This window comes from Actinoplanes sp. NPDC051470 (genome assembly GCF_040682035.1).
In the GTDB taxonomy this organism is placed as follows: Bacteria; Actinomycetota; Actinomycetes; order Mycobacteriales; family Micromonosporaceae; genus Actinoplanes.
In genome coordinates, this window is record NZ_JBFBAA010000034.1 from 56,519 (window position 1) to 107,760 (window position 51,242).

General features: G+C 70.3%; 48 protein-coding genes, 1 pseudogene and 1 riboswitch (1 of these 50 cut by a window edge). Of the genes and pseudogenes, 22 read left to right on the forward strand and 27 right to left on the reverse strand.

The window, feature by feature from the left end:
* Together AB0M54_RS39530 and AB0M54_RS39535 are read right to left on the reverse strand one after the other, a co-directional pair.
* A protein-coding gene (locus AB0M54_RS39530; RefSeq protein ID WP_364477151.1) for a PrpF domain-containing protein crosses the window boundary here: on the reverse strand, positions 1-748 show its 5' portion. It extends 158 nt beyond the left edge of the window; only the first 748 of its 906 coding nucleotides appear in the window; it begins with the start codon at positions 746-748; the stop codon falls past the left edge of the window.
* Positions 749-930: 182 nt separating this feature from the next.
* On the reverse strand, positions 931-1,638 hold the full coding sequence (locus AB0M54_RS39535; RefSeq protein WP_364477153.1) for a 4-carboxy-4-hydroxy-2-oxoadipate aldolase/oxaloacetate decarboxylase: 708 nt from the start codon (positions 1,636-1,638) through the stop codon (positions 931-933).
* A gap of 128 nt (positions 1,639-1,766) precedes the next feature.
* Here AB0M54_RS39535 and AB0M54_RS39540 point away from each other — a divergent pair, with 128 nt between their 5' ends.
* The 11 genes and pseudogenes from AB0M54_RS39540 to AB0M54_RS39590 all read left to right on the forward strand — a co-directional run bounded on the left by AB0M54_RS39540 (position 1,767) and on the right by AB0M54_RS39590 (position 13,538).
* On the forward strand, positions 1,767-2,705 hold the full coding sequence (locus AB0M54_RS39540) for an ABC transporter substrate-binding protein (protein ID WP_364477155.1): 939 nt from the start codon (positions 1,767-1,769) through the stop codon (positions 2,703-2,705).
* 1 nt (position 2,706) lies between these two features.
* On the forward strand, positions 2,707-3,465 hold the full coding sequence (locus AB0M54_RS39545; protein WP_364477157.1) for an ABC transporter permease: 759 nt from the start codon (positions 2,707-2,709) through the stop codon (positions 3,463-3,465).
* Positions 3,462-4,229 (forward strand): ABC transporter permease subunit, encoded by a 768-nt coding sequence (locus tag AB0M54_RS39550; protein WP_364477159.1) that lies wholly within the window; start codon positions 3,462-3,464, stop codon positions 4,227-4,229. Before AB0M54_RS39545 ends, AB0M54_RS39550 begins: the two co-directional genes overlap by 4 nt.
* A 2-nt stretch (positions 4,230-4,231) precedes the next feature.
* Complete coding sequence (locus AB0M54_RS39555; RefSeq protein WP_364312780.1) at positions 4,232-5,011, forward strand: ABC transporter ATP-binding protein; 780 nt, start codon at positions 4,232-4,234, stop codon at positions 5,009-5,011.
* 13 nt (positions 5,012-5,024) lie between these two features.
* The gene (locus AB0M54_RS39560) at positions 5,025-5,657 is read left to right on the forward strand and encodes a GntR family transcriptional regulator (RefSeq protein WP_364312783.1); all 633 of its coding nucleotides are present in this window, start codon (positions 5,025-5,027) and stop codon (positions 5,655-5,657) included.
* Between the two features lie 23 nt (positions 5,658-5,680).
* Entirely contained in the window at positions 5,681-6,064 is a 384-nt protein-coding gene (locus AB0M54_RS39565; RefSeq protein ID WP_364312785.1) for a PPOX class F420-dependent oxidoreductase, read from the forward strand.
* Between the two features lie 177 nt (positions 6,065-6,241).
* Positions 6,242-6,949, forward strand: coding sequence for a 2-phosphosulfolactate phosphatase (locus AB0M54_RS39570; RefSeq protein ID WP_364477161.1), 708 nt, complete (start codon positions 6,242-6,244; stop codon positions 6,947-6,949).
* A 388-nt stretch (positions 6,950-7,337) separates the two neighbouring features.
* On the forward strand, positions 7,338-8,732 hold the full coding sequence (locus AB0M54_RS39575) for a M14 family zinc carboxypeptidase (RefSeq protein ID WP_364312791.1): 1,395 nt from the start codon (positions 7,338-7,340) through the stop codon (positions 8,730-8,732).
* A 211-nt stretch (positions 8,733-8,943) separates the two neighbouring features.
* Positions 8,944-10,074 (forward strand): Ig-like domain-containing protein, encoded by a 1,131-nt coding sequence (locus AB0M54_RS39580; protein WP_364312794.1) that lies wholly within the window; start codon positions 8,944-8,946, stop codon positions 10,072-10,074.
* Between the two features lie 99 nt (positions 10,075-10,173).
* Positions 10,174-10,385: riboswitch (cobalamin riboswitch) on the forward strand.
* 94 nt (positions 10,386-10,479) lie between these two features.
* A pseudogene (locus AB0M54_RS39585) lies at positions 10,480-12,504 on the forward strand (ribonucleoside-diphosphate reductase subunit alpha); the annotation flags it as partial.
* 38 nt (positions 12,505-12,542) lie between these two features.
* The gene (locus AB0M54_RS39590; protein ID WP_364477186.1) at positions 12,543-13,538 is read left to right on the forward strand and encodes a ribonucleotide-diphosphate reductase subunit beta; all 996 of its coding nucleotides are present in this window, start codon (positions 12,543-12,545) and stop codon (positions 13,536-13,538) included.
* 28 nt (positions 13,539-13,566) lie between these two features.
* Here AB0M54_RS39590 and AB0M54_RS39595 read toward each other — a convergent pair whose 3' ends face one another.
* The 4 genes from AB0M54_RS39595 to AB0M54_RS39610 all read right to left on the reverse strand — a co-directional run bounded on the left by AB0M54_RS39595 (position 13,567) and on the right by AB0M54_RS39610 (position 15,243).
* Positions 13,567-14,133: a GNAT family N-acetyltransferase gene (locus AB0M54_RS39595; protein ID WP_364477163.1), complete on the reverse strand. Its 567-nt coding sequence runs from the start codon at positions 14,131-14,133 to the stop codon at positions 13,567-13,569.
* Positions 14,130-14,678, reverse strand: coding sequence for an N-acetyltransferase (locus tag AB0M54_RS39600; protein WP_364477165.1), 549 nt, complete (start codon positions 14,676-14,678; stop codon positions 14,130-14,132). The genes AB0M54_RS39595 and AB0M54_RS39600 overlap by 4 nt, the downstream gene beginning before the upstream one ends.
* Before the next feature lie 76 nt (positions 14,679-14,754).
* A complete protein-coding gene (locus tag AB0M54_RS39605) occupies positions 14,755-14,904 on the reverse strand; it encodes a hypothetical protein (RefSeq protein ID WP_364477167.1) in 150 nt (49 codons plus the stop codon).
* 99 nt (positions 14,905-15,003) lie between these two features.
* A complete protein-coding gene (locus AB0M54_RS39610; protein WP_364312801.1) occupies positions 15,004-15,243 on the reverse strand; it encodes a hypothetical protein in 240 nt (79 codons plus the stop codon).
* Positions 15,244-15,382: 139 nt separating this feature from the next.
* Between AB0M54_RS39610 and AB0M54_RS39615 the strand changes: the two genes are divergently transcribed.
* Positions 15,383-16,222 (forward strand): phosphoribosylaminoimidazolesuccinocarboxamide synthase, encoded by an 840-nt coding sequence (locus AB0M54_RS39615; protein WP_364312803.1) that lies wholly within the window; start codon positions 15,383-15,385, stop codon positions 16,220-16,222.
* Here the strand turns inward: AB0M54_RS39615 and AB0M54_RS39620 are convergent.
* From AB0M54_RS39620 to AB0M54_RS39630, 3 genes are all read right to left on the reverse strand, one after another.
* A complete protein-coding gene (locus tag AB0M54_RS39620; RefSeq protein ID WP_364312806.1) occupies positions 16,200-16,490 on the reverse strand; it encodes a DUF3040 domain-containing protein in 291 nt (96 codons plus the stop codon). The genes AB0M54_RS39615 and AB0M54_RS39620 overlap by 23 nt on opposite strands.
* Positions 16,491-16,581: 91 nt before the next feature.
* On the reverse strand, positions 16,582-16,782 hold the full coding sequence (locus tag AB0M54_RS39625; protein WP_364312809.1) for a hypothetical protein: 201 nt from the start codon (positions 16,780-16,782) through the stop codon (positions 16,582-16,584).
* On the reverse strand, positions 16,779-17,075 hold the full coding sequence (locus AB0M54_RS39630; RefSeq protein WP_364312812.1) for a hypothetical protein: 297 nt from the start codon (positions 17,073-17,075) through the stop codon (positions 16,779-16,781). The genes AB0M54_RS39625 and AB0M54_RS39630 overlap by 4 nt, the downstream gene beginning before the upstream one ends.
* 225 nt (positions 17,076-17,300) lie before the next feature.
* Between AB0M54_RS39630 and AB0M54_RS39635 the strand changes: the two genes are divergently transcribed.
* Positions 17,301-18,242, forward strand: coding sequence for a helix-turn-helix transcriptional regulator (locus tag AB0M54_RS39635; RefSeq protein WP_364312814.1), 942 nt, complete (start codon positions 17,301-17,303; stop codon positions 18,240-18,242).
* Between the two features lie 53 nt (positions 18,243-18,295).
* Here the strand turns inward: AB0M54_RS39635 and AB0M54_RS39640 are convergent, their stop codons facing one another.
* Complete coding sequence (locus tag AB0M54_RS39640) at positions 18,296-18,535, reverse strand: DUF397 domain-containing protein (protein WP_364312817.1); 240 nt, start codon at positions 18,533-18,535, stop codon at positions 18,296-18,298.
* Between the two features lie 253 nt (positions 18,536-18,788).
* On the opposite strand from AB0M54_RS39640, the gene AB0M54_RS39645 reads away from it, so the two are divergent.
* Together AB0M54_RS39645 and AB0M54_RS39650 are read left to right on the forward strand one after the other, a co-directional pair.
* On the forward strand, positions 18,789-19,025 hold the full coding sequence (locus AB0M54_RS39645; protein ID WP_364312819.1) for a hypothetical protein: 237 nt from the start codon (positions 18,789-18,791) through the stop codon (positions 19,023-19,025).
* Positions 19,003-19,356, forward strand: coding sequence for a hypothetical protein (locus AB0M54_RS39650; protein WP_364312821.1), 354 nt, complete (start codon positions 19,003-19,005; stop codon positions 19,354-19,356). The genes AB0M54_RS39645 and AB0M54_RS39650 overlap by 23 nt, the downstream gene beginning before the upstream one ends.
* Before the next feature lie 199 nt (positions 19,357-19,555).
* Here AB0M54_RS39650 and AB0M54_RS39655 read toward each other — a convergent pair whose 3' ends face one another.
* The 5 genes from AB0M54_RS39655 to AB0M54_RS39675 form a co-directional block, all read right to left on the reverse strand.
* Positions 19,556-19,930, reverse strand: a complete 375-nt coding sequence (locus AB0M54_RS39655; protein ID WP_364477168.1) for a hypothetical protein — start codon at positions 19,928-19,930, stop codon at positions 19,556-19,558.
* Positions 19,931-19,972: 42 nt separating this feature from the next.
* Positions 19,973-21,577: a GGDEF domain-containing protein gene (locus tag AB0M54_RS39660; RefSeq protein ID WP_364312827.1), complete on the reverse strand. Its 1,605-nt coding sequence runs from the start codon at positions 21,575-21,577 to the stop codon at positions 19,973-19,975.
* A 198-nt stretch (positions 21,578-21,775) separates the two neighbouring features.
* A complete protein-coding gene (locus AB0M54_RS39665) occupies positions 21,776-22,840 on the reverse strand; it encodes a nucleoside hydrolase (RefSeq protein WP_364477170.1) in 1,065 nt (354 codons plus the stop codon).
* Complete coding sequence (locus AB0M54_RS39670; RefSeq protein WP_364477172.1) at positions 22,837-24,057, reverse strand: hypothetical protein; 1,221 nt, start codon at positions 24,055-24,057, stop codon at positions 22,837-22,839. The genes AB0M54_RS39665 and AB0M54_RS39670 overlap by 4 nt, the downstream gene beginning before the upstream one ends.
* 8 nt (positions 24,058-24,065) lie before the next feature.
* Entirely contained in the window at positions 24,066-24,794 is a 729-nt protein-coding gene (locus tag AB0M54_RS39675) for a dienelactone hydrolase family protein (RefSeq protein WP_364477173.1), read from the reverse strand.
* 87 nt (positions 24,795-24,881) lie between these two features.
* On the opposite strand from AB0M54_RS39675, the gene AB0M54_RS39680 reads away from it, so the two are divergent.
* Positions 24,882-25,442 (forward strand): helix-turn-helix domain-containing protein, encoded by a 561-nt coding sequence (locus tag AB0M54_RS39680; RefSeq protein ID WP_364312836.1) that lies wholly within the window; start codon positions 24,882-24,884, stop codon positions 25,440-25,442.
* Positions 25,443-27,523: 2,081 nt separating this feature from the next.
* On the opposite strand, the gene AB0M54_RS39685 is transcribed toward AB0M54_RS39680, so the two are convergent.
* The 4 genes from AB0M54_RS39685 to AB0M54_RS39700 all read right to left on the reverse strand — a co-directional run bounded on the left by AB0M54_RS39685 (position 27,524) and on the right by AB0M54_RS39700 (position 31,466).
* The gene (locus AB0M54_RS39685; RefSeq protein WP_364477175.1) at positions 27,524-29,911 is read right to left on the reverse strand and encodes a carboxypeptidase regulatory-like domain-containing protein; all 2,388 of its coding nucleotides are present in this window, start codon (positions 29,909-29,911) and stop codon (positions 27,524-27,526) included.
* 117 nt (positions 29,912-30,028) lie between these two features.
* The gene (locus tag AB0M54_RS39690; RefSeq protein ID WP_364312843.1) at positions 30,029-30,466 is read right to left on the reverse strand and encodes a VOC family protein; all 438 of its coding nucleotides are present in this window, start codon (positions 30,464-30,466) and stop codon (positions 30,029-30,031) included.
* A 39-nt stretch (positions 30,467-30,505) separates the two neighbouring features.
* Positions 30,506-30,856 carry a hypothetical protein gene (locus tag AB0M54_RS39695; protein ID WP_364477188.1) on the reverse strand — a complete coding sequence of 117 codons (351 nt, stop codon included), beginning with the start codon at positions 30,854-30,856 and terminating at the stop codon, positions 30,506-30,508.
* Position 30,857: 1 nt separating this feature from the next.
* On the reverse strand, positions 30,858-31,466 hold the full coding sequence (locus AB0M54_RS39700; RefSeq protein WP_364312846.1) for a UDP-N-acetylglucosamine 2-epimerase: 609 nt from the start codon (positions 31,464-31,466) through the stop codon (positions 30,858-30,860).
* 326 nt (positions 31,467-31,792) lie between these two features.
* Between AB0M54_RS39700 and AB0M54_RS39705 the strand changes: the two genes are divergently transcribed.
* The 3 genes from AB0M54_RS39705 to AB0M54_RS39715 are packed head-to-tail and all read left to right on the forward strand — an operon-like array spanning position 31,793 to position 39,139.
* Positions 31,793-32,398, forward strand: a complete 606-nt coding sequence (locus tag AB0M54_RS39705; protein WP_364312848.1) for a hypothetical protein — start codon at positions 31,793-31,795, stop codon at positions 32,396-32,398.
* Positions 32,399-32,420: 22 nt separating this feature from the next.
* A complete protein-coding gene (locus AB0M54_RS39710) occupies positions 32,421-34,319 on the forward strand; it encodes a flotillin family protein (RefSeq protein WP_364312851.1) in 1,899 nt (632 codons plus the stop codon).
* Entirely contained in the window at positions 34,316-39,139 is a 4,824-nt protein-coding gene (locus tag AB0M54_RS39715; protein ID WP_364477177.1) for a DNA repair ATPase, read from the forward strand. The genes AB0M54_RS39710 and AB0M54_RS39715 overlap by 4 nt, the downstream gene beginning before the upstream one ends.
* 13 nt (positions 39,140-39,152) lie before the next feature.
* Here AB0M54_RS39715 and AB0M54_RS39720 read toward each other — a convergent pair whose 3' ends face one another.
* The 8 genes from AB0M54_RS39720 to AB0M54_RS39755 all read right to left on the reverse strand — a co-directional run bounded on the left by AB0M54_RS39720 (position 39,153) and on the right by AB0M54_RS39755 (position 48,405).
* Complete coding sequence (locus tag AB0M54_RS39720; protein WP_364477178.1) at positions 39,153-39,854, reverse strand: hypothetical protein; 702 nt, start codon at positions 39,852-39,854, stop codon at positions 39,153-39,155.
* Positions 39,855-39,947: 93 nt separating this feature from the next.
* On the reverse strand, positions 39,948-40,595 hold the full coding sequence (locus AB0M54_RS39725; RefSeq protein ID WP_364312858.1) for an ATP/GTP-binding protein: 648 nt from the start codon (positions 40,593-40,595) through the stop codon (positions 39,948-39,950).
* Positions 40,573-41,007, reverse strand: a complete 435-nt coding sequence (locus tag AB0M54_RS39730; protein WP_364312860.1) for a DUF742 domain-containing protein — start codon at positions 41,005-41,007, stop codon at positions 40,573-40,575. Before AB0M54_RS39730 ends, AB0M54_RS39725 begins: the two co-directional genes overlap by 23 nt.
* Positions 41,004-41,474 (reverse strand): roadblock/LC7 domain-containing protein, encoded by a 471-nt coding sequence (locus tag AB0M54_RS39735; RefSeq protein WP_285686133.1) that lies wholly within the window; start codon positions 41,472-41,474, stop codon positions 41,004-41,006. The genes AB0M54_RS39730 and AB0M54_RS39735 overlap by 4 nt, the downstream gene beginning before the upstream one ends.
* Complete coding sequence (locus AB0M54_RS39740) at positions 41,471-44,197, reverse strand: ATP-binding protein (protein ID WP_364312862.1); 2,727 nt, start codon at positions 44,195-44,197, stop codon at positions 41,471-41,473. The genes AB0M54_RS39735 and AB0M54_RS39740 overlap by 4 nt, the downstream gene beginning before the upstream one ends.
* A complete protein-coding gene (locus AB0M54_RS39745) occupies positions 44,184-45,296 on the reverse strand; it encodes a hypothetical protein (RefSeq protein WP_364312865.1) in 1,113 nt (370 codons plus the stop codon). Before AB0M54_RS39745 ends, AB0M54_RS39740 begins: the two co-directional genes overlap by 14 nt.
* 351 nt (positions 45,297-45,647) lie before the next feature.
* The gene (locus AB0M54_RS39750; RefSeq protein ID WP_364477180.1) at positions 45,648-47,318 is read right to left on the reverse strand and encodes a DUF885 domain-containing protein; all 1,671 of its coding nucleotides are present in this window, start codon (positions 47,316-47,318) and stop codon (positions 45,648-45,650) included.
* A 10-nt stretch (positions 47,319-47,328) separates the two neighbouring features.
* Positions 47,329-48,405: a PHP domain-containing protein gene (locus AB0M54_RS39755; protein WP_364312869.1), complete on the reverse strand. Its 1,077-nt coding sequence runs from the start codon at positions 48,403-48,405 to the stop codon at positions 47,329-47,331.
* Between the two features lie 18 nt (positions 48,406-48,423).
* On the opposite strand from AB0M54_RS39755, the gene mtnA reads away from it, so the two are divergent.
* From mtnA to AB0M54_RS39770, 3 genes are read left to right on the forward strand one after another with little or no spacing between them, the layout of a single operon-like run.
* A complete protein-coding gene (mtnA, locus tag AB0M54_RS39760; protein ID WP_364477182.1) occupies positions 48,424-49,392 on the forward strand; it encodes an S-methyl-5-thioribose-1-phosphate isomerase in 969 nt (322 codons plus the stop codon).
* Between the two features lie 9 nt (positions 49,393-49,401).
* On the forward strand, positions 49,402-50,448 hold the full coding sequence (locus AB0M54_RS39765) for a hypothetical protein (RefSeq protein ID WP_364312874.1): 1,047 nt from the start codon (positions 49,402-49,404) through the stop codon (positions 50,446-50,448).
* Between the two features lie 20 nt (positions 50,449-50,468).
* On the forward strand, positions 50,469-51,116 hold the full coding sequence (locus AB0M54_RS39770; RefSeq protein WP_364312876.1) for a hypothetical protein: 648 nt from the start codon (positions 50,469-50,471) through the stop codon (positions 51,114-51,116).
* The last annotated feature ends 126 nt before the right edge of the window (positions 51,117-51,242 follow it).

Here is a 51,242-nt window from a genome sequence, read left to right on the forward strand (position 1 = left end):
TTCGCGGGGGCGACACGATACTGATCTTGGGGACCGTCGTCTCGGCCACGTTTCCTAGGCCCATTGCTGGGCCGGCCTCCAACCGCAGCTCCTCGATGCGTTTCCGCAGCAAAGCGTCATCCTCGAGAGTGGACGGCGGTTCGTCGCCGGCTAGGCCCAGGTCGGCCGCGCGGACCAGCACCACCGGCATCCCGCCGTGCACGCAGGTCACGTCGAGGCCGGCGAAATGGTCCACGAGGCGGCCGGTGGGAAACAGCGGGGAGCCGTCGCCGGGGAAGGTCAGGTTGATCGGCGCGGCGGGAAACGGCGTGCCGGCCATGACCGTGTCGCCGGCGTAGGTGACTCGGCCGCCCGGCGTGCGGACCGTTGCCCGGGCGAACGCGTTCGTCGGGTTAAGCATCCGGATGCGCACGTCCGTGGTGTCGCCGGTCGGTCGGACCAGGCCGCGCTCGATGGCGAACGGCCCGACGCCGGCCAGCAGGTTGCCGCAGGTCTGGGCATCCGTGACGACCGGGCGGTCGGGGACGACCTGCAGGAAGAGATAGTCGACGTCGGCCGAGGGGTCGGTCGATGGCGAGACCACGGCGACCTTGCTGGTCAGGGGATGGCCACCGCCGAGACCGTCGATCTGTCGCTCGTCCGGTGAGCCCATGATCCGCACCAGCACATCGTCGCGCTCGGCCGGGTCGGACGGCAGGTCTTCGGCGAGGAAGTACGCGCCTTTGGAACTGCCGCCGCGCATCTGCATGCAGCGCACACCGTCAGCCGCACCGGAAAACGGCGTCGGTGGAAGTGGAGCCGTGGCTGAGGCGGTGGACAGCGGCGCCGGTGGAAGTGGAGCTGTGGCTGAGGCGGTGGCCTGCGGTGACAACGGCGCGACCGACGTGGAGGTCTCCACCTGCGTTGCGGTGGCCGATGGGCGGGCCGTGGTCATGGTTGGTCGTGGTCGGGTGGGAGGCGGTCGACGTACTCGACGCCCAGGTCGGCCAGGAGGGGGCGGAGGTTGTACATGTCTACGCCGAGCACGCCGGCGGCCAGTTTCTCGCGCTTCTCGGCCTCGTTGGCCAGGCGCTTGGCGGCGGCCGCGGCCACGGTGGCGCCTCGGGTGGCGGGCAGGACGCACACGCCGTCGTCGTCGGCTATCACGATGTCGCCGCCCCGGACCAACTGGCCGGCGGCCACCACGGGGATGTTGACCGAGCCGGGGCTGGCCTTGACCGTGCCCTGGGCGTGCACCGCCCGTGACCACACCGGGAACTCCATGCCGCGCAGCGAGGCGATGTCCCGGACGCCGGCGTCGATGACCAGGCCCACGACGCCGCGGGCGACCAGGGACGTGGCCAGCAGGTCGCCGAACATGCCGTCGGTGGACGGGGACGTCGTGGTCACCACGAGCACGTCGCCGGGGTGGCAGATCTCGACGGCCGCGTGGATCATGAGGTTGTCGCCGGGGTGGCAGGAGACCGTCACCGCCGAGCCGGCGATCGCGCTGCCGGGGAGGCGGGCCTCGATCGACGGGCCCAGCAGGCCGATCCGGCCGGCCGCCTCATGCGCGGCGGCCACCCCGGCGGTTCGAAGATCGGCGATCACCGATGGATCCGCCCGGTTCACCTCGCGTACGACGTAGTGAGTGGCCATCCCGTCAAGCTAAGCAGTGTCAACAAATGTGTCAACAATCGTGTATACCATTGGCTTCAATTTTGTCAACAATGTGTGTAAGGTGCGCACATCGGTTCTCCGTCGCCACCGTCCAAGGAGGATCCATCGTGCGCGCGAAACTTGCTCTTGTCGCGGCATTTACCCTGCTCACCGCCGCGTGCGGGGGTGGCGGCGGTGCCCAGACCACATCTGATGGCACGACCAAGGTGACGCTCGGGCTGATTCCGATCGTCGATGTCGCACCGGTCTATCTCGGCATCAAGAAGGGCTTCTTCGCCGAGCAGAAGCTCGAGCTCACCATCCAGACCGCCCAGGGCGGCGCCGCGCTCATCCCGGGCGTGGTCAGCCAGCAGTACCAGTTCGCCTTCAGCAACACCGCCTCGCTGCTGCTGGCCGGCTCCCAGGGCCTGCCGCTCAAGGTCGTGTCGGCCGGCAACGCGTCGACCGGCGTGGAGGACAAGGACTTCGGGGCCGTCCTGGTCAAGAAGGACAGTCCGATCAAGTCGGTGAAGGACCTGGCGGGCAAGCGGGTCGGGGTGAACACCCTGAAGAACATCAACACGCTGACCGTCAGCAACAGCGTGCGGGAAGCCGGCGCCGACCCGACGAAGATCACCTTCGTCGAGCTGCCGTTCCCGCAGATCCCGGCCGCGATCGAGAAGGGCGACATCGACGCCGGCCAGGTCGTCGAGCCGTTCCTGACGATCGGCAAGGAGCAGGGCCTCACGCCGATCGGCAACCCGCTGAACGGGCTGATGGTCGGCCTCTACTTCACCTCCGAGCAGTTCGCCGCGCAGAACCCGACGGCGGTCACCGGCTTCACCACGGCGATGAAGAAGTCGCTGGTGTACGCGAACGGCCATCCCGAGGAGGCCCGCGCCGTCCTCACCGACTACCTCAAGCTCGAGCCGGCCGTACAGCAGAAGCTGGTTCTTCCGAAGTGGCCGACCGAGATCGACCGGCCGGCCGTGCAGCGGCTGCTCGACATGGCCAAGAAGGACGGCCTGATCACCAAGGACCCCGACCTGACGAAGCTGATTCCCTGACATGAGGGTGCTGGCGCCTCTCGGCGGCGTGGCCATCCTGGTCGCCGCCGCCGAGATCCTGCCGCGCGCGGGCCTGGTCGACGATCGGTTCCTGCCGCCGTTCAGCACGACGGTCGCCGCCCTCGGCCGGCAGACCGTCGAGGGCGACTTCTGGCTGGCCCTCGGGCAGACCCTCGGCGGCTGGGCGCTCGGCCTGGCCATCGCCATGATCGCCGGGGTGGTGGCCGGCGTGCTGATCGGCAGCGTCCCGATCCTGCGCAAGGTCACCGCCTCGACGATCGAGTTCCTGCGGCCGATCCCGTCGGTCGCGCTGATCCCGCTGGTGGTGCTGATCTACGGCAGCCGGATCCAGTCGGCCCTGGTGCTGGTCGTCTATGCGGCGTTCTGGCAGGTGCTGGTGCAGGTGCTGTACGGCGTGGCGGACATCGACCCGGTGGTGCGTGACACCGCCCGGTCGTTCCGGTTCACCCGCTGGGGCGTCGTGCGCAACGTGGTCTGGCCGACCGCTCTGCCGTACGTGATGACGGGCTTCCGCCTCGCCGCCGCGGTCGCCCTGATCCTGGAGATCACCGCCGAACTGATCGTCGGGGTGCCCGGACTGGGCCGCTCGATCGGCGTGGCGCAGTCGTCCGGCGCCGTTCCCGACACGTACGCGCTGGTCCTGGTCGTGGGTCTGATCGGCGTCGCGGTCAACGTGGGCGCGCGGGCGGTCGAACGCGGCACCCTGCGCTGGCACACGAGCGTGCGGAGCGAAGCATGAAACGCCTGCTGTACGCGGCCGCGTTGCCGGTCGTGCTGGTGGCCGTCTGGTGGGTCGTCTCGGCGTACGCGCAGAGCTTTTTCTGGCCCCCCTTGCCGAGCGTCATCAAAGCCTTCCCGGCGACCTGGACCGCCGACCGGCTGGTCAACGACGTGCTGCCCAGCCTCGCGCGGCTCGCCATCGGCTACATGATCGCGCTCGTCGGCGGCGTGGCCCTGGGCGTGGCGATCGGCTCGAACCGGACCCTGCGCGCGATGGCCGAGCCGGTGCTGGAGTTCTTCCGGGCCATCCCGCCGCCGGTGCTGATCCCGGTGATCGCGCTGTTCGCCGGCTACACCGGGTGGACCAACAAGGTCATCACGATTGCGCTGGGCTGCCTGTGGCCGATCCTGCTGAACACGGTGGACGGGGTCCGATCGGTGGACGAGGTGCTGCGTGACACCGCACGCTCGTACCGGCTGGGCCCGGCGGCCCGGCTCCAGCACGTGGTGCTGCGCGGCGCCAGCCCCCGCATCGTCACGGGCGCGCGCCAGGCCCTGTCGATCGGGGTGATCCTGATGGTGATCAGCGAGCTGTTCGGGGCCAACCGAGGGCTCGGCGCGTCGATCGTGCAGTTCCAGCGCGGGTTCCAGGTGCCCGAGATGTGGACCGGGATCATCCTGCTGGGCCTGCTCGGCGTCGTGTTGTCGGTGCTGTTCCGGCTGGTCGAGAACCGGACGCTGGCCTGGTACCACGGCCAGCGGCAGTCGGAACGGAAGGGATGAAGGTGCCTGACACCAACGCCGTCAGCCTCGACGTCGACGGGCTCGCCAAGACGTACACCGGCCACGGCCGGGACGTCGAGGCGATCCGCGACCTGACCTTCAAGGTGCAGCAGGGCGAGCTGCTGTGCGTGGTCGGCCCGTCCGGCGCCGGCAAGACCACGCTGCTCCGTTGCATCGCCGGGCTGCTCGACGCGACCGGCGGGCAGGTGCGCCTGGACGGCGTGCCGGTCACCGGGCCGCCGGCCGGGATGGCGGTGGTCTTCCAGGAGTACGGGCGCAGCCTCTTCCCCTGGCTGACCGTACGCAAGAACGTCGAACTGCCGATCAGGTCCCGACCCGGCCACCGGCAGTCGGCCGACGCCGCCCTGGCCGCGGTCGGCCTGCTCGACAGCGCCGACGCGCACCCGTGGCAACTCTCCGGCGGCATGCAGCAGCGGGTGGCGATCGCGCGGGCCATCGCGTACGAGCCCAGCGTGCTGCTGATGGACGAGCCATTCGCCGCCGTCGACGCGCAGACCCGGGCCGACCTGGAAGATCTGGTACGCGCCCTGTGGCAGCGCCTCGGCATCACCATGGTGTTCGTCACCCACGACATCGACGAGTCGGTCTACCTGGGCCAGCGGGTGCTGGTGCTCTCCAACCGGCCGACCACGGTGCTGGCCGATGTACCCGTCGATCTCCCGGCCGAACGCACCCAGCTGGAGACGCGCTCCTCGCCGGCCTTCGCCGACATTCGTGCCCAGGTCTGGACGCTGGTTCAGCGGGCCAAGAACTCGTCTTGAATACGATCTCACCATGAGTGACGTCCTGTCGGAGTTGCGCGCGGCGATCCTGCGCGGGGAATACGCCCCCCGCCAGCGGCTGATCGAGAACGAGTTGGCCGAGCGCTTCTCCACGAGCCGCTTCGTGTTACGGAACGCGTTCACGAAGCTGGCCACCGAGGGGCTCGTCGAGCTTCAGCCCAACCGCGGCGCCCGGGTCCGGGAGATCTCCCTCGACGAGGCCATCGAGATCACCGAACTGCGCCGGGCCATCGAGGGGCTGGTCGCCGCCCGCGCCGCCGAGCGGGTCACCGACGAGGAGATCGCCTCGCTGCGCTCACTCGGCCAGGAGATGCAGTCGGCGGTCGGCCGATCGGACATGTTGCGCTATTCCGAGCTCAACGCCCAACTGCATTCCCGGGTACGCGCGATCGCCCGTCACACCTCGGCCAGCCGGATCATCGAGCAGCTGCACGGGCAGATGGTCCGCCACCAGTTCCGGCTCTCCCTGATGCCCGGCCGCCCGTTCACGTCCCTGCCGGAACACCTGGCCATCATCGAGGCCATCGCGTCCCGTGACGCCGCCGGCGCCGAGGAGGCCATGCGCACCCACCTGAGCAGCGTGCTGACGGCGCTGACGACGTTCGCCGCGATGCCGCACGCATGAGATGCACTCTGAAAGGGCCCACCATGATCGACCCGTCCGTACGTCGAGTCCTCGACGGCACCCCGATCGCTCACCTGGCCACCGTCGGGCCCGACGGCTCGCCCCACAGCGTCCCGATCTGGGTGGGCACCCACGACGACCACATCGTGTTCCTGACCGGCCCGGACTCCCGCAAAGCCCGCAACCTGCGCCACGACCCCCGGGTGGCGTTGTCGATCGCGCCGGCGGACGACCCGTTCACGCCGGTGGTCATCCGCGGCCGGGTGGTCGCCTGGCTGGACGGGGACGCGGGCTGGCAGGTCGTCGACCAGCTGGCCATGAAGTACATCGGAGCGCCCTACGCCCGCGACCAGGCTCGCGTCGTGGCCATGATCGAGCCGTCAAAGCAGACCGTCGGCATCGGCTGATCTTGAAATTTTCCACGCGTCCGCCACCCCCACCCCCACCCCCATGGGTGGGCGTGGAATGTAGCGCGCGATTGTGACGAACCGTGGCGTTATCCACAGGCGACCGGACCGACTCCCCCGAGCGATCCCGCCACGGTCCACCCGACCGAGCACGCGCCAGGTGAATAATCCCCAGTCGTGCAAAAGGGAAGAGTCCGTTTCGACTGGGGTCTGACCGGTGGTCGCGCGATCAGCACGGACGCCGACATCGTCGTAGTCGTGGACGTCCTGTCGTTCACCACATCAGTAACCGTCGCGCTGGACGCCGGGATGGTGGTGCTCCCGTACCGCTGGAACGACGAGACCGCCGCACGCTTCGCGCAGGACAAGAACGCGGCGCTGGCTGTGGGGCGGCGCGCGGCCGGCCCGCGCGACTTCAGCTTGTCGCCGGTCACTCTTCGCCAGTGGGGTACGCCCGGAGCACGCGTTGTCCTGCCTTCGCCGAACGGTTCGACGATCGCGCTGACCCTGGGCGCCGGCCACGCGAGGACGGTGGCCGCGTCCTTGCGCAACGCCGGCGCGGTCGCGAGGTGGATCTCCCGGCAGGGCGACGTGACAGTGGCCGTGGTCGCGGGCGGCGAGCACTGGCCGGACGGCACGCTGCGCCCTGCCGTCGAGGATCTCTGGGGCGCCGCCGCCGTCCTGCGTGGCCTCGACCTGACCGACGCCAGCCCGGAGGTGCGCACCGCGGCCGCCGCGCCGTCCGGCGACCTGGCCGGAACCGTCAGCGGCCGCGAGCTGATCGAGGGCGGCTTCCCGGACGACGTGGCGATCGCCGCCGAGTCCGGCCACAGCGACGTCGTGCCCGTGCTGACCGACGGCGAGTTCCACCCGGCCCTGGCGTGATGCATCGAGATGCTCAGAGCAAAGGTCCGAGGTGACGACCGGATCGGCCGCAGCCCGTCCAGGCCAGCGCGCCGACCAAGCCCCGCGGCAACGCGACCAGCCGAGGGGCGACCAGGCACTACGGTCCGTGCCGGCCATCCCGCATGGCGAGACATAGTGACGAGTATCTATCAACCAGATACGGCACGTGATTACCCGGTCACGAAAGGGCGGACGTTTGACCCGGTCGGGGGCTGCCGGGCGTACGGTCCAACGGGTTCGGCGGGATCTTGAGGGGATCACAATCGGACTCGGAGCGGTGTGCCGTCGCGGTTTCCGGCTTGACACGCGGGGGCTCGCCGACGTGACCGTCTGGTCTCACGGGCGGACTCTTCGTAAGGATGGGCGGATGATCGACGCCCTCCCGGCCTGGCTCCTCGCCGAACTCACCACGGTTCCCCACTACGAGGCGTTTGCCGGGGTGGACGAGTTGCACGCCGGATTGCGCCGGATCGCCGAGCGCTACCCGGACGTGGCGACGCTCCGGCGCTGTGGCAGCTCACGGCAGGGAGACCCGCTCTGGTGCCTGACCGTGGACCGGCGGCCGGACGAGGCGCCCGGCTCGGTGCCCGAGGCGCTGGCGTTCGGGCTGCCCCACCCCAACGAGCCGATCGGCGGGCTGACCGCGCTGCATCTGGCCGAGCGGCTGTGCGCCGACGCCGGGTTACGGGAGCGGCTGGGCTTCCGGTGGCGGATCGTGGACTGTGCCGATCCGGACGGGCTGCGGCTGAACGAGGGCTGGCTGCGCGGGCCGTTCACCCGGGCGCACTACGCGCGGCACTTCTACCGCCCGGCGGGCCGGGACCAGGTCGAGTGGACGTTCCCGATCAACCACGAGGACGCGTACTTCGACGACCCGATCGCCGAGACGCAGGCGCTGATGCGGCTGATCGACGAGTACCGGCCGGCCCTGGTCGCGTCCCTGCACAACAGCGAGCTGGGCGGCGCGTACTACTGGCTCAGCCGGCCCGAGCCGGCCCTGCACCCGGTGCTCCAGGGAGTGCCGCAACACCTGGGCATCCCGCTCGACCGGGGTGAGCCCGAGGCGCCCGACCTGGTGGTGCTGGACGACGCCATCTACGAGGCGACGGCCCTGGCCAAGGTGTACGAGCGGACCATGGCGCGCGGCGAGCGGTGGGCGATCCGGGGCGGCAGCACCACCTGGTACGCCGACCGCTGGGGCGCCCTGATGCTGGTCAGCGAGCTGCCGTACTGGCACGACCCGCGGGCCGGGGACACCTCGCCGGCCGGCGTCACCTACCGTGACGCGCTGGCCGCGAACGCCGCCGAGCTGATCGACGTGGCCGACCTGCTGACCCGCACCCTGTCCGCCGTGGAGCACAACCTGCTCGCCCCGGACTCGCCGTTCTGGCGCGCCGCCCGGTTCTTCACCCGCTTCCTCGCCGAGGCCGGCCCGGCCCGCAAGGAGCGCAGCCTGCGGCCCACGGCGGACCGGCCGGCCACCGTTGCCGAGGCCACGTCGCTCGCCCTGAACGTGCACGAGTGGCGCCTGCGCTACGGCGGTGTCCTGCTGCGGGCGTTACGCGGCGAGGCGGCGGTGGGCAATGTCCGTGCGGCGGCCCGGTCGGCGCTGGCCGAGATCGAGCAGCGGTACGCGGACTGGCTCGTCGCCGACGCGCGGGCCGCCGAGCTGGCGCCGATCGAGATCCGCCGCCTGGTCGGGTCGCAGTACGCCGCCACGATCGCCGCGGCCGCCCACCTGAGCGGCACGCTGACCGGGTGAGCCGTTGATGGCACGAGTCTGCTGGCGCGCTCGGGCAACCGTCTGGCGGCGATCGGACGTCGCGCCGTGCCCGAAGAGGAAGCCGGGCGTCGCCCCATGATGCCGACTGTCGCCGGCTGCCGGAAAGTTGACTGATCGGCCAGCGCGTCGACTGTGGACGCTGTCCTAAAGTCAGGCGGCGGGACCGACGGCGACGAAGCGGGGGCGCAACGTGAAGGCACGGCGATGGACCGCGGCTACGGCCATGGGTCTGATGGTGGCGGCGGGAACGGCGACCCCGGCCGCGGCGGCCGGCACCCTGGTGTTCGGCACCGGGCTGCTCGAGGGTCAGCTGGTCGGCTCCAAGCAGTACATCTCGCCGACCTACGCCCCGACCGCCGTCCAGGTCGAGCTGCTGATCGACGGCGTGGTCCAGGTGCGCCAGGCGGTGAAGGACGGCCCGCTGCTGCTCCAGCCGGCCGTGGCACAGAACAATCTCGAGGTCTCGGTGACGGTCCGGGCCTACGACGCCCGGGGCGCCGGCGACCAGGCGTCCACCCGGGTCAAGGTCGACACCGATCCGCCGCAGGCGACCTTCTCGCCCGCGCTGACCGACGTCGTGCACGGGCCGACGACGATCACCGCCACGCCGGTCACCGACGATCTGACCGAGGTCGTCCTCTATGACACCGCGGGCAACGTGCTCGGCCGCCGCACCGAGGCGCCGTTCACGATCACCTGGGACGCCACCGGCAAGGACGGCCGGCTGCTGGTCAAGCTGGTCGACAAGGCCGGCAACACCGCGTCGGTGCAGACCCAGTTCCAGGTCGACGACCAGGGCCCGGTGGTCACCTCGATCGAGCCGGCCGAGCGGGCGCTGGTCCGCGGGGCCAACCTGAACACCACGGTCGCGGCGACCGACCTCTCGCTCCCGATCTCGGCCCAGCTCACCGGCGCGGCCGCCCCCGACACGGTTCCGCCCTATTCGGCCACCGTGCCGATCGGCGGCGACGGCGCTCGCGTGCTGACCTGGACGCTGACCGACCGCTGGGGCAACCGGTCGGTGACCCGGCGGATCGTGGTGGTCGACAACACCCTGCCGACGATCTCGATCACCGCGCCGGCGTCCGGCTCGCAGCTCTCCGGCATCTGGACCATCCCGGTGCGGGTGGCCGACCTGAACGGCATCGACCGCGTCGAGATGCGGGTCAACGGCCGGACCAAGGCCATCGACACCACGTCGCCGTTCTCGGTGAAGCTGAACACGCAGATCTACGGCGACACGTTCACCGTGGTCTTCTACGTCTTCGACAAGGCCGGCAACGTCGCGAGCACCAGCCCCCGCACGTACCGCAAGCTCTGAGCGGCGGCCGCCGACCAGCCGGCCGGCCCGGCGGTAAGCCGCCATGAAACGACACGCCGCGCCACATGTTGTGTTGTGCTTCCGTCGAGTCCGCCATATATGGTGTTGCTCGCAGCTGGTTCGATCTTCCGTCCGGAGGGTCGAGGCAACAGGGAATCCGGTGTGAATCCGGAACTGCCCCGCAGCGGTGAGCAGGAACGACCGCCGTCATGAAGCACTGGGCTCCGGCCTGGGAAGCGACGGCCACTAGGTGACCCGGCGACGGGTCGTGCCCGCGAGTCCGAAGACCTGCCAGCGCGCCGCGCATGAGTGTGCGCGGCGGTCGAAGGCCGCGTGGGACGGCCGACGCCATCAGCCGGGCCGCGTCTCGCGGGGTTCCCCGGTGGCGTCCTCCTGCGCGTCCGACGGTACGCCCACCAGCAGGGCCTGATCAGCGACAAGACGCTGACCTTCGTCACGCTGAACGCCCGCAAGCTGGACGACGCCGTGGACAACGCCGGTGACCTGCGGTTCGAATACTTCGGTGTGCGTACGGTGGCCGACCGCTACCTGCTGCGGCACCCGTCGACGCGGCTGGTGGTCGAGACGCCGCAGTACTGGCTGCTGCGCGTCGCCTGTGGCCTGTCGGAGACGCCGGCCGAGGCGATCGGCTTCTACCGGCTGATGTCCTCGCTGGCCTATCTGCCCAGCTCACCGACCCTGTTCAACTCGGGCACGTCGCACACGCAGATGTCGTCGTGCTTCCTGGTGGACTCGCCGCGCGACGAGCTCGACTCGATCTACGAGCGCTACCACCAGGTGGCGAAGCTGTCCAAGTTCTCCGGCGGCATCGGCATCTCCTGGTCGCGGGTCCGCGGCCGGGGCGCGCTGATCCGGGGTACCAACGGCAGGTCGAACGGCATCGTCCCGTTCCTCAAGACGCTGGACGCCGGGGTGGCGGCGGTCAATCAGGGCGGCCGCCGCAAGGGCGCGGCCTGCGTCTACCTGGAGCCGTGGCACCCGGACATCGAGGAGTTCCTCGAGCTGCGCGACAACACCGGCGAGGACTCGCGCCGCACCCACAACCTCAACCTGGCCAACTGGATCCCGGACGAGTTCATGCGCCGCGTCGAGGCCGACGGCGAATGGTCGCTGATCGACCCGTCGGACGCGCCGGAGCTGCCGGACCTGTTCGGCGAGGCTTTCGACGAGGCCTACCGCGCCGCGGAGAAGAAGGCCGTCAAAACCGTCAAGGCCCGCGACCTGTACGGCCGGATGATGCGCACCCTGGCCCAGACCGGCAACGGCTGGATGACCTTCAAGGACCGCTCGAACCGCCTGTCCAACCAGACCGGCGCCCCGGGCAACACCATCCACCTGTCCAACCTGTGCACCGAGATCCTCGAGGTCAACTCCGACGCCGAGACCGCCGTGTGCAACCTCGGCTCGATCAACCTGGGCGCCCACGTGACCGCCGGCGGCGTCGACTGGGAGCGGCTGCGTGACACGGTCCGCACCGCGGTGGTGTTCCTGGACCGGGTCATCGACATCAACTACTACCCGTCGGAGCAGGCGGCGGCGTCGAACCCGCGCTGGCGTCCGATCGGCCTGGGGCTGATGGGTCTGCAGGACGCGTTCTTCACGCTGCGGTTGCCGTTCGACTCGGCCGAGGCGAAGGAGTTGTCGACGCGCGTACAGGAGGAGATCTTCCTGACCGCCCTGGAGTCCTCGACCGCGCTGTCCGAGCGGTTCGGCCCCTACCCGGCCTTCGATGAGACCCGGGCCGCGAAGGGCGACCTGCACCACGAGCTTTGGGGCGCGCCGGCGACGCAGACCGAGCGATGGACGGCACTGAAGGCCCGGGTGGCCGAGCACGGTCTGCGTAACAGCCTGCTGATCGCGATCGCCCCGACGGCCACGATCGCGTCGATCGCCGGCTGCTACGAGTGCATCGAGCCGCAGGTGTCCAACCTGTTCAAGCGCGAGACCATGTCCGGCGAGTTCCTTCAGATCAACACCTATCTGGTACGCGAACTCAAGGCGCGCGGCCTCTGGACCCCGGCCATCCGTGAGCAGATCAGGCGGGCCGAGGGCTCGGTGCAGGGCCTCACCGGCCTGCCCGGCGAGGTGCGCGAGCTGTTCCGTACCGCCTGGGAGCTGCCGCAGAAGGCGCTGATCGAGCTGGCCGCGGCCCGGCAGCCCTTCATCGACCAGTCGCAGTCGCTGAACCTGTTCCTGAGCTCGCCCACCATCGGCAAGCTCTCCTCGATGTACAACTTCGCCTGGAAAGCCGGGCTGAAGACCACGTACTACCTGCGGTCGCGGCCCGCGACCCGGATCCAGCAGGCCACCGTGTCGATCGCACCCGTCGTGCCGGTTCCGGCCGTCGACGAGGTCGAGGCCGTGGCCTGCTCCCTGGAGAACCCCGAGTCCTGTGAGGCCTGCCAGTGACCACCGTTCCTGCCCCGCGCGAGACCACCGACCAGCGGATGCTGCTGGACCCGGGCATGGACCTGACGCTGCGGCCGATGCGCTACCCGCACTTCTTCGACCGCTTCAAGGACGCCATCAAGAACACCTGGACCGTCGAGGAGGTCGACCTGCACTCCGACCTCGCCGACCTGGCCAAGCTCTCGCCGGCCGAGCAGCACCTGGTCTCGCGGCTGGTCGCGTTCTTCGCCACCGGCGACACCATCGTGGCCAACAACCTGGTGCTCAACCTCTATCAGCACGTCAACTCGCCCGAGGGCCGGCTCTACCTCTCGCGGCAGCTGTTCGAGGAGGCCGTCCATGTTCAGTTCTATCTGAACCTGCTGGACACCTACGTCCCCGACGAGAGGGAGCGGAACGAGGCGTTCGCCGCGGTCGAGAACATCCCCTCGATCGCCCGCAAGGCCGAGTTCTGCTTCAAGTGGATCGACTCGATCTTCGAGCTGCGCTCGTTGCGGACCCGCGAGGACCGGCGGGCGTTCCTGCTCAACCTGATCTGCTTCGCCGCCTGCATCGAGGGCCTGTTCTTCTACGGCGCGTTCGCGTACGTCTACTTCCTGCGCTCCCGGGGGCTGCTCAACGGCCTCGCCTCGGGCACCAACTGGGTGTTCCGCGACGAGTCGATGCACATGGCTTTCGCCTTCGACGTCGTCGACACGGTCCGCGCGGAAGAGCCGGACCTGTTCGACGCCGAGATGGAACAGCAGGTCAAGGACATGCTGGCCGAGGCCGTCGAGTGCGAGGTGCAGTTCGCCGCCGACCTGCTCGAGCAGGGCGTCTCCGGCATGTCCCTGACCGACATGCGGGAGTACCTGCAGCACGTCGCCGACCGCCGCCTCGGCGTCCTCGGCATCGACCCGATCTACGGCAGCAGGAACCCGTTCGCCTTCATGGAGCTGCAGGACGTGCAGGAGCTGTCCAACTTCTTCGAGCGGCGCGTCTCGGCCTACCAGGTCGGTGTCACCGGAAACGTCAGCTTCGACGACGACTTCTGAGCCGCCTTGGTTGTGCGGCCGGCCGGGCTCACCGGCCGGCCGACGACCGTTCCAGGAAGGCCAGCTGTGCGGTCTTGTGGGGCAGCGTGACCTGGGCGTCGAAGACGAAACCGAGGCGCTTCCAGCGGCGCAGCGCGCGCTCGTTGCGGGCGTCCGGCTCGACCACGATCCGCTGCCGCGCCGGCACCTGGAAGACGAAGCGAAACAGCGCCGCGGAGACCGTACCCGTGAAGTCCTGGATCTCTTTCTCGGCCGGGGCCAGGAAGAGGTGGATGCCGAAGTCGCCGGCCTGCACCGGGTAGTACTCGCCGATCGGATCGTGCTCGGGCTCGTAGGTCTGGAAGATGCCGATCGGTGTGCCGTCCAGCTCCATCAGGTAGGCGTGGTGGGTCTCCAGGCCGTCCAGGAACTCGTAGATCTCGCGGACCTCGTCGCGCGAGTTCTCGGTCATGCCCCAGAACTCGGCGCGCCGGGCGCTGACCCAGGCGTAGATCGTGTCCAGGTGTGCCGCCGGGTCGAGCCGGACCAGCTCGAACGTACCCAGACCGGGAAGTTCCTCGGTGTACACGCTCACGATGCTCTGCCGCTGCGTCATGACGCTCGTTCCGCTCGGTCATGACGCAGCGGGAGCGAGCGGACCAGCATCCGGTGTGGACGCCAGCCCGGGAACGGGACCACGTCGCCGACGTGTTCGAAGTGGCGGCTCTCCAGCGCGTGCCAGACCCGGGTGTTGGTGTCGGCGACGGCCATCGTCGTGCGTTCCTCGGTGCGGGCCGCGAGCAGCTCCACGATCATGCGTACGCCGAGGTCGGAGCGCCGCGCGCCGGGCAGCAGGAATGCCTCGCAGAGCGCGAACGTGCGGCCCCGCCACTCCTTCACCAGGGCCGGGTCGGCGTCGCCGAGGTCACGCCACCACAGCGTCTCGGGCGGCAGCGGGCAGCCCACGACCGCGCCGACGACCTCGCCGTTCGCGTAGCCGACCGCGGCCTGGAACCCGGGCGCCTCGGCGGTCCAGCGGAGCCGGTCCTCGGGCGACGGGTCACTGTGGTCGGTCAGGTGCAGGTCGCCGGCGTGGACCCGGCGGTAGACGGCGGCCAGCGTGGCCAGGTCGACCCGGTCGGTGATCTTTACGGTGCTCATGACAAGGCCTTCCCCATGTCCGAGATTAGCGAGGCTAACCTAAGACGAAGTCAGTAGGAAGGCGTCAGGGTGTACGTCACGGTGCGGGTGTAGGTGCCGGCCTGGCCAGATAGTTGATCTTGCCGCGCATGGTGAGGTTGATCGTGTCGGTGGGCGCGGCCACGGTGGCGCCGGCGATCTGCTCGGGCGCGGCCGAGAACCCGGCGTAGCCACCTTTGACCGTCACCGCCGTCGAGTTGTCCGATGCCCACCCCGATCGGCCGCCTTGAGAACCGAGATGGGTTCTGCTGAGCTGCGGCTTGGTAGCGGCTGGCGCTGACCGTGCTTACCGCGAGATGCCTGGGAACGCCTTGACGAGGATGTCGATCAGTTCCTGCGCGCGGGCGCGGTCGAGCTGAATGCTCTGACTGGACTTGGGCTGGCTCTTGCGGGTGTCGCTCCCGAAGGTGGAGAGATGCAGGACGCGGTCATCTCCTCCGCCGACAACAGCCCACTCGCAGTCGACGTCGGTCGAGTGCCGCTTGACGTTCTGGCTCGATGCTCGAAACGACCTGATGATCGCCATTGGTATCCCCCCAGTAGGAAGTCTGTCGCCGATTTTAGGATGAATGCCGGGGAGTCGGGCGCACGAGCGCCGAGCCGGGCGAGCCGACCACGTCAGCTAGTCTTCGGCCGACCCCACCTATCGATCGCTGGGAGAACTCGTGGAGCTGTTGCACTCGGGGAAAGTTCGGGACGTCTACTCGGACGGGGACGATCTTCTTCTGGTGGCCAGTGATCGGGTGTCGATTTTTGATGTTGTCCTGCCTACACCTATTCCCGACAAAGGGAAGATTCTCACCCAGCTGAGTCTCTGGTGGTTCGAGCAGCTCAAGGACGTCGCGCCGAATCATGTGCGGTCGGCGGGGGATGTGCCGGACGAGTGGCGGGGGCGGGCGGTTCGCTGCGAGCGGCTCCGGATGGTCATGGTGGAGTGCATCGCTCGGGGGTATCTGGCCGGCTCCGGGGTCAAGGACTATGCCAAGGAACGGGCCGTGGGGGGCAACCCGCTGCCGGACGGGCTGGTGGAAGGGTCACGGCTGCCTGAGCCGATCTTCACGCCCTCGACCAAGGTTGCGCCGGGGCAGGGGCATGACGAGACCGTCACGTACGACGCGGTGGTGGCCCAGGAAGGGCCGGACGTGGCGGCTGAGCTGCGGCGGATCACCATGGAGGTGTACCGGCTCGGGTCCGAGATCGCGAAGGAACGCGGGATCCTGATCCTGGACACCAAGATCGAGGTGGGGTTCGGGGAGCGCGGCCTCACGATCGCCGATGAGCTGCTTACGCCGGACTCGAGCCGGTTCATGCTCAGCGAGGACTGGCAGCCGGGCACCTCACTGCGGTACCTCGACAAGCAGTTCCTGCGGGACTGGGCGATCACCGAGCGCGCCGACTGGGACCGCACCGCGCCGGGGCCCGAGATCCCGGAAGCGGTGGTCGAGGCGACGCGTAACCGGTATGTCGAGGCCTACGAGCGCCTCACCGGGGATCGCTGGACCTGAACCGCTGGGTGCGGCCGGCGAGGGGGGCGCGCTTCTTGACCAGGTGTACGCCGTAAGCGGCGCCGACCACGGCCATGAAGAAGCCGGTCCAGCCGCCGAGCCAGATGCACACCGGCGCCAGCGTCCACAGCAGAACCGCCAGGGCCAGGCGCAGCCGTCGCCGGGGCGGGCGGGTCAGCTTGTCGATCCGGCGGTTGAACCGTGGGTCGCCGGCTCGCAGGCCCGCCACCAGACTGTCGAAGGACTGCTTCTCGTGTGGTTCCAGCACCTGACACCTCCACGATCAGAGCGCTGACGACATCGACTACCCGCGAGTCGGGGCGTCAAAACGTCAGACGCGCTCCAGCGGAGGGGTGAGACTAGCGCGCGTTCTCGGGCTCCCGAGTCGTCGTCGCGTGGGGGCGGGGCCAGCCGGCTCGCTTGCCGCAACCGGCGCAGCTGAGCTGGTCGCCGCAATGCGTGCACCAGTCGTTGGTGCGTCGCAGGTACCAGCCGAGGGCGACACCGGCCAGGAGGCTGGCCAGGCCGATGATGGCGGCGAGCGCCACCGCCCCGGTCACGCGGCGTTCCGCACTTCGGCGGGTACGCGCTTCACCAGCAGAGAACGGTTGTCGAGCGCCGGGTCCTCGTCGGCGCGCTTTTCCACGCAATCGGCGGTGAACGTGTCGACGCCGGTGCCGAGAGCGGCGCCGGGCCGATAGGTGACCGTGACGGCGCGCGCGGAGGCGGCCTCGATGACACCGGCCCGCCAGCCGTTGCGGTAGACCCACACGGGGTCGGCCTTGTGATAGGTGTCAGCCGGCAGAACATCCTGAGGGTCGCGCTCCGGCGGGGCGATGGTCGGAGTGGACATCGGGGAAGCCTCCAAGATCAAGTGCTTCAACGTCGGCGGGGGAGCACCTCGGTCGAGAAATCGAACTTTTCAGCACGCTGTGTCAGCAGGTCGATACGCGCCTGTCAGCTATCATGCTCGCGAACCAGTGCAATCGCAAGGCCGGATGCACGTGCATATGGCTCGTGCGAGTTCCATGAGATGGATGCATCGGACGGTTTCGTGCCGGACGATCACACCCCTAAGATGCGAAGGGACTGCGTGCCGGCAGCCCTCATCAATGGAGATCAAGAGGCGGGAAGTCACGTGACTGCGGAGGAGGCGCCGGGCAGCGGCCCGACCGTGCTGCGCATCCTTCTAGGTGCACAACTTCGGCGGCTGCGCGAAGGCAAGGCGATCACCCGCGAGGACGCGGGGTGGGAGATCCGCGCGTCCGGCTCCAAGATCAGCCGCATGGAACTCGGCCGGGTCAGCTTCAAGGAGCGTGACGTCGCCGACCTGCTGTCCCTCTACGGCGTCACCGATCTCAAGGAGCGCGAGGCGCTGCTGGGCCTGGCCCGGCAGGCCAACAACCCCGGCTGGTGGCACCACTTCGGCGACATCCTGCCCGGCTGGTTCCAGTCCTACCTCGGCCTGGAGGCCGCGGCGACGCTGATCCGCACGTACGAGATCCAGTTCGTGCCCGGCCTCTTGCAGACCCCGGAATACGCCCGCGCGGTCATCATGCTCGGCCACGCCGGTGCGAACGCCGACGAGATCGACCGTCGGGTGGAGCTCCGCCGGCAGCGGCAGATGGTTCTCAACCGGCCCATGCCACCGCAGATCTGGGCCGTGGTGGACGAGGCCGTGCTCCGCCGCCCGATCGGCGGCGTCGAGGTGATGAAGGCTCAGATCGAGGCCCTGATCGAAGCGGCCAAGCAGCCCAACGTACGGCTCCAGATCATCCCGTTCGACGCCGGCGGCCACGCCGCGGCGGGCGGACCGTTCTCGATCCTGCGTTTCCCGGAGCCCGAGCTGCCCGACGTGGTCTACGTCGAGCAGCTCACCAGCGCCATCTATCTCGACAAGCGCGAGGACGTCGATCAGTACGCCATCGCGATGGAACGCGTCTGCATCGACGCCGACCCGCCGAACCACACGCCGGAGATTCTCGAGAAGCTCCTGCACGAGGTCGGCCGGCCGGGCTGAGCCTGACCCCCGTCTGAGGCTGACCCGGGCGGCGGGACGAGCCTCAGCATGTCTCAGCGGGGGAGCAGGTTGTCGAAGTCGCCGTCGCGGACCCCGCCGATGAAGGCCTCGATCTCGGCGGGCGTGTAGATCAGAGCCGGGCCCTCAGGGTCCCGGGAGTTCCGCACGGCGACGCTGCCGTCCGGCAGGGCGGCGCATTCGACGCAGTTGCCGCTGGGGTTGCTTCGGCCGCTCTTCTGCCAGGTCACTCCAAGCAACTGGCTGGCCGACATGCCGTTGACCATGCGCGACATTTGTTACTCCCTACGTTGCCCTTCCGGCCGGGTCTCGGCCGGTGGTGGTACTACCCTCCGGCCCGATCAGGCGACAGGCTGTGCAGATGCACGTGCATTTGGCCTTGCGCTATCACGGGATTGTGAGCATGATAACGCACGCACCATTAGAAAAAAGGTCACCGAGGGTGACATCTTTAAGTGACCATACGGTCGCAGAACGACCTCAAGCGAGGCTCCTTGGCGGGGGCGTCCAAGCGGGAGGTAACAGAGCATGTGGGTCCCGAACATCGGTCCGGAGCTTCCTGACCCGTCCGATCCGCGTGCGACGGACCACGCGCGGAAGGGCAACCCAGCACTCTTGTATCGCGACGACCTGCTCATCGACGACTTCTACGCGGCCTCGTCCCGCGCGAGCGTCGTCACTCACCGTTTCGGCGGCGTACGCTACGCATTGATTCGGTCGACCCGTCGGAAGCAGGACGGTGGTGAGTCCGATCCGCACGCTTGAGGCCCTGCGCTGCATGTGGCACGGTCACCCGACCTCGTGGGTGGCCGAGTCGCCGGCGATGCGCGGCGGGCGGCTCCAGCCGGCTCTGCGCCGCCACCTGATCTGCGAGTTCGCCGAGACCGACTATTGCTACGGCATCGGCCCGCTGACCATCAAGCTGGACCGCATCGACTGGGACCGGCCGGTACCGTTCGAGGGCGACACGTGGCTCGAGGTCGAGGGCGTGCTCATCGATGGCTCGGGTCGCGAGGGCGCGCGCCGTGAGGTGCTCGTCCGGGCCCACTGCCTCCCGCCTCGCCCGATCCGCAAACGTCCGCGGCTCCGCCCCTGAGACCCCGGTCGGGCGGTCGGGTTCCCCCGTGCCAGGCCGCTCGACCGGCTTCAAACGATCATGAACGCCGTGAGTGCATCCTGCATCAACAGGGCGTGACCACCCGGGACAACCCGGCGGTGGGGCACCGAGGGTGACCAGCGACGGCCCGGCGTGAGTGCCCCGCCGGCCTTTCCGTCGCTCGTACTCGAAAAAGGGTCTAGGCCGCCGGCCGGAAGACCACCCGGTCGCGCCCGGCGTGCTTGGCCGCGTAGAGGTTGCGATCGGCCTCGGACAGCAGCTCCGGGAGCGACGACGAACCGCTCGCGACGCCGGCGCTGATGGTGACGGCCAGCTCGCCGGCGACGAGGTGCCAGGGGATGGGCGGCGACGGCCCGGCGGATGTGATCGAGGCAGGTGGTGGCGTCCGCGGCCGCGACATCCGGCAGATCTGCCGCGCGGCCGTGGCCAGCTCGCCGGTCCTCATCAACATCGCCACGGCGCACAGCCGGGCCCGCTGCACCAGCAGCTCGTCGCCGAGCGCCAGCGCCTCCTGCTCCAGCCGGCGAGCGGTGGCGAGGGGCCTCCGCGACATCCCCGGGCGTACCGTCTTCGATCTCCAGCAGAGCGTCCATCGTCAGGCGGCCGTCGCAGCGTCTCGGTAGGAGCGATTCCGCAGGTCACGCGTCATGTTGAAGACCACCCGGTCGCGACCGGCGTGCTTGGCCGCATAGAGGTTGCGGTCGGCGATGGACAGCAGGACGGGCTGGGTCGGCGCGGGCGTCTCGGCCCGGGTCGCGACCCCGATGCTGACCGTGACCGGCAGCTCGCGGGTGATCGGTTGCCACGGGTGCGCGCCGATCGTCGCCCGGATCACCTCGAGCAGGCGGGCCGCGGCGAAAACCTCGATCTCCGGCAGCACCAGCAGGAACTCCTCGCCACCCATGCGCGCCACGAAGCCGTCGCCGCAGACCTCCGCCAACGACGTCTCCAGCAGCCGGGCCACCTCGATCAGCACCTGGTCGCCGACGTCGTGCGAGAGCTGGTCGTTGATCTGCTTGAAGTGGTCCAGGTCGACGATGGCCAGGGTGAGGTCCCCGTCCCGCTGGATCAGGGCGGGCAACTGCTCGTCGACGTACCGGCGGTTGCGCAGGCCGGTGAGCGGGTCGCGGCGCGCCTGCTCGCGGAACCGCTCCGCCTCCTCGCGGGCCTCGGCCGTCTCGTACATGGCCTGGCGGGTGCGCGCCTGCGCCTCCCGCTCGGCCGACCCCAGCGCGAGGTGGGCGGTGAAGAACTGCTTGTGCTCGGCGAACGCCAGGGCGAACTCACCGCGGGCGGCGTACAGCTCGGCCTGGTCCTGATGGACCCGCACCATGACGTGGCCGAGTTCCCGCTCCACGCAGATCGCCCGGCACTCGTCCAGCGTCGTCTGCGCGCGGTGCACGGCGCCCATGCCGCGCTGGGCCCGGGCCAGGGTGAGCAGGTACTGCGCCATTGAGTCGGCGTCCTCGAGCCGGCCGTCGCCATGCCGCCGGACACACTCCAGCAGGGTCTTCTCGGCCTGTGCGTACTGCCCGTTCTCGATCTCGATGGAGCCGATCGTGTCCAGGATCGTCGGGTGCAGCTCGAAGCCGTACGTGTCGGCCAGCGGGCGCAGCCGCTCGATGATCCGCTCGGCGCGGACCGGCTCGCCCATCAGGCACTCGGACCACGCGTAGTTGTTCAGCACCCAGAGCTCGAGCACCGGGTGGTGGAAGCGGCGGGCCGCGTCCTCGGCCTGCTCGTAGCGCTCCCGGGCCGCCGCCCGCGAGTCGACCAGGCCGAACGCGCCGCCCAGCCGGGCCAGGTGCCAGATGCGCATGAACGGGGTCGAGTCGTCGTCCAGGAGCTCGACCGCGAGCAGCGACTGCTCCAGGTTCTTCGAGTAGTCGCCGAGCAGCCGGTGGATGTTGGCCCAGACCAGATGGGTGCGGGCGAGCAGCTTCCGGGACTCGTTCTCCTCGGCCCAGCGGTGCACCGCCCAGATCCGGGTGGCCGCGCCGGCCAGGTCGCCGGCCCGCATGAGCACGGCGATCTGGCACAGCCGGGCGCGGTGCACGAGCAACTGGTCGCCGAGTTCGACGGCCCGCTGCTCGTATCCGTCGGCCAGGTCACGGGCCTCGATGGCGTCGAAGACCAGTTCGTCCTCGATCGCGAGGATGGCGGCCGAGAGCTCCTCCGCGTCCAGTGCGCGTTGCGACACGTTGCCATCCCCTCCTCTCGCACCTTCCCTTCGACCAGGGGAGGCGGGAGGTGAGGTTTCGGGCTGCGGCTTTTCCGCCATGCCGACCGCGAGGCTGCCGAGGATGGCGAGGTCGGTGGTGCGCCGGCGCACGATCGGAGCGGATGGGGTACGCCGACGAAGAAGCCGGCGTGACCCACACGCCGGCTCCGTCGCCGGTCACCCCCGGTGCCCCACCGCCGGGTTGTCCCGCGGGGAGACGCCGTTCAGCCCGTCGAGGAACATCTGCTCGAACGCGGCCCGGTCGGCCTCGGTCACCACGGTCACCGGGGTGCCGTGGGCAGTCTCGACGGTCCGCCCCGACTGCGCGCCGTCCTGGACGATCGCGATCCGGGCCGGCCGCGACGCCGTCACCACCGACGGATGCACCAGCGACACCGCGGCCAGGGCGTCCCACCAGAACATGATGTCCAGATCGATCAGCGCGGCCAGATCGGGCTGACTGGCGATCCGGTACGCGATGCGGGCGCCCGGCGCCCGGGCCGAGGCGCCGATCCGGGCCACGTACTCATCGGTGATCGGCACGAAGCGGGTCGCGTCGAGCGGCACCAGGTGGATGCTCCCCGGCCGGGCGCGGCGCAGCAGGTCGCGGGCGGCCGGCGGGTCCATCCACAGGTTGAACTCCTGCGAGTTGTCGAACCCGGGCAGCGCCGACCCGTAGAGGTTGCCGCCCACCGCGATCGCCCCGCCCATCAGCTGGACGCGCCCGATCCGCGCCGGCACGCCCGGGACGGCCAGCGCGTCGGCCACGTTGCTCATCGGTCCGGTCGCCAGCACGGTGATCGGGTGACGCGAGGTCAGCGCGGTGAGCGCGATCAGCTGGGCGGCGGTCAGCCGGGACGGCGGCGACGTGCGGCCGGCGTCGTCCAGCGCGCCGGTCAGCACGGTCTCGATGGTGGCGACCAGCTCGGGTGGCGCCGGGTGCACGCCCTCACCGGTGGCGCCGTCGGCCACCGGGATGTCCGGCCGCCCGCACTGCTCCAGCACGCTGTGCGCGTGGCGGCGGGCCCGTCCCGGCATCCCGAAACCGTCGTTGGCGACCGTCACCGCGCGCAGGTCGATCCGGCCGAGCTTGTGCTCCTCGCAGAGCAGCGCGAGCGTCGACGCGTCGTCGAAGTCCATGTCGCTGTCGTAGACCACGGCCGGCCGCTCCGGTGTCGCGGCCGTTGGCGTCACGACGGTCGGCACCAGGAACACACCCAGCAGCGCAAGCCCGCGAATCATCCGGGCAGGCTAGAAGGCCCCTGCTTCACGGATGCTTCATGCGCTGCGAGGTAGACCGCGCGTACCGCGAGGGTGCTTTCGACCTCGTCGAGGATCGGGGCGAAGAACTGGCGGCGGTTCTCGGTGTCGATCATCGAGGTGACGGCGAAGTACATGCTGCCGAAGCCGGCCAGCAGCGCCGCGTTGCGGAACAGCGCCGACGGCACGTCCGGGAACACCGGCGAATAGTGCGGCGGACCGCCGATCCACTGCTCGGCCGTCTCCGGGCTGACCACGAGCAGACCGACGATCAGGAAGAACGCGAACAGCCAGAGCCCGACCACCATCGCCTGGACCAGTTGCCGGGAGGCGAGCATGACCAGCAGGTTGCCGACCTGCCGGCTGTTCAGCGGCGGCGGGTGGGCCCCGCCGTCCGGCACCAGCTCACCGATCGGCAGGTGCTCGAGCGGGGTGTCCTTGCAGGCGGCCTCCAGCGTGGGCGTACTCAGATCCTGCTCGACCCGGCCGATCTCCTCGCGCAACCGACCGGCCGCGGCGAACACAGTGACCGCGGCGAACAGCGTGAGCACCCCGCTCAGCCGCCACCAGGAGAGCCGGTTCATGGCCTGCCACAGCTCGCCGGTGAAGAAGAAGAACAGCGTGACGAACAGCAGCATCGGCAGCGCCCGGCTCTGCAGCCGCACGGTGTTCCGCAGGTCCCGCACGGCGTGCCGGACCGCGCGTTCCAGCATCGGCAGGGCGCCGTAGGTGGTGGCCAGCCGGGACACCTCGAACAGCGCCACGAAGATGGCCAGGAAGGCGACGAACGCGCGCAGGAAGGTCGTGCTGCCCTCGGTGATCGCGCCGGCGTGCAGTTGCGGCGCCGACGCCCGATGCCAGACGGCCACGTCCAGCAGCGGGATCAGGAGCGGCATGATGCCGTACGCGACCACGACGGTGACCGCCATCCAGCGCGGGAACGTGGGCAGCCGCCGGAACCGGTTGAGCAGGATCCCGGCCACCACCCCGCCGACCAGCACCACCGCCACGGTGATGAACCGGCCGACCGGGCTCAGCTCGTCACGCAGCGGCCACAACAGTCCGGTGACCGCGACCAGCGCCAGGAACGGCACCATGCGCGGCAGGATGTGTCCGGTGAAGCTGTAGTCGGCGATCAGTTGCGGCAGCCCCTGCCGGATCAGCCAGCTCTCGGTGCGCCGTACCGTCGCGTCCGACACGTTCCCGCTCAGCCGGCCGGGTGGACGCGGTCGAGCAGCTCGAACAGCCTCATCCAGTGCCTCTTCTCGCCCTCTTCGTGGTACATCGCGGTGTCCGACATAGTGAAGCCGTGCGGCGCCCCCGGGTAAAGCTCCGAGGTGTAGGTGACCCCCGCGTCGTCCAGCGCGGCCTCCAGCGCCTTGATGTTGTCGGCGGTCATCGAGCGGTCGTTGTCGGCGTGCCCGAAGTACAGCTCGGTGTTCCCGGCCAGCGCCGCCACGTGCAGGTGCGGGCTGTCCGGCTGGTCGGTGACCACACCCCCGGCGTGGAAGCTGGCGACGGCCTTGATCCGGTCGGGGTGACCCTCGGCGGCCACGAGCGCGTTCCGCCCGCCCATGCAGTAGCCGACCGCCACCACCGCTTCTGTTCCCAGGGCGTCCAGGTAGGACTCCGTGTCGCTGATGACTTTGTCCCGGCTCAGATCCTGAATCATCGGCATGACCGTCCCGAAGATCTCACCGCGCCGGTCCGGGTCGCTCATTCCGGCCAGGTCGACCAGCGGGGTGCGGCCGAAGCGATAGAACAGATTCGGTACGAGTACGGCGTAACCGCGCTCCGCGATGCGGTCGGCCATCTCCTCCAGCCGCGGCCGGAGCCCGAAGGCATCCATGAAGAGCAGCACGCCCGGGAACGGCCCGTCCCCCGGGGGTCGCACCAGGTAACTGTCCGCCACACCGTCGCGCGTCTGGATGTCCACCGAGAGGCCTCCTTGTGGTCTTTTCGTCGTTCGTCACGCTACCGCTGAACGGGGACTTATCCCCGTTAGCGTCGGTACGCTGTGTAGATGGCTGCCGTACGATTGCGCGCTGACGCGGAGCGCAACCGCATCGCCCTGCTCGCCGCCGCCCGCGAGGTGTTCAGCGAACACGGCCTGGAGGCGTCGCTGGACGAGATCGCCCGCCGCGCCGGCGTCGGCAATGCCACGCTGTACCGCCGTTTCCCCACCCGCCGCGACCTGATCGCCGCGGTCTTCGCCGACCGCAAGGCCACCCAGGTCGAGCTGGCCGAGCACGCGCTGGCCCAGCCCGACCCGTGGCCGGCGTTCGTAGGCTACGTGACCGCGTTGTGCGAGCTGCAGGCGGCGAACAAGGGCCTGGGCGAACTCCTGGTGGCGGTGAACTTCGACGGCGACGACCGCCTGGCCCAGCTCCGGGCGGCGTCCCAGCGCCGCGCGCGCGAGGTCATCCAGCGGGCCCAGGAGGCCGGCGCCCTACGAGCCGACTTCGACCTGGAAGACCTGTGGCGCCTCTTGATGGCCAACGCCGGCGTCATCCAGCGTTCCCCCGACCCCCAATCCTGGCGCCGCCAGCTGTCCCTCCTCCTGGACGGCCTGGCCACACGCTGACCGCCCTTGTTTCGACTCCCATCGCTGCACGAAGCGTAACGAATACCTGTGAACTTGCTGTGACCTTTCACTCCATGGTGGAGCCACCATTCCCGGCGAAACGGGCGCGGCGCCGGGGTGGGGGTCCCGGCGCCGCGCGCTCCTGGTGGGGCAAGCCTCCCTGTCCGTGATCAACCCAACGTCACGGCGTCGGTTGCTTCGCCGCCTTCCGTCTGCTGGTCGCTCAGCTCTTCGCCGGCTGCCCGTCTACCGGGTCGGCCCGCGCTTGTCGGCCGGTCAGTCGAGCTTCCCCTGTCCGAATCCCGGCCGGTCAGCCCAGCCGACATCCAGGTCACCCATGACACGACCGCCCGACACGGCCCGACCGGTCACAGTGGCCCATCCAGTCAACGTGTTCCGCCCCGAGATCGCACCTCGGCCCACCAACTCTCACCGAACCCATCGCGCCACCTCGGAGCAACACGACCGCCCGCCGCCACCCACCACTCACCCGACGCGCCGCCGTCAGCCACCGTCGCGCGCCCACCGACATTCCCAGCCGCATCCCGGCCGCTGCTCGACATGTGTTCGCGTCCGCCCGCGGGTGCTTCCCGGCCGCTCATCGGCGCCGATCGAGGCCACCCAGCGAATGCCGCGCGCCCGGTGCGATCGGCGAGCATCCCGCTCCCGATCAAGGCGGCGGCGCCGTCTGGTGACGCCGAGCGCGCGAAGTCCGCTGTGGCCGCCGCTTCCATTGCGGCGAAGCCATCCCCGGCCGCTCAACCCCAAGACGGAACGGCCGCCGAAAGACCCCTCCGAACACCAGGAATCCCGGAACAAGATGCGGCGGCAACCCACTGTCCGCCTCGGACGCCTCACCACCCGAGCGAGGCGACAACGGGTCAGCTTCAGAGCCGGACGACATACATTCTCCGATCGCGGGGGGGTTACGACGGGAACCGAATCTTGACTCGCCCACACCCTCCACGGCGACACTTCAAGGCTTAATTTTCCTTGAAAAGCCTCTACGTAGCCGCCACATCCACACCAGGTTGCCAAGCTCCCACCCGGTAACCCTCCGTTGTGGCCACCCCACCACCGCACCAAGACGCGTCCGCGCGACCCCGCCGATCAGCTAGGCACCTCCGTCGTCGCGCCGCGCCGCCGCGCCGATCAGCCAGGCGCCTCTGCGCCGACCGGCCGAGGCGCCTCCGCACCGCCGCCCAGATCCAGCGTTCCGCCGGGCGGCCGCGCAGATCGGCCGCCGTACCGCCGTACCGCCGCTGACCAGAGAGCTTTCGGGTGGAAATCTGCTGCATCGCTCGCGCTAATCATGGATGGAGCTTCAGGCGCATCAGGCACCCGACCTGCCCGCTCGCCCTCCCTGCCGCCGCTCACTCTGCCTACCGGGCCGCGCAGCAGCAGAGCCGCGGGCCAGGTGCCGTCCGCCCCTACCACCCCCGCGAACAGTGGTAGAGCATCACGGCATTACGGCCCCGAATACCGTCCGCCCCTACCACCGCCACGAACAGCGGCAGAGCATCACGGCATCGCGGCCCCGAATACCGTCAGGACCTACCACGACCGCAAACAGTGGTAGAGCAACACGGCACTGGCCGCCCGGAAACCGTCAGGACCTACCACCGTTGCTGGGCAGCCAGAGTGAGTGGCGGCAGCGAGGGTGAGCGGGCAGCCCGGGCGCATGGCAACCCAGCTCAGCCCACGATCAGCGCGAGGGCCGGCACCCAGCGAAACCAGGCACCGACGCGACGGCCGGCATCGACGCGAAACCAGGCACCGACGCGAGATCAGGCACCGACGCGAGGGCCGGCACTCAGCGAGGCGGGCACCATCGCGGCCCGGCGGGCGCAGATGGCCGGACCTTCACCCTGAAAGCTGTCCAAAGCCCCGGCCTCGCAAAGCGCGAGCGAAAAACGAAATCGCCCCGCGCACCGCCACCTGCCCCCGCCCTGTGGGTGGGCGTTGAATGTAGCCGTCAAATGTGACGATCCATGACGTTATCCACAGGCACTCGTAAACAAAGAGAAGGGGCGAGCCGCCGAAAACCCCCGGCGCCCCGCCCCTCAGCAAACCAATGTGGATCAGCGACCAACAACCAAATCCACCACCGTGCCACTCCGAGGAACCGGGATCTTCACCGCCGACCCCAACTCCACCGCGTCCACATAAAACCCTCGCTGGTCAACCCCAGCCTCATCGTCATAGACACTCCACCCGAGCTTGATCTGCTGCCCCGGCAGAACAGCCATGCGATACCCCCCGTCCGAAGCCTCAGAGCCGTCGAACTCAGCCAGCTGATCCCCGGTAGCCGCATTGAACGCCGTGAGATTCCAGCGCGCGGTGGGCAGCCCGGGCGCCACCGCCACGGTTCCGGTCACGGGCACACCGGGCTGCAGGGCGATGTCGTAGGCGGCGGTGGCCCCGGCGGTCACCGCGATGGCGGCGGCCTGGTTGCGGTTGGCCGTGTTGCCCGACCACTGGCGGGGGTGGGTGCCGGTGGTGAAGATCAGGGGCCATGCGTACGGCCCCAGGCGCCCGATCGTGTAGCGGCCCTTCTCGTCGGTTTCGACGTCGTTGGAGCCGCCGACCCGCAGGCCCCAGGCGCTGTACGCCACGTTGGCCCCGGGGAGGGGTGCGTCGTTTTCGTCGGTGACCGTGCCGGTGATGGCGCCTGCCTTGTCGACGCGTACGTCGGGGGTTCTGGCGACTTTGCCGGGCTTGACGGTGATCTTCGCGGCGAGTTTCTGTTCGCCGGTGCCGCCGGTTGCGCCCAGCCACTGGTGGCCGTAGCCCTCGGGGGCGAAGACGAAGACCTGGTAGGTGCCGGGCGCAGCGGCTTTGGTGGTGATTTTGCCGGCGATGTTGGTGCATTCGCCGCCGCCGTCGCCTACGCCGCCGTTGGCCGGCTTGATCAGGACGAGGCAGGCGCGCCGCAGGGGTGTGCCGGTGGCGGCTTCGACGGCTGAGGCGGTGACCTTGCCGCCCAGGGTCAGCGGGACGGTTACGGCGGTGTTCTGGCCGGCGGTCAGGGTCACCTCGCGGGGCGCGTCGGCGGACAGGTAGAAGCTGCCGTCGGGGGTGCTGAAGCTGAGGTGGGCCGGGCCGGCGGCGAGGTCGTTGACGACCAGGTCGCCGGTGGCGGCGCAGTCGCTGGTGTCGGGGCCGGAGACCATGACGCAGACGCCGTCGACGGGGGCGCCGGTGGTGGCGTCGACGGGGTGCACGGTGAGGGTGGCGCCGGGGAGCCAGGTGTCGTCGACCGTGACGGCGTGGCCGGAGGCGACCGTGATCAGCTGGGCGTCGTCACGGGTGGTTTTGCCGTACGCCCATTGGGTTCGGTTGCTCTTCTCCTTGGTGAACGACACGGCGTAGCCGGCGGGGCGGACGCCGGGGATGGCCCAGGTGCCGTCGGCCTGGGTGACGGCTTTGCGGCCCTCGTCCCATTCGTCGCTCGCGACCTGGGCCCGCACGGTCACCCCGGCCACGGGGGCGCCGCCGGTGTCGACCAGCTTTCCGCTCAGCGAGCCGTTGGTGACCTGCCGGTCGTCGGCGACCGTGTGTTCGCTGCCGACCACGGTGAACGTGGTGGCCAGGGCCGGGTCGGTGGTCTCGTGCATCCACTGCAGGGTGTCGGAGCCGACGGCCCGCCAAGCCACCTTCCAGCGGCCGGGCAGGAGCTGGGGGAAGGCCCAAGTGCCGTCCTCGGCGGTCCACTGGAGGGCGAGGGGGCTGTCGCCGCCGGGGCGGTAGAGGCCGACCTCGGCGTTGACCAGCGGCTCGCCGGTGGCCGTGGTGATCGTGCCGCCGAGCGAGCCGCTGGTCAGCAGCGTGTCGTCGGCCGTGGTGGTCTGGCCGGCACGGACCACGATGGTCTCAGCTTCGGCGGGGTCGGTCTTGCCGGGCCACCACTGCTGGACGGCGCCGCGCTGGAGGTCGAGCTTGTATTCGCCCTCGGGCAGGTCGATGGCGAACCGGCCGTTCTCGTCGGGGCTGGCCGACGAGACCGCCAGCGGGTCGTCGGCGCGGGTGATGGTCGCGGTGTATTCGACCGAGGGCTCGCCGTTCGGCTCGCGGACGGTGCCGGCCAGGGTGCCGACCGGCACCTGCTTCTCGTCGACGGTGAGCGTGGCGCCGTCGCCGAGCGTGAACGTGGTCGCGGCGTCGTAGGTGAGCTTGCGTTGCGCCCACTGGATGATGCCGTTGGTCTGGAAGACCAGACGGATCGGGCCGGCGGGTACGTTGCGGAAGGTGTACCGCCCCTGGGCGTCGGTGTTCCCGTCGCGCAGCCAGGTGTAGTCGTCGTCCCAGACCTGCACGTACGCGTCCCGGATCGGTGCGCCCGCGTCGGTCGTGTAGGTGCCGGTTATGGTGCCGCGCCCGGCGGCGAGGGCCGGGGCGGCGAGGACGCCCACGAGCATGAGGCCCGCGGACGCGGCAGCACAGAGGCGTGCCCGGAAGGCAAGGGTCATCGATGGTTCCTCGGTCGGAAGAGTGCATGGCCGACCAGAGGTCACACCCGTTGTGCACCCCCGTGCGCCATGCGGTGAGCGGATCATAGCCGCACGTCGATGGCCTGTGGGGGATGATCAACTGAGGCAGAACTCGTTGCCCTCGGGGTCGGTCATCACGAACCACGAGAACGGCCCCTGGGAGTGGCTCGACTGATATGCCGCGCCCCGGGCGACCAGCTTGTCGCGCTCGGCCTCGCGCTGCTCGTCGCCCACCCAGACATCCAGGTGTACGCGGTTCTTCACGGTCTTGGCCTCGGGCACGATCTGGAACAGCACGCGCTGGGGCCGGCCGTTGGGCAGTGGGTCGGGGTGGCGGATGCCGGCCCCGATCGCCCACACCAGCACCCCGTTGTGGGTCTTGGTGTCTTCTTCCTTGGCCAGTCCTCGGCCGACGAGATCTCTGATCATCGCCTCGTCGGACGGCTCGACCTGCCAGCCGAGGGTCTCGGCCCACCAGTCGGCCTGGGTGTGTGGATCGGTGGAATCGACGACGACCTGGAAGTTGTAAGTCATCCCTCGAACCTAGCCAGCGGGTGTGACAGAAACCGCCGGTCAGTTCAGGTAGAGCCCGGGGAAGTAGCGGTCGATCGCGACCACGTCGTAGACCTGCCGGATGTGCGTGATCCGGCCGTCCTCGACGGTCAGGAACTCGGCCACCCGGGCGGTGCCGAACGGCGCCACCAGGTCGTAGATCAGGGCGGCACCATCCGCGCGGCCGGCCTTGGCCACCACGGTCACCGAGTCGGCGAAGACGGCGACCCGGTGCAGCGTCTGCACCAGCTCCTCGTCGTCGACCGGGGCGTCCAGGTTCCACTCGACGTCGACATCCGGCGCCAGCACTTGGCGTACGCCGTCCCGGTCGTCCCGGATCCACGAGTCGGTGTAGAAGTCGATCGCGTCCATGTCAGCCACCGAACCGCACCGCCGCCGGGGGGACGGTCACCGGCATCGGCGCCGGCCGGGGTGCGAGCCCGGCCACCGAGGCGACGGCCTGCGCGGCCCGGCGCGGCGCGAGCGTGTCGTCGCCGCTGATCATCAGGTCGCCCGCCGGCACACCCTCGTCCAGCAGGTTCATCGCGTCGACCGGGTGGGCGACCAGATGCACCCGGGCCACCTGGGTGATCAGCCGAGCATCCGCTTCATCACCATCAACGGCGGAGTCGCTTCGTACGCCGGCGCCGAGATGGGCGACCGGGATGCCGCGCCACGCGGCGGCCAGCGCGGCGGACAGACCGGCCGGGTCGGACCCGGCGACCAGCACGGCGGTCGGCGCGCGGTTGGCCCACATCCGGTCGAAGCGGGCCAGCAGCGCGGCCGCCGGCCCGGCCGGCAGGGTGAGGTCGGCGACCAGGTCCAGGTCGGCGAACGCGGTGCCGACGGCGCCCGGGTCGGCGCCGGCCACGACCAGCACCGGGACCAGCAGGCCGGCCAGGCGCATGGCCTGGGCCACCGGTCCCAGCGCGGTCGCGGTCGCGGTCCGGCCGGCGACAACATGGATCTCGGGGAGCGCCATCGCGGTAACCGTCTCCTCAACCTCAGGGCTCGCACGACCTCCGGTGTCGCGTCACAGATCGGCCAAAACCTAGTCAGTTACTCTGCGTGAAACAAGGTCCGTGACCGAACGATCGCCAACACTGGCTCATCGGCCCAGCTCATCGCGCTCAACCAGGCGCAAACGCCGAGGATCTGCCCATCACGGTGAGTAGTGCATAGTCCGAACAGATGACCATTTGTGGTCGAGGGCGGGGCTGCGCGTGATTGACCCCGGCTGTCATCATCAGAGTCACCTCAGGGCGGGCGGCCCGGAGGACATCTCGGCAGGCGGGGGCGGGTTTGTCCATGCGTGGGTTCGTCGAGGCTGCGATCAGCTTCCCCACCGTGGTGTTCACGCCGTTGCTGATCGTGGTGATCGGCTACTGGATCGTCGTGATCGCCGGCGGCGCCGACCCCGACACCGATGTCGACAGCGGCGAAGCCGGGGACGGGCCGCTCGCGTTTGTGGGGCTGTCGGGCGTACCCATGTCGGTGGTCTTCTCGCTCCTGGTGTTGTTCGCCTGGTTCGGCAGCCTGGCCGGGGCGGAACTGCTGACCATCCCGCTCTGGATCGTCCTGGTCGCGGCCCTGGTCGCGGCGTTCATCATCACCCGCGTCCTGGTCGCGCTGCTGGCCCGCGTGTGGCCGAACGGACCGTCCGCCTCCCGCGCCGACTTCATCGGGCTCACCTGCGTGATCCGCACCGGCACGGTGACCCGCACCTTCGGCCAGGCCGAGGTGCACGCCCCGGACGGGTCGTCGGCGATCGTCCAGGTCCGCCAGACCGGCGCCGACACGCTCACCGCCGGCAGCCGAGCTCTGCTCTACGACGTCGATGTCGAGGGCGAATTCTTCTGGGTCGTCCCGGCCGATGTCGCGCTCCGGCCGGATGAGCCCGAAAACCCCCGCTGAACCGAAACAAAGGGAATAGCCCATGGATGTGATCACCACCGGCTTCGGCATCGTGGTCGCCGTAATCGTCCTCGTCGTCCTCGGCGTGCTGTTCTTCCTCAGCCGCATGTTCCGCAAAGTGGAGCAGGGCAAGGCCCTGATCGTGTCGAAGGTGCGCCGGGTGGACGTCACGTTCACCGGCGCGGTCGTGATGCCGGTTCTGCACAAGGCCGAGACCATGGACATCTCGGTGAAGACCATCGAGATCACCCGGACCGGGCGTGAGGGCCTGATCTGCAAGGACAACATCAGGGCGGACATCCGGATCACGTTCTTCGTGCGGGTCAACAAGACGACCGAGGACGTCATCAAGGTGGCCCAGGCGATCGGCACCGAGCGGGCCAGCAGCGAGTCCACGCTCCAGGAGCTGTTCAACGCCAAGTTCTCCGAGGCGCTCAAGACGGTCGGTAAGCAGCTCGACTTCGTCGACCTCTACACCCGGCGCAACGACTTCCGCGACCAGATCATCGACGTGATCGGCACCGACCTCAACGGCTACAGCCTGGAGGACGCGGCGATCGACTTCCTCGAGCAGACGCCGCTGAGCTCGCTCGACCCGAAGAACATCCTGGACGCGCAGGGCATCCGGAAGATCACCGAGCTGACCGCGATCGAGGCGGTGAAGACCAACGACTACCGGCGCAACGAGGAGAAGGAGATCACCCGCCAGGACGTCGACGCCAAGGAGACGATCCTCGAGCTCCAGCGCCGGCAGGCCGACGCCGAGATCAAGCAGCACCGCGAGATCGAGACCATGCGGGCCCGCGAATCGGCCGAGATCGAGCTGGTCCAGGCGCAGGAGCGGCTCAAGGCGCACGCCGCCGCGCTGCGCACCGACCAGGAGCTGGGCATCCAGCGGGAGAACCTGCAGCGTGAGGTCGCGGTGGCCGAGAAGAACCGCGAGCGGGTGATCGCCATCGAGACCGAGCGGATCGAGAAGGACCGCATGCTCGAGGTGGTCATCCGGCAGCGCGAGGTCGAGCTTTCCACGATCGCCAAGGACAAGGACCTGGAGACCGAGAAGCGGGCGATGGCCGAGGTGGTCCGGGAGCGGGTCGCGGTGGACAAGACCGTGGCCGAGCAGGAGGAGAACATCAAGCGCCTCCGGGTCGTCGAGGAGGCCGAGCGCACCCGCCAGGCGGTCATCATCGCGGCCGAGGCCGAGGCGCAGGAACACCTGGTCAAGGACATCAAGGCGGCCGAGGCGGCGGAGACCGCGGCCGGCTTCAAGGCCCGCGAGGCGATCGTGCTGGCCGAGGCCCGGCAGCAGGCGGCCGAGCTGGACGCCCGCTCGAAGATCCGGCTGGCCGAGGGCACCCAGGCCGAGGCGGCCGCCGCCGGCCTGGCCGAGGTGCAGGTCAACGAACGCAACGCCGAGGCGATCGAGAAGGTCGGCCGGGCCGAGGCCACCGTATCCCGCGAGAAGGCGCTGGCCCAGGCCGAAGGCCTGCGCGAGAAGCTCAAGGGCGAGGCCGAGGGCCTCACCGACAAGGCCGCCGCGATGGCCGCGCTGGACGACGCGTCCCGCGGGCACGAGGAGTACCGCCTGCGGCTGGAGATGGAGAAGGAGATCCGGCTGGCCGGCATCAACGTCCAGAAGGACATCGCCGAGCAGCAGGCCATGGTGGTCGCGGCCGGCCTGGCCAAGGCCGACATCGACATCGTCGGCGGCGACTCGGTCTTCTTCGACAAGCTGCTCGGCTCGATCACGATGGGCAAGAGCATCGACGCGCTGGTCGGCAACTCGACCGTGGCGACGACCCTGGTCGAGAACGGTGACCTGAGCAAGCTGGTGGGGTCCGCGACCACCGCCGACCTCAGCAACACCGCGCTGGCGGCCTACCTGGTGAAGCAGCTGCAGACGGAGAACGGCGAGAAGTGACCCTCGACGCCGGGACTTATGAGGTCCTCCAGAAAAGGCTCGGCGAACAGAGCGCTGAGCTGGCGCAGCGGGCCGAGGCCCTGAACGAGCGGCGGATCAGCACGTTCGGCGGTGCCGAGCTTCGGCTGCTCGGCACCGAGCGGATCCGCACCGAGAACAACTGCGTCCCGCGGGACGTGGCGCAGGTCGGCGGCGCGATGCTGTTCGGCTACAACGTGTTCATCGGCCTGCGCTCCGAGACCACTGTGGACGACGTGTTCGCCGTGCACGGGTTCTCCCGGGACGGCGACGCGTTCCGCTTCGAGCCGTCGTCGAGCCTGCCCGGGCTGCTCACCGATCCCGGGTTCCAGCGCGACTTCGGCGAGATGTACCGGTACTACCAGCAGGCCAAGCTGCTCCAGCTGCGCCGGCTGGAAGGGCTGCTGCTGGCCGTCTTCCAGACCGGGCCACGAGCCGACGACCTGCGCGTGCTGCGCTGGCGGGTGGACACCGGCGGCAAGGTGTCCTATCTGGACAACCGGGGCGAGCGCGACCACGTGTTCCCGCCGGCGCACGACTTCGAGTGGACCGAGACCACCCGCGAGCAGCACGTCCAGGGCAAACACCCGCACATCTCGATCGACGACGCGGTCTTCGTCGAGACGGTCGGCGGCACGCTGACCATCAAGGTGGAGAACAACACCTCGGACGGCGAGGGCATCTACTCGGAGCCGGTCGACGAGCCGTTGCAGAGCCTGGCCGACGCCGACGTCCGGTACACCCGGATCGGCCCGCTGATCCTGCTGAAAGTGTTGCCGTACAAGGAAACGACGTACCGCTACCTGGTCTTCAACACCCGGACCCGGGACGTGGTGCGGCTGGACGGGATCGGGCAGGCCTGCCAGCGGCTGCCCGAGGACCACGGGATCATCTTCCCCGGCGGCTACTACCTGGCCACCGGTGTGCACAAGACATTCGACGCGGACGTGTCCGATCTGGAGTTCGAGCGGACCCTCCGGTCGGTGAACGGCGAGGACGTGCTCTACGTCTTCCACGCGCGGGTGGCCGGGGCCTATCTGCTGCTGCCGTACAACATGATTCGTAAGCAGGTGGCGACGCCGATCCCGTGCCACGGGTACTCGCTGTTCGACGACGGGACCCTGGTCTGCTTCCGGGAGATGTCCGACGAGCCGGCCCGGGTGCACCCGATGCAGGTGTGGCGGACGCCGTTCGTCTCCGACACGTACGCGGCCCAGCAACCGGTCGGCACCGGCCCGCTGGAGCGGATCGGCAACGCCGAGCTGGTCCGGGGCATCTCCGAGTGCCTGTCGGTGGCACGGATGACCGACGAGATGGCGCCCTCCGGCCCGGTCTTCGAGGCGATGGTCGCGGCGTGCACCCGGATCTTCGACCACTACCACTGGCTCGGCGAGGCCGACCTCGGCGATCTGCGTACGCCGCTGTCCGAGGTCCGGGCCACGGCCGCGCAGGTGCTGGACGAGTTCGAGACCGTTCAGGAGCTGACCGCGCAGGCCGCGTCGTCCGTGCAGGATGAGGCCACCGAGGTCGAAAGCCTGATTCGCCGGGTACGCGGGGAGACGCCGACCGGCACCGACGGCTGGGTCGCCCAGCTGGCCGAACTGCGCCGGCACCAGGGCAAGCTGGTCGGTCTGCGCGAGATGCGGTTCGTCGACGTGGCCCGGCTCGACGAGCTGGCCGGCCAGGTCTCCGCCGAGGTGGACGCGACCGCCCAGCGCGCGGTCGACTTCTTCCAGCGGCCGGACGCGTTCACCGGCTACCAAAGGGTGGTCGACGACCTGGTGACCGAGGCGGGCGGCATCGCCACGGTGGCCGCGGCGGCGCCGGTGGCCGAGCGGGTCACCGAGCAGTCCGACGGACTCCAGGTGGTCACCGGGGTGATCGGCGGGCTGGACATCGCCGACGCCACCGTCCGGGTGGCCATCCTGGAACGCATCGGCGAGGTGCTCGGCGGCCTCAACCGGGCCCGCGCCACCCTGGACGCGCGCCGGCGTGAGCTGTCCGCGGTCGAGGGCCGGGCCGAGTTCGCGGCCGAGTTCGCCCTCCTCGGGCAGGCGGTCAGCAGCGCGCTGGCGACGGCCGACAGCCCGGAGAAGTGCGACGAGCAGCTGGCCCGCCTGATGCTCCAGATCGAGGCGCTGGAGACCAGGTTCGGGGACTTCGACGACTTTCTCGATCAGCTCGGGGCCAAGCGCACCGAGGTGTACGAGGCCATCGCCGGCCGTCGCCAGTCGCTGCTCGACGAGCGGGCGCGGCGGGCCGACCGGCTGGTCGACTCGGCCCGGCGGATCCTGGACGGCGTGCACCGGCGGGTCGCCTCGCTGGACAGCGTCGACGAGGTCAACACCTACTTCGCCAGCGACCCGATGGTGAGCAAGCTGCGCTCGCTGGCCGGCGAGCTGCGTACCCTCGGCGACTCGGTCCGCGCCGAGGAGCTGGACGGCCAGATCAAGGCCGCGCGGCAGGAGGCCGGGCGGGCCCTGCGCGACCGGCTCGACCTGTACACCGACGGCGGCAACACGATCCGGCTGGGCAAGCACGCGTTCGCGGTGAACACCCAGGCGATCGACCTGACCCTGGTTCCGGACGGGGAAAGGCTGGCCTTCGCGGTCACCGGCACCGACTACCGCGCGACCGTGCGGGACGCTGCGTTCGAGCTGACCAGGCCGTTCTGGGACCAGCCGCTGATCTCCGAGACGAAGACCATGTACCGGGCCGCGCATCTGGCGGCGGCGGTGTACGCGGCCGGCCCGGCCGCGGCGGCCGCGGCGCTGCCCGAGGGCACGCTGCGCGATCTGGTGCGGCGGGCGGCCGAGGCGCGCTACGACGAGGGGTACGAGCGCGGCGTGCACGACGCCGACGCGGCCCTGATCCTGGGCGCCCTGATCCGGCTGCACGCCGGCGCCGGCCTGCTGCGGTACCGGCCGTCGGTCCGGGCCGCGGCCCAGCTGTTCTGGGCCTTCGGGACCACCGAGGAGCAGCGCCGGCTGTTGTCCGTGCGGGCGACGTCGCTGGTCCGGGCGCGGGACGCCTTCGGCGCCAGCGAGGCCCTGCGGGAGCTCCAGGCCGAGATCGGGGAGTACCTGGTCGAGGAGCTGGCCGCCGAGCCGGCCGGGTTCGTCACCGGCGCCGGCGCGCGCACCCTGCTGGATCGCTTCCACCGGGCGCTCGGCGGTGGCCAGGCGCCGGCCGCGCGGCAGTTCGCCGACGATCTGCGGACGCTGGAGGACGACCTCGATTCCCGCCGGAAGATCGTCGAGGCCTGGCTGACCGCGTTCCTGGCCGCCACCCCGGACGCGGGCGCCGAGGCCGATCTCCCCGAGGCGGTGGCGATCGAGCTGACCGGCACCGCGATCACCCGCTACGACTCGTCGGCGGCGACCACCGAGACGGTCACCGGCCTGCTCGGGGTGCATCCGACGATCAACGGCGGGTCGTTCACCGTACGGCTGGAAGACCTGCTCGCCGACGCGCGCGAGTTCCGGGAGGAGCGGGTGCCCGCCTACCGCGCTTACCAGAAGCAGCGGTCGGCTCTGGGCGCGGCCGAACGTGCCCGCCTCCGGCTGGACGAGTTCAAGCCGCGGGTGATGACCTCGTTCGTCCGCAACCGGCTGCTGGACGAGGTCTACCTCCCGCTGATCGGCGACAACCTGGCCCGGCAACTGGGCGCGGCGGGGGACGCGAAGCGTACCGATCAATCGGGTCTGCTGCTCTTGATCTCACCGCCCGGTTACGGCAAGACGACGCTGATGGAGTACGTCGCCGACCGCCTCGGGCTGGTCTTCGTCAAGGTCAACGGCCCCGCGCTGGGGCACGGGGTGACCTCGCTCGACCCGGCCGAGGCGCCCAACGCCACCGCGCGGCAGGAGGTCGAGAAGATCTCGTTCGCCCTGGAGATGGGCAACAACGTCCTGCTCTACCTGGACGACATCCAGCACACCTCACCCGAGCTGCTGCAGAAGTTCATCTCGCTCTGTGACGCCCAGCGTCGGATGGAGGGCGTCTGGGACAGCCGGACCCGCACCTACGACCTGCGGGGCAAGCGCTTCGCGGTGTGCATGGCGGGCAACCCGTACACCGAGACCGGGCAGCGCTTCCGGGTGCCGGACATGCTGGCCAACCGGGCCGACGTGTGGAACCTGGGCGACGTGCTGGCCGGCCGGGAAGACCTGTTCGAGCTGTCATACCTGGAGAACTCGCTCACCGCGAACCCGGTGCTCGCGCCGCTCTCCGCTCGCGACCGGGGTGACCTGCCGCTGCTCGTGCGGCTGGCCGAGGGTGACGACGTGGTCCGCCCGGACCAGCTGTCCCACCCGTACTCGGCCGCCGAGCTGGAACAGATCCTGTCGGTGCTGCGGAAGATGCGCCGGGTGCAGCGGGTCGTGCTGCGCAACAACCAGGCGTACATCGCCTCGGCCGGGCAGGCCGACTCCTCCCGGACCGAACCGCCGTTCCGCCTCCAGGGCTCGTACCGCAACATGACCAAGCTGGCCGAGCGGATCGTCCCGGTGATGAACAACGAGGAGCTCGAGGCGGTGATCGACGATCACTACCTGGGCGAGGCGCAGACGCTGACCACCGGCGCCGAGGCCAACCTGCTCAAGCTGGCCGAGCTGCGCGGGCGGCTGACCTCGGAGCAGGCCGCCCGCTGGGCCGACGTGAAGGCCGCCTACCGGCGTGAGCTGGCGCTGGGCGGGGCCGAGGACGACCCGATGACCCGGGCCGTGGGCGCGGTGGGCCTGCTCGCCGACCGGGTCGGCGGGGTCGAGGACGCGATCAGCAAGCTGCGTCCGCTCGACTGACGCGTGCGGCCGCCTACTGCCGGTCCTGCCGGAGCAGGGTCGGGTCGTCGCGGAGCAGGGCGGCCAGTCGCTTGGCCGCCTGCTCGGTCTCCTGGGTGTCGACGTCACGCAGCGGGATCGGCTCGGGCAGCGGTGTCAGGCCGCCGTTCTCGGGCTCGGGCTCGGGTTCGGGGGCGGCCTGGCGTGGCGGCGCGTACTGCGGCGGGACCAGCGGCGGCGGGGTGGGCGCGAACGGGCTGCGGAACTGGGCCGCGTCCAGGGTCTCGGTGTGGTCCTCGTCGTAGCCGGCCGGCTGCGGGTGGGGGTAGCCGCCGGGCATGTCGTAGCCCGTACCCGGGTCGTAGCGGTCTCGATCGTCGTAACTCACATGCGCCGTGCGGGGCTCGGGCGGCGGTGGGGCGACGGTGTGCTCCTCGGGATCGAGGTCGAAATCGGCGTGCCGGTGAGCGGCATCGCCGGCCCGCGCCGCCACCGACTGGTCCGCGGTGACCCGGACCGTGCCCTCCTCGACGTAGAAGTGGAGCAGCGTCGGGTCACCGACACCCTCGACCCCGACCGTCACCTCGAGCTTCGGGTTCCGGCCGACAACCGTGGCGATCGCCTCGACCAGTTCCTGCACCGCGAGTGGGGTGGCATCCGCCTCCCCGGTCGCCCGCCGACGCAGCTCGTCACGACGCGCGAGCTTGTCCAGCGCGTCGTCCAGTCCGCCTCGCACGACTCCGCCCCTCCGTCTGGGATCTGCCCGGTACAACTCTGCCCGTTCGAAGGCCGTTTTGGAAACCGCGAACCTGTGCGATCAGATGCACACTCAGTGAGAATTCATCTTGATCGACTTGTGCAGTGCCTGGTCGAGGACCACAAGCAGGGCGTCGCGCACCGAACCACGGAATCGTGCGTCAAAGGAGAGGACGGGCACGTCTTCCCGCACTGCGAGAGCCCAGCGCACCTCGTCGAGGTTGTAGGCCAGCTGACCGTCGAACGTGTTGACCCCGACGACGAACGGCAGACCGGCCCGCTCGAAGTAGTCGACGGCCGGATAGCAGTCGTCGATCCGGTTGGTGTCGACCACCACCAGGGCACCGAGCGCACCCCGGATCAGGTCGTCCCACATGAACGCGAACCGGGACTGACCGGGCGTGCCGAACAGGTAGAGCTTCAGCGTCTTGTCGATCGTCACACAGCCGAAGTCCATCGCGATCGTGGTGGTCGTCTTGGACGTCGCCGGCCCCGGATCGTCCACGCCGATCGACTCCATGGTCATCTCGGCCTCGGTGGTCAGCGGCGAGATCTCCGAGATCGCGCCGACCGTGGTGGTCTTGCCGACACCGAAGCCACCGGCCACGATGATCTTGACGGGGACCGGAGGGGCGCTCCGCCGCTGCTCGTCGGGCACCCGCGCGGTGCCGACGATGCGGCTGTCCGGCAGGCCCGGCTCACGATATGGCTCGTAGTCCACGGATCACTCGCATGATGGTCTCGGGTTTCGGGAATTCGTGGTTCAGCACGTGCACCTCGAGCTGGCCGGCCGCCCGAAGGTCGCCGACGAGGATGCGGGTGACGCCGAGGTGCATGCGCAGGCGGGCCGAGATCTCCGCCACCGACAGCGGCTCCACGCACAGGGTCACGATGGCGCGCTTCTCCGGCGGCAGCCGGGTCGGCACGGCGCCCGGGTGGGCCGTGACCTGGGTCTCCATGCCGATGTCGGGGTCGGGACCGTCCACCCGCCCGGACGTGATGACGAACGGGCGCAGGGTGGAGTTGGAGTCACCGGCCTCGGTCGGCCGGGGTGACGGTTTCATCCGCAGGAACGGCCGTACCCCGGGCGCGGGCTCGCGTCCGGGGTGATCGGGGCCGCCCGGGTAGGTCATTGCTGAACGGCGTTTTTCAGTTCCGCGATCAGGCGGGGGCTGAGTGCGCCACCGGCCCGGGTGGCGAACAGCGTCATCTCGTACGCGAGCGTGCCCAGGTTGGCCGTGCGGTCGGCGATCACACCGAGCACCGAGCCGGCGCTGATCGCCGTGACCAGCAGGTAGCCGTCCTGCATGTCGATGATCACGCGGTTCAGGCTGCCCAGGTTGTACCAGCTCGCGGCGCCGCCGGAGAGGCTGGTCAGGCCGGAGACCACCGCGGCCAGGCGCTCGGCGTTGGGCCGGTCCTTGATCGCCGACATGGCCATCAGCAGGCCGTCGGAGGACACGGCGATGGCCTCGATCACCCCAGCGGTGCCGGACGTGAACGAGTCCAGCAACCAGTTGAAGGTTTTCGCCTCCGCACTGAGCTGCGAGTGCGCGTAGTCGCGACCGCTGTTGGTTTCGGTGCTATAGGGGGAAGTCATCGCGATTGTCCCTCGTGTTGGCTCTTCGACTCATTCAAGGCGAGTGCGACTCCGTACTCGAACTGCTCGACCAGGGCGCGCGCGGCGTCCGGGTCCAGGGGCTGGCGCGGCGAGGCGGCCGGCGTGTGGTTCTGCGGCTCGGGAGCCGGCAGCGAGGCGCCCGGGACCCGGCGGGCCAGCGGCGGGTTGCCGTCGGCCGACGGGGCGGTCATCCCGGCCTCGATGACGTCCCACTGCGCCCTGGTCACGCCGGCCTCGAAAGCCTCGAACGCGGCTCGGGCGGCGAGCGCGTCGTCGGTGGACGGCGGTGCGGCGGGCGTCTGGGGACCGGTGTCCTGCGGCAGCTGACTGCCCGGCACCCGCCGGCGCAGACCGTTGCCGTTGCCATTGCCGTTGCGGGCCGGCTGTTCCGGGCCGGTCCGCTGCCGGGGGATGGTGACCGGCTCGAACTGCTGCGGCTCGACCTGGTGCGGCTCGAACCGCGGTGGTGCGGCCGGCGGCGGGGGGACCGGCGCCGGGGTCATCTCGATCGGCACCGGCAGCAGCTCGGGCATCGCGGCCGGGTGCCGGCCGGCCACCGGGGTGCCGGCGTCGTAGGGCCGGCCCGGCTCGTCCCGGCCGTACGGCAGGTCGTCGACGATCTCGGCGTCGATCGGCGTGGCCGACGAGGTCAGCTCGGGGTGGGGCGAGGCGAACGCGTTCCAGGTCTGCGCGCTCTGCAGGGTCCGGGTCGCGCGGTCGAGCACGTTCGCGTCGAACGGCTGGAAGCTGCCCGGCGCCGATCGCCGGACGCCGCCGGCCAGCAGCGCCCCGAACTCGCTGGTCGGGCTGGTCACGATGGCCTGGATCGGCGTGCCCGGCGGCAGCGTCTCGGCCGCCGGGACCAGGTGGGCCGGGCGCAGGTCGATCCACGCGGTGACGCCGCCCTCGGGCGTGTCGGTCAGGGTGACCTCGATGCCGTGCCGGCGGGCCAGCCGGCCGACCACGAACAGGCCGAGCACCTCGGTCGGCGCCAGGTCGAGGCGCTCACGGCGGGTCAGCCGGGCGTTCTCCTCGGCCAGCCGCTCGGGGGCCAGGCCCAGGCCGTGGTCGACGATGGCCAGCCGGGCGCCGCCGCGCAGCTCGGCCGCGGTGACCATGACCTGGGTGTGCGGCGGGGAGAAGGCGGTGGCGTTCTCCATCAGCTCGGCCAGCAGCAGGGTCAGGTCGGCGACCAGGGCCGGCACGACCACGATCTCCTCGGGCACCTCGACCTCGACCCGGGTGTAGTCCTCGATCTCACCCAGGGCGAGCCGGACCACGTCGGAGAGCGGCAGCGGCGCCATGTGCTCGTTCGTGCCGGCGCCGCCGGAGAGCACCACCAGGCTGGACGCGTTCCGGCGCAACCGGCTGGACATGTGGTCCAGGCGGTAGAGCTCGCGCAGGCGGTCCGAGTCGGTCTCCCGGCGCTCCAGGTTGTCGATCAGCGCGAGCTGACGACCGACCAGGTTCTGCGTACGCCGGCCGACGTGCCCGAACATCTGCGCCACGTTGCGCCGGCCGCCGACCTGGCGCTCCACCAGCCGGACGGCGGTGGTCTGCACCCGGTCGAAGGCCCGGGCCAGGTCGCCGATCTCGTCCCGGGCCGCCACATCCACCGGGTCGAGCCGGATCGGTCTGGCCACCTCGGCCTCGTCGTCGGCGACCCGCTCGAGCTCGGTCTCGGCCGCCCGGGCGATGCGGTCGGCCGAGCTGGTCAGGCGCTGCAGCGGCCGGGCGACCGCGCGGGCCATCACGATGCTCAGGCCGAACACCATCAGCAGCAGCAGCAGCGACGCGCCACCGACCCAGTACGCGGTCCGCAGGGCGTCGTCCCGGTTCGTGGTCACGGCCGCGTTCACGTCGGCCGAGACCCGCTTCTCGACGAAGCCACCGAGCACGTTCACCGACTGCAGCGACCCGAACAGCGAGTCGCGGTTGAGCAGCCCGATCGCCTTGGCCGGGTCGGTCGCCGCCAGCGTCAGGAACTGCACGCCGACCCGGGACGACCAGGCGTCCTGGGCCGAGAGGTAGAGCTTGTACTGCGAGGGCGTGAAGAACACCTGCGCGGTGAGGATGTCGTTCTGGAGCCGGATCAGCAGCGACGCGAACAGCCCGACGAACTGCGGGTTGTTGGCGATCGCGGCGGTGGTCAGGTACGACGACGACTGGCTGATCAGGTCGTTGGTGCGCAGGGCGTAGTCGAGCGCGTAGAGCTGGCGGCCGACCGAGGTGGTCAGGTCGGCCTGGGTGCGCAGCTGGAGCCCGTCGATCAGCGGCTGCACCACCGCGTTGAAGTCCTGCACGAGCTTGTACGGGTCGGTCTTGCGGCTCAGGACCGCGGCGCGGGTGTCGTTCAGCCGTGCGGCGTTGGCCACCGCGCCCTTCATCGTGGCGTTCAGCGGCTTGTCGCGGCGAGTCAGCGCGGCCAGCTTGTCCTGCACCTTGGCGCTCTGTGCGACCAGGTCGGGACTCTGCACCAGGCCGAGGAAGTAGCCGGACGAGAGCAGGCGCTCCTCCTGGAGGTCCTGCACGGCCGAGCCGACCGCGTTGGCCAGCTCGACGGTGTCCTTGATCCGCTGGGCGTCGCGCGCGGCGTCGACCCGGTTGATCACGATGGGCACGGCCAGTGCGACCACGCCGAGCAGCGGTACGAGAACCAGCAGGGTCAGCTTGCCGAGGATGCGGAACTTACCGAAGAGCACCGGAACGCTCCCGCCGATCGGGCCCGGCCTGTGTGCCGTAAGGCGGCGCGGGATCATGGGCGTGGGCGGCGGCGAACGGGTCGCGGGCGCTCGGCAGCGAGTCGGCCAGGCTGACCGGCTCACGCTCGGGCACCGCGCGGCCCCGGCGCCGCCCGGTGGCGATCAGCAGCACGACGGCCAGCACCAGCAGCACGACCAGGGCGCCCATCACGATGGTTTCGATCCGCCGGCTGTCCAGCCGGTCCATCCGGCTGTCCAGCAGGCCGCGCATCTCGCGGACCAGCACACCGGAGAGGCTGGACAGCGAGGTCTGCAGCTGGCTCTGCGCGGTGGCCATCGCGGCCGCGTTCGGGGCGCTGCTGCCGCCGGGGCTGGCGCCGCGGATGAACGCCTCGACGCCGCGGCGGAACGCGTCCACCGTGGTCACCAGGCTGCCGCTGAGCGTGGTGCTCTCGGTGTCGTCGACCGCCGCCTGGAGGTTGTCGGTGAGCGAGGCGACGTTGGTGTTGACCGCCAGCACCGCCGCGCCGAACTGCGGCAGCAGCGCGGCCTGGGCCTGCGCCCGGGCCTGGGCCGAGCCGCTCGGGTTCTGCAGCATCAGCGCGAGGTCGCCCATCCGGCTCACCATGACGGTGGTGTTCGGCAGGTCGAGCGCGAACGCCTGCTGCAGGTGGGACAGGTCGTTGTCCGGGTCGCGGCTCAGCGTGGAGTTGTCGGCGACGCTCTTGAACAACGCCAGCGTCAGGTTGGTCACCTCGACATGGGCCTGGTAGATCTGCAGCGGCTGGCCGGTCACCGAGCTGAGCCGGTTGATCCGGTCGCGCAGGCCGGTCCACCGCTCGCGGGTGCCGAGGTCGTCACCGATCCGCTCGTCGATCGCGGCCATCCGGCTGACCGCCGTGGTCAGCGAGGCCGGCGCGGCCGTTACGCCCTGCATCGACGAGGACTGCGCCTCGGTCAGCGCGCTGACCAGCGGCGCCAGGCCGCCCAGGTATTCGACGCCCTGCTGTTCGCTCTGCGCGTCGTCACGCTCGCCGGCGTTCTGCTGCCAGGACCGGAAGAAAAGCGTGCCGGCCGGCGCCAGAATCAAGATCGTCAAAACGACCGCGAGCGCGGAGCGTAGACCCGACGGGCCATTTCCGTCCGATGCTGCCATTGCCTCTTCCTCCGCCACGGGCACTACTGAGCCGCCGCCCGGCCATCGATCACCCTCTGTAATCGCACAGACGCGCGGATCCGGGCCAATCTATCCCGAGAAATACTCAAGGGACCCCTTACCGCTGGTCAGTCTTGAATCGTCTGATCGGGGGATGCGCCGCGGGCAGGGTCGGTTGTATCGAGAGGAAAGGCATGGATATCGGTCAATTATTAGGCCGATAGTGACGGGACAACAGCGGAGAGTGCCGAAACTGCGGACGGTAACGCAGCGGACACAAAGTCCGTCGCGTTTCTAAATGCGAGAGAGGGCTTTTCTGAGTGGGTCGAGCCCGAGAACGCCCAGATTTAACGCGTCCTGATGGAAGGCTTTCAAGTCGAATTCGGAGCCTTTGCGGGCCTTGGCGTCGTCACGCGCCTGCAGCCAGATTCGCTCGCCCACCTTGTACGCCGGCGCCTGTCCCGGCCACCCCAGGTATCGGCGCCACTCGAAGCGCAGCACGTCCTCGTCGACCCGGCAGTGCGCCCGCATGAACTCCCAGCCCAGCTCCGGCGTCCAGCGCTCGCCCGAGTGGAAGCCGAACGGGTTGTCCCGGGGGATCTCCAGCTCCAGGTGCATGCCGATGTCCACGATCACCCGCAGCGCGCGCAGCGCCTGGCCGTCCAGCATGCCGAGCCGGTCGCCGGGGTCGGCGAGATAGCCGAGGTCGGCCATCAGCCGCTCGGAATACAGCGCCCAGCCCTCGCCGTGCCCGGAGCACCAGGCCAGCAGCCGCTGCCAGCGGTTCAGCCGGTCGGTCAGCAGCTGGACCCCGCCGACCTGGAGGTGATGGCCGGGCACGCCCTCGTGATAGACGGTCGACGTCTCGCGCCAGGTGGAGAACCGGGTCTGCCCGGCCGGCACCGCCCACCACATCCGGCCCGGGCGCGAGAAGTCCTCGGTCGGCGCGGTGTAGTAGATCGCCCCGTCCGAGGTCGGCGCCAGGCAGGCTTCGAGCTTCCGCAGCGGCGGCGCGATCTCGAAGTGGGTGCCCGCGAGCTCGTCCATCGCCTTGTGCGCGACCTGCTCCATCCACTCCCGGAACGCCTCCTTGCCCGGCACCCAGCGGGCCGGGTCGGCGTCCAACGTGGTCACCGCGTCGTCGATGCTCGCGCCCGGTCCGGCGATCTCGGCCGCCACCGCGCGCATCTCGGTCTCCAGCCGGTGCAGCTCGTCGAAGCCCCAGGCGTACGTCTCGGCCAGGTCGATCTTCGCGCCCAGGAAGTACTGCGAGGCCAGCGCGTAGCGCTCCGGACCGGCGGCCTCCTTGTCCCGCCCGCGCGGCGCCATCTCGGCCCGGAGGAACTCGGCGAAGCCGGCCACCGACGCGGTCGCGGCCGTGGCCCCGCGGTCGATCTCGGCGCCCAGCGTGCCGCTCGCGCCGACCCGGCGGGCCAGGCCGCGGAAGAAGTCGTCCCGCTCCGGGTCGGCCCAGGCCTCGCACAGGTCGGCCGCGGCCAGCAACTGGGCCCGGGCGCTGACCTGGCCGGCCTCGGCCGCCTCGGTCAGCGTGCGCTGATATTCCTGCACGGCGCGGGGGAACGCCGCGAGCCGGGCGCTGATGTTGGCCGCCGCCTCCTCGCCCTGGGTCGGCATCAGGTCGAACACCTGCCGCAGGGCGGCCACGCCGTGCGAGATGACGCTGACCTCGCTGGCCGTGTAGCCGGCCTCGTAGCGGGACAGCTCCAGGCCGAGCCGCTCGAGCATGGCCTCCTTGGCGACCTGCTCGGTCTCGGACTCCGGGTCGATCAGGGTGAGCTCGGCGATGGTCCGCCGGGCCAGCTCGCCCTGGGCGGCGTAGCCCTCCGGCGACAGATCGTCCAATTTGTCGTCCTGGCCGGGAACACCGATGAAGGTGGCGCCGGTCGGGTTCAGCGGAGCCCAGGCGGCGATGTACCGGTCGGCAAGGTCAGCTACGTCTCCCACCGGCCCGACACTACCGCTCGTGCGACGCCGTCCAATCGAGCAGGCGCGACGTCGTCCAGGTGTTCACGACCCGTTCGACCGGTACGCCGCACAGCGCCGCCCGCTCGCAGCCGAACCGCAGCCAGTCCAGCTGGCCCGGGGCGTGCGCGTCGGTGTCGATGCTGAACAGGCAGCCGGCCTCGACCGCCGCGGTGAGCATCCGCTTCGGCGGGTCCAGCCGGTCCGGCCGGCAGTTGATCTCCACCGCCTTGCCGTGCTCGACCACCGCCGCCAGCACCTTGGCCAGGTCGAAGTCGCTCGGCGGCCGGGTCGGCGAGCGGCGGTGGGCCCGGTCGCCCTCGGCCTTCACGCCGGCCGCCGCCGCCGACACCTTGCGCCCGGTCATGTGCCCGAGGATGTCCAGATGGGGGTTCTCGATCGCCCGCAGCATCCGGCGGGTCATCCGCGGCGCCTCGTCGCGCAGCTTGCTGTGCACCGAGCCGACCACCACGTCGAGCCGGGCGAGCAGCGCGTCCTCCTGGTCGAGCGAGCCGTCGTCCAGGATGTCCACCTCGATGCCGGTGAGGATCCGGAAGCCCTCCGGTAGCGCGTCGTTCACCCGGGCCACCCGGTCGAGCTGCTGGCGGAGCCGGGCCGGCGACAGGCCGTGGGCCACCGTCAGCCGGGGCGAGTGATCGGTCAGCACCAGGTACTCGTGGCCCAGCTCGACCGCGGCCAGGGCCATCTCCTCGATCGGCGAACCGCCGTCCGACCAGTCCGAATGCGAGTGGCAGTCGCCCCGCAACGCCTCCCGCAGCTTCGCCGCCGCGCCCTGCAGGTCGGTGCCCTCGGTCGCCTCCATCCGGCGCAGGTAGGCCGGGACGGTGCCGGCCAGCGACTCGCCCACGGCCAGCGCGGTCACGTCACCCACGCCCTTCAGCTTCGACAGCGTGCCCGAGGAGACCCGTTCGCGTAGTTCGTCCGGGGGCAGCGCGGCGATCGTCGCGGCGGCCGAGCGGAAGGCGCGCACGCGGTAGGTGGCCTCGTTGGCGCGTTCCAGCAGGAAGGCGATGCGGCGGAGGTCGGCGACCGGATCTCTGGCGGGCATGTCTGCAGAATAGGAGGCATGCGGACGATCGACTGGGTGGACGGCGCCATCGAGATCATCGACCAGACGGCGCTGCCGGCCGAGGAGCGGGTGCTGCGGCTGACCACCGTGCCCGAATTGATCACCGCGATCCAGACGCTGGCCGTGCGGGGCGCGCCCGCCCTGGGGGTGGCCGGGGCGCTCGGGGTCGCCCTGGCCGCCCGCCTCCATGCCGAAGATCCCGAAGAGCTTGCTCTGTGCGTACGCGCGATAGAAAGCGCCCGGCCCACCGCGGTGAACCTGGCCCGCGGAGCGCGACGCACCGCCCAGCGACTGCCCGAGGGTCCGGGCGCCGCGCTCGCCGAGGCGTTGCGGGTGCGCGACGAGGAGATCGCCGCGTCCGAGGCGATGGCCACCCGGGGCGCCGACCTGATCACCGAGCTGTGCGGCCGCGCGCCGCGGATGCTGACCCACTGCAACACCGGCGGGCTGTGCGCCGTGGTCGGCGGGACGGCCCTCGGCGTGGTGCTCGAACTGCACCGGCGCGGAACGCTGCGGGACGTGCTGGCCAGCGAGACCCGGCCGCTGCTGCAGGGCGCCCGGCTGACCGCGTGGGAGCTGACCCGGGCCGGTGTCGACTTCCGGGTGGCGGTGGACGGGGCCGGGCCGTTCCTGATGGCCCGCGGCGAGGTGGACGCGGTGGTCGTGGGGGCCGACCGGATCTGCGCCAACGGCGACACGATCAACAAGATCGGCACGTACGCCCACGCGCTCGGCGCCCGCCGGGCCGGCCTCCCGTTCGTCGTGGTGGCGCCGGAGTCCACGATCGACCCGGACACCCCCGACGGCGGCGCGGTGGAGATCGAGGACCGGGCCGCCGCCGAGGTCACCGCCGGATTCCCGGCCGCCAACCCGGCCTTCGACGTCACACCGTACGACCTGATCACCGCGATCGTCACCGACAGGCGCGTAATCAGACCGGCCTCCGGCGAGCGCCCCGACGCGTAAAATCCGTACGTGACACGGGGATTGGCGGCGCTTCTCACGCTCACGGCCGGCCTCGCCGCACCGGCCTCCGCAGACACCACACCACCGGAATACCACTCCGTCACGTTCTCCCGGAGCACCGCCACCGTGGCCGGGCTGGAGACCGAGTTGCTCTCGGTCAGCGTGCGCCTGACCGACGACGACTCCGGTGTGGAGGTGCACCCGGGCCTCCCCGGCTGGGAGGGCTATTCGCCCGCCGTCCGGGTCGGCTCGCGCTGGGTCCACCTGACCCTCGGCTCCGGCACCCCGCGGGACGGCGTCTGGACCGGCGGCGTGGCGATCACCTCCGACTGGGCCACCGGCGCCTACCGGCCCGAGAGCGTGGTCGCCTACGACGTGGCCGGCAACACCCTCGAGACCGACCCGCGAACCGCCGGCGAGGTGCCGTCGATCGACGTGCACAGCTCGAACAAACCGCGGCTGACGCTCACTTTCACGCCGAGTCCGGCCACCGTGGACGCGCCGCTCACCCGGATCGTCCGGGTGGCTGACGGAACCACCGGCCGGCCGCTGGCCGGCGCGCCGATCGGCCTGGGCTACGACAACGTCTGCGCCGAAGACCCCAGCCGCACCCCGGCCGGGCACACCGACAGCGCCGGCGAGTTCCGGTCGACGCTGCCCGCCGCCACCTACGACCAGGGCCACTGTGCCTGGATCTCCGGCGACAACGTGCCCCGGCAGAACCCGACCCTGATCGCGCCGACCTTCCAGGCCCCGGCCTACCGCTGGTCGGTCACCGGTAAGCCGGCGCGGGCATCGGCCCCGGCCGGCACGAACGTCGCCGTGACCGGTTCGCTGGTGCCGATCGCGCCATTCGGCACGACGGTCCAGCTCCAGCGCCGCTACAGCGACAACACCTGGCACACCGTCAACACGGCGCGGACCGACGGCAACTCGCAGTACAGCACTCTCGCCACCCCACCGGGAGTGGCCACGTACACGTACCGTGTGTTCGTCCCCGCCATCGAGTCGCGCGCGGCGGGCACCTCGGCGACGTTCACCATCCGCGGCACCTAGAACGGGGAGGTTCTCCGGTCGTGCGACGGGCGTTTGTGGCGTTGACCCTGGTCCTGGTGACCGTTCTCGGCCTGGCGGCGCCGGCCCAGGCGGCCCCGGTGATTCGCTTGTGGAATCCGGGCTTCTTCTTCCCCGGTGACTTCGTCATGCAGGGGGTGACGGTGTCCGCCCCGGGCGTCCCGGTGGCCATCGGGTACGGCGACGAGTGCGCGACCGGCTCGGGCAGCTACGCCGCGGGCCACACCGACGAGCGGGGCGACTTCCGCATGACGTTCCCGGCCGGCCGCGACTACACCGGGGAGTTCTGCGCCTGGCTGACGGACGGCGACCCGGCCGCCCGCCTCGGCGAGGTCCGTGGCCACGTCGGCTACTACTACGTCCTGCAGGCCGCGCCGGCCCGGCGGGTGGTCCTGGCCGCCACGGATGTCGCCGTGGCCGGCGTCCTGCAACCGTTCCAGTCCGGCAAGGAGGTCCTCCTCCAGCGCCTCTACCGGGACGGGCAGTGGCGCACGGTCAACCAGGGCCGGACCGACACGACGGCCGGCTTCAGCGTGGTGGCCACCCCGCCGACCTCCGGCACCCACCGCTACCGCGTGGTGGCCGCGGAGGAACCGCACCGGGCCACCAACCACTCGCCCGAGTTCACCATCCGCAGCGTCGAGGCCTAGCCCCGCATTCCGCACGTCGGTGATCGTGGGCGGGTTTCGGCGCGGCGGGTTGGCCGGGGGCAGGTTCGGTGGCAGCGTGGCGGGGTTGTGAGAGAGCGTGCGCGATACGGTGCGGTGCCGTCGGTG

What these genes read in the sequence shown, in the direction of transcription:
- AB0M54_RS39535 (WP_364477153.1), bottom strand. Translation starts at nt 1,638, where the DNA reads ATGGCCACTCACTACGTCGTACGCGAGGTGAACCGGGCGGATCCATCG.
- AB0M54_RS39545 (WP_364477157.1), top strand. Translation starts at nt 2,707, where the DNA reads ATGAGGGTGCTGGCGCCTCTCGGCGGCGTGGCCATCCTGGTCGCCGCC.
- AB0M54_RS39550 (WP_364477159.1), top strand. Translation starts at nt 3,462, where the DNA reads ATGAAACGCCTGCTGTACGCGGCCGCGTTGCCGGTCGTGCTGGTGGCC.
- AB0M54_RS39560 (WP_364312783.1), top strand. Translation starts at nt 5,025, where the DNA reads ATGAGTGACGTCCTGTCGGAGTTGCGCGCGGCGATCCTGCGCGGGGAA.
- AB0M54_RS39565 (WP_364312785.1), top strand. Translation starts at nt 5,681, where the DNA reads ATGATCGACCCGTCCGTACGTCGAGTCCTCGACGGCACCCCGATCGCT.
- AB0M54_RS39575 (WP_364312791.1), top strand. Translation starts at nt 7,338, where the DNA reads ATGATCGACGCCCTCCCGGCCTGGCTCCTCGCCGAACTCACCACGGTT.
- AB0M54_RS39590 (WP_364477186.1), top strand. Translation starts at nt 12,543, where the DNA reads ATGCTGCTGGACCCGGGCATGGACCTGACGCTGCGGCCGATGCGCTAC.
- AB0M54_RS39595 (WP_364477163.1), bottom strand. Translation starts at nt 14,133, where the DNA reads ATGACGCAGCGGCAGAGCATCGTGAGCGTGTACACCGAGGAACTTCCC.
- AB0M54_RS39600 (WP_364477165.1), bottom strand. Translation starts at nt 14,678, where the DNA reads ATGAGCACCGTAAAGATCACCGACCGGGTCGACCTGGCCACGCTGGCC.
- AB0M54_RS39610 (WP_364312801.1), bottom strand. Translation starts at nt 15,243, where the DNA reads ATGGCGATCATCAGGTCGTTTCGAGCATCGAGCCAGAACGTCAAGCGG.
- AB0M54_RS39630 (WP_364312812.1), bottom strand. Translation starts at nt 17,075, where the DNA reads ATGTCCACTCCGACCATCGCCCCGCCGGAGCGCGACCCTCAGGATGTT.
- AB0M54_RS39635 (WP_364312814.1), top strand. Translation starts at nt 17,301, where the DNA reads ATGCGAAGGGACTGCGTGCCGGCAGCCCTCATCAATGGAGATCAAGAG.
- AB0M54_RS39640 (WP_364312817.1), bottom strand. Translation starts at nt 18,535, where the DNA reads ATGTCGCGCATGGTCAACGGCATGTCGGCCAGCCAGTTGCTTGGAGTG.
- AB0M54_RS39645 (WP_364312819.1), top strand. Translation starts at nt 18,789, where the DNA reads ATGTGGGTCCCGAACATCGGTCCGGAGCTTCCTGACCCGTCCGATCCG.
- AB0M54_RS39655 (WP_364477168.1), bottom strand. Translation starts at nt 19,930, where the DNA reads ATGTCGCGGAGGCCCCTCGCCACCGCTCGCCGGCTGGAGCAGGAGGCG.
- AB0M54_RS39665 (WP_364477170.1), bottom strand. Translation starts at nt 22,840, where the DNA reads ATGATTCGCGGGCTTGCGCTGCTGGGTGTGTTCCTGGTGCCGACCGTC.
- AB0M54_RS39680 (WP_364312836.1), top strand. Translation starts at nt 24,882, where the DNA reads ATGGCTGCCGTACGATTGCGCGCTGACGCGGAGCGCAACCGCATCGCC.
- AB0M54_RS39685 (WP_364477175.1), bottom strand. Translation starts at nt 29,911, where the DNA reads ATGACCCTTGCCTTCCGGGCACGCCTCTGTGCTGCCGCGTCCGCGGGC.
- AB0M54_RS39690 (WP_364312843.1), bottom strand. Translation starts at nt 30,466, where the DNA reads ATGACTTACAACTTCCAGGTCGTCGTCGATTCCACCGATCCACACACC.
- AB0M54_RS39695 (WP_364477188.1), bottom strand. Translation starts at nt 30,856, where the DNA reads ATGGACGCGATCGACTTCTACACCGACTCGTGGATCCGGGACGACCGG.
- AB0M54_RS39700 (WP_364312846.1), bottom strand. Translation starts at nt 31,466, where the DNA reads ATGGCGCTCCCCGAGATCCATGTTGTCGCCGGCCGGACCGCGACCGCG.
- AB0M54_RS39705 (WP_364312848.1), top strand. Translation starts at nt 31,793, where the DNA reads ATGCGTGGGTTCGTCGAGGCTGCGATCAGCTTCCCCACCGTGGTGTTC.
- AB0M54_RS39710 (WP_364312851.1), top strand. Translation starts at nt 32,421, where the DNA reads ATGGATGTGATCACCACCGGCTTCGGCATCGTGGTCGCCGTAATCGTC.
- AB0M54_RS39730 (WP_364312860.1), bottom strand. Translation starts at nt 41,007, where the DNA reads ATGACCTACCCGGGCGGCCCCGATCACCCCGGACGCGAGCCCGCGCCC.
- AB0M54_RS39735 (WP_285686133.1), bottom strand. Translation starts at nt 41,474, where the DNA reads ATGACTTCCCCCTATAGCACCGAAACCAACAGCGGTCGCGACTACGCG.
- AB0M54_RS39755 (WP_364312869.1), bottom strand. Translation starts at nt 48,405, where the DNA reads ATGCCCGCCAGAGATCCGGTCGCCGACCTCCGCCGCATCGCCTTCCTG.
- mtnA (WP_364477182.1), top strand. Translation starts at nt 48,424, where the DNA reads ATGCGGACGATCGACTGGGTGGACGGCGCCATCGAGATCATCGACCAG.